The 57,671-nt window shown below is 61.4% G+C and carries 48 protein-coding genes (2 of these 48 cut by a window edge); 27 read left to right on the top strand and 21 right to left on the bottom strand.

The features are described 5' to 3' along the window. Together FBY10_RS02025 and FBY10_RS02020 are read right to left on the bottom strand one after the other, a co-directional pair. A protein-coding gene (locus FBY10_RS02025; RefSeq protein ID WP_131698346.1) for a PhoH family protein crosses the window boundary here: on the bottom strand, positions 1 to 296 show its 5' portion. 1,099 nt of this gene lie to the left of the window's left edge; 296 of the gene's 1,395 nt are visible here — the first part of the coding sequence; it begins with the start codon at positions 294 to 296; the stop codon falls past the left edge of the window. A gap of 347 nt (positions 297 to 643) precedes the next feature. After that, a complete protein-coding gene (locus tag FBY10_RS02020; RefSeq protein ID WP_145335271.1) occupies positions 644 to 1,768 on the bottom strand; it encodes a polysaccharide deacetylase family protein in 1,125 nt (374 codons plus the stop codon). A gap of 119 nt (positions 1,769 to 1,887) precedes the next feature. On the opposite strand from FBY10_RS02020, the gene yaaA reads away from it, so the two are divergent. The 16 genes from yaaA (at position 1,888) to FBY10_RS01935 (ending at position 21,845) form a co-directional block, all read left to right on the top strand. Then, the gene (gene yaaA, locus FBY10_RS02015) at positions 1,888 to 2,667 is read left to right on the top strand and encodes a peroxide stress protein YaaA (protein ID WP_145335273.1); all 780 of its coding nucleotides are present in this window, start codon (positions 1,888 to 1,890) and stop codon (positions 2,665 to 2,667) included. An 888-nt stretch (positions 2,668 to 3,555) separates the two neighbouring features. Then, positions 3,556 to 4,872, top strand: coding sequence for a nucleotide sugar dehydrogenase (locus tag FBY10_RS02010; protein WP_131698349.1), 1,317 nt, complete (start codon positions 3,556 to 3,558; stop codon positions 4,870 to 4,872). Positions 4,873 to 4,955: 83 nt separating this feature from the next. Then, positions 4,956 to 6,437 (top strand): mannuronan synthase, encoded by a 1,482-nt coding sequence (gene alg8 / locus FBY10_RS02005; RefSeq protein WP_053131348.1) that lies wholly within the window; start codon positions 4,956 to 4,958, stop codon positions 6,435 to 6,437. A gap of 38 nt (positions 6,438 to 6,475) precedes the next feature. Beyond that, a complete protein-coding gene (locus tag FBY10_RS01995; protein ID WP_131698351.1) occupies positions 6,476 to 7,642 on the top strand; it encodes an alginate biosynthesis protein Alg44 in 1,167 nt (388 codons plus the stop codon). Positions 7,643 to 7,644: 2 nt separating this feature from the next. Next, on the top strand, positions 7,645 to 9,036 hold the full coding sequence (gene algK / locus FBY10_RS01990; protein ID WP_131698352.1) for an alginate biosynthesis TPR repeat lipoprotein AlgK: 1,392 nt from the start codon (positions 7,645 to 7,647) through the stop codon (positions 9,034 to 9,036). After that, complete coding sequence (locus tag FBY10_RS01985) at positions 9,033 to 10,520, top strand: alginate export family protein (protein WP_145335275.1); 1,488 nt, start codon at positions 9,033 to 9,035, stop codon at positions 10,518 to 10,520. Before algK ends, FBY10_RS01985 begins: the two co-directional genes overlap by 4 nt. After that, on the top strand, positions 10,520 to 12,088 hold the full coding sequence (algG, locus tag FBY10_RS01980) for a mannuronan 5-epimerase AlgG (RefSeq protein ID WP_145335277.1): 1,569 nt from the start codon (positions 10,520 to 10,522) through the stop codon (positions 12,086 to 12,088). The genes FBY10_RS01985 and algG overlap by 1 nt, the downstream gene beginning before the upstream one ends. 11 nt (positions 12,089 to 12,099) lie before the next feature. Further along, the gene (locus FBY10_RS01975) at positions 12,100 to 13,548 is read left to right on the top strand and encodes an alginate O-acetyltransferase (RefSeq protein WP_131698534.1); all 1,449 of its coding nucleotides are present in this window, start codon (positions 12,100 to 12,102) and stop codon (positions 13,546 to 13,548) included. A gap of 8 nt (positions 13,549 to 13,556) precedes the next feature. Beyond that, on the top strand, positions 13,557 to 14,666 hold the full coding sequence (locus FBY10_RS01970; protein ID WP_090409225.1) for a mannuronate-specific alginate lyase: 1,110 nt from the start codon (positions 13,557 to 13,559) through the stop codon (positions 14,664 to 14,666). 218 nt (positions 14,667 to 14,884) lie between these two features. Beyond that, complete coding sequence (locus tag FBY10_RS01965; RefSeq protein ID WP_053131362.1) at positions 14,885 to 16,417, top strand: MBOAT family protein; 1,533 nt, start codon at positions 14,885 to 14,887, stop codon at positions 16,415 to 16,417. 11 nt (positions 16,418 to 16,428) lie between these two features. After that, positions 16,429 to 17,613, top strand: a complete 1,185-nt coding sequence (locus tag FBY10_RS01960) for an alginate O-acetyltransferase (protein ID WP_145335279.1) — start codon at positions 16,429 to 16,431, stop codon at positions 17,611 to 17,613. 16 nt (positions 17,614 to 17,629) lie between these two features. Continuing rightward, positions 17,630 to 18,286, top strand: coding sequence for an alginate O-acetyltransferase AlgF (locus tag FBY10_RS01955; RefSeq protein ID WP_131698357.1), 657 nt, complete (start codon positions 17,630 to 17,632; stop codon positions 18,284 to 18,286). A gap of 149 nt (positions 18,287 to 18,435) precedes the next feature. Beyond that, positions 18,436 to 19,887, top strand: a complete 1,452-nt coding sequence (locus tag FBY10_RS01950; protein ID WP_027604735.1) for a mannose-1-phosphate guanylyltransferase/mannose-6-phosphate isomerase — start codon at positions 18,436 to 18,438, stop codon at positions 19,885 to 19,887. Positions 19,888 to 20,151: 264 nt separating this feature from the next. Beyond that, positions 20,152 to 20,616, top strand: a complete 465-nt coding sequence (locus FBY10_RS01945) for a multidrug transporter (protein ID WP_131698358.1) — start codon at positions 20,152 to 20,154, stop codon at positions 20,614 to 20,616. A 14-nt stretch (positions 20,617 to 20,630) separates the two neighbouring features. Further along, positions 20,631 to 21,443, top strand: a complete 813-nt coding sequence (locus FBY10_RS01940) for an SDR family oxidoreductase (protein ID WP_145335281.1) — start codon at positions 20,631 to 20,633, stop codon at positions 21,441 to 21,443. Further along, the gene (locus FBY10_RS01935; protein WP_145335283.1) at positions 21,444 to 21,845 is read left to right on the top strand and encodes a nuclear transport factor 2 family protein; all 402 of its coding nucleotides are present in this window, start codon (positions 21,444 to 21,446) and stop codon (positions 21,843 to 21,845) included. A 102-nt stretch (positions 21,846 to 21,947) separates the two neighbouring features. Here FBY10_RS01935 and FBY10_RS01930 read toward each other — a convergent pair whose 3' ends face one another. From FBY10_RS01930 to FBY10_RS01915, 4 genes are read right to left on the bottom strand one after another with little or no spacing between them, the layout of a single operon-like run. Beyond that, complete coding sequence (locus FBY10_RS01930; protein ID WP_145335285.1) at positions 21,948 to 22,808, bottom strand: HlyD family secretion protein; 861 nt, start codon at positions 22,806 to 22,808, stop codon at positions 21,948 to 21,950. Between the two features lie 10 nt (positions 22,809 to 22,818). Beyond that, on the bottom strand, positions 22,819 to 23,019 hold the full coding sequence (locus tag FBY10_RS01925; RefSeq protein WP_027604741.1) for a DUF1656 domain-containing protein: 201 nt from the start codon (positions 23,017 to 23,019) through the stop codon (positions 22,819 to 22,821). After that, positions 23,009 to 25,186: an FUSC family protein gene (locus FBY10_RS01920; protein WP_131698366.1), complete on the bottom strand. Its 2,178-nt coding sequence runs from the start codon at positions 25,184 to 25,186 to the stop codon at positions 23,009 to 23,011. The genes FBY10_RS01925 and FBY10_RS01920 overlap by 11 nt, the downstream gene beginning before the upstream one ends. 10 nt (positions 25,187 to 25,196) lie before the next feature. Further along, entirely contained in the window at positions 25,197 to 26,732 is a 1,536-nt protein-coding gene (locus tag FBY10_RS01915) for an efflux transporter outer membrane subunit (protein ID WP_145335287.1), read from the bottom strand. Positions 26,733 to 26,915: 183 nt separating this feature from the next. Between FBY10_RS01915 and FBY10_RS01910 the strand changes: the two genes are divergently transcribed. The 5 genes from FBY10_RS01910 to FBY10_RS01890 all read left to right on the top strand — a co-directional run bounded on the left by FBY10_RS01910 (position 26,916) and on the right by FBY10_RS01890 (position 31,412). After that, complete coding sequence (locus FBY10_RS01910; protein ID WP_094951310.1) at positions 26,916 to 27,884, top strand: LysR family transcriptional regulator; 969 nt, start codon at positions 26,916 to 26,918, stop codon at positions 27,882 to 27,884. Between the two features lie 213 nt (positions 27,885 to 28,097). Next, on the top strand, positions 28,098 to 29,072 hold the full coding sequence (locus tag FBY10_RS01905) for a D-glycerate dehydrogenase (RefSeq protein ID WP_090409267.1): 975 nt from the start codon (positions 28,098 to 28,100) through the stop codon (positions 29,070 to 29,072). 99 nt (positions 29,073 to 29,171) lie between these two features. Further along, positions 29,172 to 30,074, top strand: a complete 903-nt coding sequence (locus tag FBY10_RS01900) for a chemotaxis protein CheV (RefSeq protein ID WP_131698370.1) — start codon at positions 29,172 to 29,174, stop codon at positions 30,072 to 30,074. 3 nt (positions 30,075 to 30,077) lie between these two features. Beyond that, positions 30,078 to 30,560: an N-acetyltransferase gene (locus tag FBY10_RS01895; protein WP_145335289.1), complete on the top strand. Its 483-nt coding sequence runs from the start codon at positions 30,078 to 30,080 to the stop codon at positions 30,558 to 30,560. A gap of 108 nt (positions 30,561 to 30,668) precedes the next feature. Beyond that, positions 30,669 to 31,412, top strand: a complete 744-nt coding sequence (locus FBY10_RS01890) for a YkgJ family cysteine cluster protein (protein ID WP_131698372.1) — start codon at positions 30,669 to 30,671, stop codon at positions 31,410 to 31,412. A 30-nt stretch (positions 31,413 to 31,442) separates the two neighbouring features. On the opposite strand, the gene FBY10_RS01885 is transcribed toward FBY10_RS01890, so the two are convergent. Together FBY10_RS01885 and FBY10_RS01880 are read right to left on the bottom strand one after the other, a co-directional pair. Next, on the bottom strand, positions 31,443 to 32,225 hold the full coding sequence (locus tag FBY10_RS01885) for a transporter substrate-binding domain-containing protein (RefSeq protein WP_145335291.1): 783 nt from the start codon (positions 32,223 to 32,225) through the stop codon (positions 31,443 to 31,445). A gap of 166 nt (positions 32,226 to 32,391) precedes the next feature. Then, positions 32,392 to 32,625, bottom strand: a complete 234-nt coding sequence (locus FBY10_RS01880; protein ID WP_131698374.1) for a hypothetical protein — start codon at positions 32,623 to 32,625, stop codon at positions 32,392 to 32,394. A gap of 213 nt (positions 32,626 to 32,838) precedes the next feature. Between FBY10_RS01880 and FBY10_RS01875 the strand changes: the two genes are divergently transcribed. From FBY10_RS01875 to FBY10_RS01850, 6 genes are all read left to right on the top strand, one after another. After that, on the top strand, positions 32,839 to 34,005 hold the full coding sequence (locus FBY10_RS01875) for an efflux RND transporter periplasmic adaptor subunit (protein ID WP_131698375.1): 1,167 nt from the start codon (positions 32,839 to 32,841) through the stop codon (positions 34,003 to 34,005). Further along, a complete protein-coding gene (locus FBY10_RS01870) occupies positions 34,002 to 37,097 on the top strand; it encodes a multidrug efflux RND transporter permease subunit (protein WP_145335293.1) in 3,096 nt (1,031 codons plus the stop codon). Before FBY10_RS01875 ends, FBY10_RS01870 begins: the two co-directional genes overlap by 4 nt. 31 nt (positions 37,098 to 37,128) lie before the next feature. Continuing rightward, positions 37,129 to 37,806 carry a heavy metal response regulator transcription factor gene (locus FBY10_RS01865; protein WP_145335295.1) on the top strand — a complete coding sequence of 226 codons (678 nt, stop codon included), beginning with the start codon at positions 37,129 to 37,131 and terminating at the stop codon, positions 37,804 to 37,806. Further along, positions 37,796 to 39,160, top strand: a complete 1,365-nt coding sequence (locus FBY10_RS01860; RefSeq protein ID WP_145335297.1) for a heavy metal sensor histidine kinase — start codon at positions 37,796 to 37,798, stop codon at positions 39,158 to 39,160. The genes FBY10_RS01865 and FBY10_RS01860 overlap by 11 nt, the downstream gene beginning before the upstream one ends. A gap of 288 nt (positions 39,161 to 39,448) precedes the next feature. Continuing rightward, entirely contained in the window at positions 39,449 to 40,777 is a 1,329-nt protein-coding gene (locus FBY10_RS01855) for an OprD family porin (protein WP_145335299.1), read from the top strand. Positions 40,778 to 40,862: 85 nt separating this feature from the next. Continuing rightward, on the top strand, positions 40,863 to 42,356 hold the full coding sequence (locus FBY10_RS01850; protein ID WP_145335301.1) for a sensor domain-containing diguanylate cyclase: 1,494 nt from the start codon (positions 40,863 to 40,865) through the stop codon (positions 42,354 to 42,356). Positions 42,357 to 42,469: 113 nt separating this feature from the next. Here the strand turns inward: FBY10_RS01850 and lpxC are convergent, their stop codons facing one another. The 13 genes from lpxC to FBY10_RS01785 all read right to left on the bottom strand — a co-directional run. Next, entirely contained in the window at positions 42,470 to 43,381 is a 912-nt protein-coding gene (gene lpxC / locus FBY10_RS01845; RefSeq protein ID WP_003171886.1) for a UDP-3-O-acyl-N-acetylglucosamine deacetylase, read from the bottom strand. 112 nt (positions 43,382 to 43,493) lie between these two features. After that, positions 43,494 to 44,690, bottom strand: a complete 1,197-nt coding sequence (gene ftsZ / locus FBY10_RS01840; RefSeq protein WP_053131424.1) for a cell division protein FtsZ — start codon at positions 44,688 to 44,690, stop codon at positions 43,494 to 43,496. A gap of 74 nt (positions 44,691 to 44,764) precedes the next feature. Next, entirely contained in the window at positions 44,765 to 46,027 is a 1,263-nt protein-coding gene (gene ftsA / locus FBY10_RS01835) for a cell division protein FtsA (RefSeq protein ID WP_027604757.1), read from the bottom strand. Between the two features lie 15 nt (positions 46,028 to 46,042). After that, positions 46,043 to 46,912, bottom strand: coding sequence for a cell division protein FtsQ/DivIB (locus FBY10_RS01830; protein WP_131698380.1), 870 nt, complete (start codon positions 46,910 to 46,912; stop codon positions 46,043 to 46,045). Positions 46,913 to 46,916: 4 nt separating this feature from the next. Next, complete coding sequence (locus FBY10_RS01825; RefSeq protein ID WP_145335303.1) at positions 46,917 to 47,873, bottom strand: D-alanine--D-alanine ligase; 957 nt, start codon at positions 47,871 to 47,873, stop codon at positions 46,917 to 46,919. Continuing rightward, positions 47,870 to 49,315, bottom strand: coding sequence for a UDP-N-acetylmuramate--L-alanine ligase (gene murC / locus FBY10_RS01820; protein ID WP_131698381.1), 1,446 nt, complete (start codon positions 49,313 to 49,315; stop codon positions 47,870 to 47,872). The genes FBY10_RS01825 and murC overlap by 4 nt, the downstream gene beginning before the upstream one ends. Continuing rightward, positions 49,308 to 50,378, bottom strand: coding sequence for an undecaprenyldiphospho-muramoylpentapeptide beta-N-acetylglucosaminyltransferase (murG, locus tag FBY10_RS01815; RefSeq protein ID WP_131698382.1), 1,071 nt, complete (start codon positions 50,376 to 50,378; stop codon positions 49,308 to 49,310). The genes murC and murG overlap by 8 nt, the downstream gene beginning before the upstream one ends. Then, positions 50,368 to 51,591, bottom strand: a complete 1,224-nt coding sequence (gene ftsW, locus FBY10_RS01810) for a putative lipid II flippase FtsW (RefSeq protein WP_053131437.1) — start codon at positions 51,589 to 51,591, stop codon at positions 50,368 to 50,370. Before ftsW ends, murG begins: the two co-directional genes overlap by 11 nt. Then, entirely contained in the window at positions 51,588 to 52,934 is a 1,347-nt protein-coding gene (gene murD, locus FBY10_RS01805; RefSeq protein ID WP_145335305.1) for a UDP-N-acetylmuramoyl-L-alanine--D-glutamate ligase, read from the bottom strand. Before murD ends, ftsW begins: the two co-directional genes overlap by 4 nt. A 6-nt stretch (positions 52,935 to 52,940) precedes the next feature. Next, entirely contained in the window at positions 52,941 to 54,023 is a 1,083-nt protein-coding gene (mraY, locus tag FBY10_RS01800; protein WP_003171875.1) for a phospho-N-acetylmuramoyl-pentapeptide-transferase, read from the bottom strand. Further along, complete coding sequence (murF, locus tag FBY10_RS01795; RefSeq protein WP_145335307.1) at positions 54,023 to 55,393, bottom strand: UDP-N-acetylmuramoyl-tripeptide--D-alanyl-D-alanine ligase; 1,371 nt, start codon at positions 55,391 to 55,393, stop codon at positions 54,023 to 54,025. The genes mraY and murF overlap by 1 nt, the downstream gene beginning before the upstream one ends. Next, positions 55,386 to 56,849 carry a UDP-N-acetylmuramoyl-L-alanyl-D-glutamate--2,6-diaminopimelate ligase gene (murE, locus tag FBY10_RS01790; protein ID WP_145335309.1) on the bottom strand — a complete coding sequence of 488 codons (1,464 nt, stop codon included), beginning with the start codon at positions 56,847 to 56,849 and terminating at the stop codon, positions 55,386 to 55,388. Before murE ends, murF begins: the two co-directional genes overlap by 8 nt. Further along, positions 56,849 to 57,671, bottom strand: the end of a protein-coding gene (locus tag FBY10_RS01785; protein WP_178116719.1) for a penicillin-binding protein 2. 920 nt of this gene lie beyond the right edge of the window; the window shows 823 of its 1,743 coding nt (coding positions 921-1,743); its start codon lies beyond the right edge, outside the window; it ends in the stop codon at positions 56,849 to 56,851. Before FBY10_RS01785 ends, murE begins: the two co-directional genes overlap by 1 nt.

Genomic DNA, 57,671 nt, shown 5'->3' with positions numbered 1-57,671 from the left:
GACAGCAAGCCCTTGGGCCCGCTTTTGCCGCGCTGGATCGGCACACCGACTTCAACGTCGTCGGGTGACGCTTCGCCCAGGGTCTTGTCGATCAGGCGGATGGCCTGGCGGCATTCGGCAGCCACGCTGTGGTGGCCGCTTTTGAGTTTATCGAGCTCCTCAAGCACGATCATCGGGATGGCGACGTGGTGTTCTTCGAAGTTAAGCAGTGCGTTTGGATCGTGGATCAATACATTGGTATCAAGCACATAAAGGATTGGCTGGTCGGAAGAAGGGGTGCGTCCATGATCATCCATACTCGGTCACCTTTGTGGGAGCCAGTCGACGCAATACCACGACAGTGCTGCGCCTCGATTCGACCACCGACTGCACCTGAGTGACGTCAAGCGCAGTGCCCACATGAGGAGTCTTGGAAGACGCCACCTGTGTTGCAGGTTTCGGCGATCTGACTTCGTAATACCGCAAAACCCATGACAGGAAAAAGCACTTTGACGCTTTTTTGAAGTTTATTTTTCAGGATGACGAATAGCACTAGCCGAGTGCCCGATGCACCGTTAAAGTCGGAAGTCCGCCTGCATCGAAATGTCGCACAAAATCACCCCAAAAATGCCTCTCGCCCAACAGGGCCGGGCACTTCATCTTTTTAACGAAATGCCTCCCGGCAGTCCTGCCAACCCAGCCCACTTTGCGCCGTTGCCTGCAGCAACATCGGCAGTGCCACCCGCGCCTTGTCCTGGGTGTCGTGAAACACAATCACGCCTTTGCGCCACAACAGCATCAACGTCAGCACCCGCTGCGCCGACTCATCGGCCTTGAGCTTGCCCGGCTCGTCCTGGGAATCGATGTCCCATAACGCCACCTGCAAGCCCTGCGACTGGAAAAACCCCTGGCTGTCCGCGCGACGTTGCCCGTAAGGAGGGCGGAACAGCGGCACGTAGTTTTCCGGCATCAGGTTCTGCACCAACTGCGCGCTGCGGGTGATGGAGCCTTGCCAGTCCACCCAATGGCTGTGGGAACGGTACTGCCAGCCCTGGGTGCCGACGCACTGCCCCTGGTACAACGCCTCCACCTCCGCGGCGGAACTGCGCTCCACACGGGTTTGCAGGCTGCTCCCGAGGGCAAAGAAGGTGGCGTTCATCTTCTGCTTGCGCAGGTAGTCGGCGACCCAGTCGGTATTGCCGCCGACCGGCGCCGGACCGCCGTCGAAGGTCAGCAGGAAGAGGCGGTCGTTGAACTCGTCGCCATTGCGTTCATGCTCGCCAAAGCGCGCAACTTCGCTGCTGATCTGCGGAAACAGCGCGGCCTTGCGCAGCAGTTCGTCCAGATAGCGCTCATGGAAGGCATGGCTGGGGGCTGCCCAGCCTATATAGAAAGAGTCTTCGCTGATCGCCAACTTGCCGGCCTGCTCGCGCAGGTCGTCCATGCTCTCCACCAGGTAGCAGAACGAGGCGTCGACTTCGCAGCTCTGCTGGGCAAAGGTGTAGTTCTCCAGCAGGCGCTGCCAAAGCTCGCGGCGCAGGTCGTCGATGGCCGCCAGGTTGATGATCTTCAAGCCCAGGCGCTGCTTGAGTGCGGCTTCGTCCAGGGATTCACTGGCCAGCAGGCTGTGGGCGAACATCAGGATTTCCGCACGCGAAGCCACATCGAACAGCGCCGGGCTGCTGAGTTTTTCCGGCCAGGTGCCACGATCCAGACTGGCTACATCCACCGGCGCCGCCTGGGCATTCAGGCACAGCAGGCAAGCCGACAACAAAAGCGCTATTCGCACACAGGGTCTCCCTCTCCAGAGTCACCGGCCATCATAGCGGATCGCGCCTATCGCCATCATAGGTGGAGTCAAAACGCCCGAGCCCCTAGAATCCCCGCACGATTACAGGAGACGACTTCATGCTGATGGTGATTTCCCCCGCCAAAACCCTCGACTTCGAGTCAAAGCCGGCGACCCAGCGCTTTACCCAGCCACAGTACCTGGACCATTCCCAGGTGCTGATCGAGCAACTGCGCGAACTGAGCCCGGCGCAGATCAGCGAATTGATGCACGTGTCCGACAAGATCGGCGGCCTCAACGCCGCCCGCTTCGGCAGCTGGACCCCGGCCTTCACCCCAGAGAATGCCAAGCAGGCCTTGCTGGCATTCAAGGGCGACGTGTACACCGGCCTCAACGCCGAGACCTTCACCGATGCCGACTTCAGCTACGCCCAGGACCACCTGCGCATGCTCTCGGGCCTGTACGGCCTGCTGCGCCCCCTGGACCTGATGATGCCGTACCGCCTGGAAATGGGCACCAAACTCGCCAACGCCCGTGGCAAGGACCTGTACGCCTTCTGGGGCACGCGCATCAGCGAGTGGCTGAACGAAGCCCTGGCCGAACAAGGCGACGACGTACTACTCAACCTGGCCTCCAACGAGTACTTCTCAGCGGTCAAGCGCACGGCCCTGAACGCGCGGATCATCAACACCGAGTTCAAGGACCTGAAGAACGGCCAGTACAAGATCATCAGCTTCTACGCAAAAAAGGCCCGAGGCATGATGAGCCGCTTCGTGATCGAAGAGCGCATCAACGATCCGGCCAAGCTCAAGCAGTTCGATGTGCAGGGTTACCGCTTCAATGCGGAGCAGTCCAAGCCGGACAATCTGGTGTTCTTGCGCGATCACGCACCGGAATAAGGCCGTACCAGCCTCCTTCAGACAATGAAATCCAAATGTGGGAGGGGGCTTGCCCCCGATGGCAGTGCATCAGTCGATACATAGGCGACTGACACAACGCAATCGGGAGCAAGCCCCCTCCCACATTTTTGTCCGCGCGCCACACCAAAAATCGTCATTTATTTGACGTCAAAAAATATACCGACACATCCCTAACAATTCTTTCACTCGACATTTCCGATTTTTTTTCGTAGTGGCACCACTTTTTAAAATCACTAGTGGCACAAAACTATCCCTGCGCGCCAACTACCTGTAACTACTGGCCCAGATAGCAAGTGCTATCAATATAGTACCAGTGCCATCTTTGCCTATATTTCAAGAAATTTCCGGAAACAGGATGAGCGGCCAGGAACTTCGTCCTAAAGCACCGCTCATACCACCGGTAACGAAATTCTCTGTTTCTGTAGGAGATGACTTACAAGGCGGACCAACGGAAGTAGCGAAGTTGTCATATTCAACTTTGACTCAGTGGTCACATTACCAACCGATTAGTTGAGAGCGGCGATAAGGATCCATTGCCACGAACTATAAGGCCAAGGCTGTGCTTACCCTAATGGGTCAGTGAGACACCCCAAGGCGTTGATATTTAAAGGCTTACAGCCTCTATCAAGGCCCTGCGGCACTGGCGCCAGACCCTTCTCCCAGGAAGGCTGGCTGCATTTCAGGGCAGGCCCCAATAACAAGGCCAAGTTGCGCACAACTTGAGTGCAATAGTTAGTCACTCGTTATTCAACATGCCTGTACGCGGCAAGTCGGCGTCTATTCGCCCAACTTTCGCGGCATTTGTGACGTTTGCAAACATGAACTCCGGCCATCTAATGGCATGATTTAAATACAGAGGTAATTGCGATGCGCATCAGCATATTTGGTTTGGGTTACGTTGGCGCAGTGTGTGCCGGTTGCCTGTCTGCCCGTGGCCACGAAGTGGTTGGCGTAGACATCTCCAAGGAAAAGATCGACCTGATCAACGCCGGCAAATCGCCGATCGTCGAGCCGGGTCTGGGCGAACTGTTGAGCCAGGGCATCGCAAACGGTCGACTGCGCGGCACCACCAACTTCGCCGAAGCCATCCGTGATACTGACCTGTCGATGATTTGCGTCGGCACGCCGAGTAAGAAAAACGGCGACCTGGAACTCAACTACATCGAATCGGTATGCCGCGAGATCGGTTTTGTCCTGCGTGACAAGACCACCCGCCACACCATCGTGGTACGCAGCACCGTGTTGCCGGGCACCGTCGCCAACGTGGTGATCCCGATCCTCGAAGACTGCTCCGGCAAGAAAGCCGGCGTCGACTTCGGCGTTGCGGTCAACCCGGAATTCCTGCGCGAATCCACCGCCATCGCCGACTACGACCTGCCACCGATGACCGTCATCGGCGAATTCGACAAAGCCTCCGGCGATGTCCTGCAGTCCCTGTACGAAGAACTCGACGCACCGATCATCCGCAAGGACATCGCTGTGGCCGAGATGATCAAGTACACCTGCAACGTGTGGCACGCCACCAAGGTCACCTTCGCCAACGAGATCGGCAACATTGCCAAGGCAGTCGGCGTCGACGGTCGCGAAGTGATGGAAGTGGTCTGCCAGGACAAGACCCTCAACCTGTCCCAGTACTACATGCGCCCAGGCTTTGCGTTCGGCGGCTCCTGCCTGCCTAAAGACGTTCGCGCCTTGACCTACCGCGCCAGCTCCCTGGACGTGGAAGCGCCGCTGCTCAACTCGCTGATGCGCAGCAACGAATCCCAGGTGCAGAACGCCTTCGACATCGTCGCCGGCCACGACAAACGCAAAGTCGCCCTGCTGGGCCTGAGCTTCAAGGCCGGTACCGACGACCTGCGCGAAAGCCCGCTGGTAGAACTGGCCGAGATGCTGATCGGCAAGGGTTACGACCTGAGCATCTACGACAGCAACGTCGAGTACGCCCGTGTCCACGGCGCGAACAAGGACTACATCGAAGGCAAAATCCCCCACGTGTCGTCCCTGCTCAACTCGGACTTCGATGACGTGATCAACAACTCCGACGTGATCATCCTCGGCAACCGCGACGAGAAGTTCCGTTCCCTGGCGCAGAACGCACCGCACGGCAAGCAAGTGATCGACCTGGTGGGCTTCATGTCCAAGGCGACCTGCACGACCGGTCGTACCGAAGGCATTTGCTGGTAACAGCAACGGTAAGTTTCGAGCTGCAGGCGTATCAATCCCCAGCGCTTGCAGCTCGAAGCCTTCTTCACCTTCGGATGACGCTTATGTCCAAGTTAAAACACGTACTGCTCCACTCCGCCGGCTGGCTGTTCTTTCTGAGCCTGCTGATGGGTCTCGCCCTGCTGTTGCCGGCGAGTACGTTCGACTCCGAGTCGAAGAATTTTATTTTCCTGATTGGCGCCGTCGGTATCTGGCGCTACTCGATGGGTGCTACGCATTTCTTTCGCGGCATGCTGTTCCTGTACGTGGTCTACCCGCACCTGCGCCGTAAAGTACGCAAATTGGGCAAGGCTGCGGACCCGTCCCACGTGTTCCTGATGGTCACCAGCTTCCGTATCGATGCGCTGACCACCGCGCAGGTCTACAGCTCGGTGATTCGCGAGGCCATCGAATGCGGCTTCCCGACCACCGTGGTCTGCTCGCTGGTGGAAATGTCCGATGAGCTGCTGGTCAAGAGCCTGTGGGAACGCATGAACCCGCCGGACCACGTCAAGCTCGACTTCGTGCGTATCGCCGGTACCGGCAAACGCGACGGCCTGGCCTTCGGTTTCCGCGCCATCTCCCGCCACCTGCCGGACGACCGCGCCGTGGTTGCGGTGATCGATGGCGACACCGTGCTCGCCGAAGGCGTGGTGCGCAAGACCGTGCCGTGGTTCCAGCTGTTCGGCAACGTCGGTGGCCTGACCACCAACGAATTCTGCGAAGTGCGCGGCGGCTACATCATGAGCGAGTGGCACAAACTGCGCTTCGCCCAACGCCACATCAACATGTGCTCCATGGCCCTGTCCAAGCGCGTACTGACCATGACCGGTCGCATGTCGGTGTTTCGTGCCAACGTCGTGACTGACCCAGGCTTTATCGCCGACGTGGAAAGCGACTCGCTGCAACACTGGCGCCTGGGCCGCTTCAAGTTCCTCACCGGTGATGACAAGTCCAGCTGGTTCAGCTTGATGCGCCTGGGCTACGACACCTTCTACGTGCCCGATGCGGCGATCCACACCGTGGAACACCCGCCGGAAAAGAGCTTTATCAAGGCCAGCCGCAAGCTGATGTTCCGCTGGTACGGCAACAACCTGCGCCAGAACTCTCGAGCCCTCGGCCTGGGTGTACGCCGCCTCGGCCTGTTCACCAGCATCGTGTTGTTCGACCAGCGCGTGTCGATGTGGACCTCCCTGCTCGGCCTGACCGTGGCAATCATCGCCACCTTCAAGTACGGCGGCGCGTTCATCCTCGCGTACCTGCTGTGGATCGGCATCACCCGCCTGATCCTCACACTGCTGCTGTCGTGCTCCGGCCACAAGATCGGCCCGGCTTACCCGGTGATTCTCTATTACAACCAGATCATGGGCGCGCTGGTGAAGATCTACGTGTTCTTCCGCCTTGATCAACAGTCCTGGACACGCCAGGACACCAAACTGACCCGCGATTTGGCCAGCTTTCAACGTTGGTTCAACACCTGGTCGTCTCGGACCATGACCTTCTCCGCCGGCAGCATCTTCGTTGCCGTGTTGCTGATGATGGTCTGACCCTGCCAAGCCTGAATTAACCAAGGAATTACACCGTCATGAACAGCCAAGTAAACGCCAACGTTGTCCACGAATCCGAAGCACAGCGCCAACATGCCCGGGTCAAAATCCCGGCCAAGCTGCGCTTTTTCAACACTGACCGCACCCAGACCGAAGCACGGGTCATCGACCTGTCCGCCGGCGGCCTGGCGTTCACTGCCACCCAGCCGTTGACCGTGGGTGAAGTGCACAAGGGTCGCCTGCAATTCGTCATCGATAACCTCGGCCTGGCCATGGATGTGGAGCTGCAGATCCGCTCCTACGACCGCCAGAGCGGCCGTACCGGTTGCCAGTTCCAGAACCTCGACGCCCAGGATATCTCTACCCTGCGCCACCTGATCACCTCGCACCTGTCGGGTGACATCGTGACCATGGGTGATGTGCTGGCGACCCTGCAACGCGATAACTTCACCAAGGCACGCAAGGTCAAGGACGGCGGCAGCAACATGAGCGCCTTTGGCCGCCTGCGCGCCGTGACGTTCAGCCTGGCGATCTTCCTGGTGGGTCTCGCAGCCTTCGGTTTCGTCTTCAAGTCGGTGTACGGCATGTACTTCGTCAGCCACGCCCAGGCGGGCCTGGTAAGCGTACCTGGCATGAACGTGACCATGCCGCGCGACGGTACCGTGCAAAGCCTGCTCAAAGGTGACGCGGTGGCGGCCAAAGGTGCGCCACTGGCGACCTTCAGCACCAGCATGCTGGATGTGCTCAAGGGCCACCTGGACGAAGACCAGCTGCAACCGGCCAAGGTCGAAGAACTGTTCGGCAAGCAAATGACCGGCACCCTCACCTCGCCGTGCGATTGCGTGGTCGCCCAGCAACTGGTCGCCGACGGCCAGTACGCCAGCAAAGGCGACGTGATCTTCCAACTGGTGCCACGCGGCAGCCAGGCCAATGTGGAAGCACGCTTCTCCTATCGTCAGTTCGGTGACGTGCGCCCAGGCACCCCGGTGAGCTTCCAGGTGGCCGACGAAGAGCAGACCCGCACCGGCACCATCGTCAGCAGCACCAGCCTGAACAGCGCCGACCTGTCCTCCGACATCCGCGTACAGATCAAGCCTGACGCCCCGCTGGACAGCGCCTATGCCGGCCGCCCGGTGGAAGTGACCAGCGACCGTGGCCCATCCCTGAACTGGCTGATCGATAAAGCCATGGCTGCGGGTCTTTAATCATGAGCGCCCTTCGAACCCTGCCCGTGCCCCTGGCGCTGGCCATTGCCCTCGCCGGTTGCGCCGGCCTGCCCGACCAACGCCTGGCCAATGAAGCGCTCAAGCGTGGCGACACCGTCACCGCGCAGCAGAATTACCAGCAACTGGCAGAGCTGGGTTACAGCGAGGCCCAGGTGGGCCTGGCCGATATCCAGGTAGGCACCCGCGATCCGGCGCAAATCAAACAGGCCGAGGCCACTTACCGTGCCGCGGCGGATACCTCGCCGCGTGCCCAGGCGCGTCTCGGTCGCCTGCTGGTGGCCAAGCCAGGCTCCACCGAAGCCGAACACCATGAAGCCGAAGGCCTGCTGAAAAAAGCCTTTGCCAATGGCCAAGGCAACACGTTGATCCCGCTGGCGATGCTGTACCTGCAATACCCGCACAGCTTCCCCAACGTGAATGCCCAGCAGCAGATCAGCAAGTGGCAGGCGGCCGGTTACCCGGAAGCCGGCCTGGCCCAGGTGCTGCTGTATCGCACCCAGGACACCTACGACCAGCATCTGGATGACGTTGAGCGCATCTGTAAGGCCGCGTTGAACACCACCGATATCTGCTACGTCGAGCTGGCCACGGTCTACCAGAAAAAAGCCGAGCCGGAAAAACAGGCCGAACTGCTCAAGCAGATGGAAGCCGGCTACAGCCGCGGCACCGTCACCGCCCAACGCGTCGACAGCGTAGCCCGCGTACTGGGCGACGCCACGCTGGGCAAGACCGACGAGAAAACCGCCCAGGCCCTGCTGGAAAAAATCGCCCCCGGCTACCCGGCTTCCTGGGTCAGCCTGGCGCAACTGCTCTACGACTTCCCCGAACTGGGCGACGTCGACCAGATGATGAAGTACCTGGACAACGGCCGCGCCGCCGACCAGCCGCGCGCCGAGCTGTTGCTGGGCAAGCTCTACTACGAAGGCAAGTGGGTGCCGGCGGACGCCAAGGCGGCTGAAGCGCACTTCCAGAAAGCCGTGGGCCGCGAAGTGGCTGCCGACTACTACCTCGGCCAGATCTACCGCCGTGGTTACCTGGGCCAGGTCTATTCACAAAAAGCCCTTGACCACCTGCTGACCGCTGCGCGCAACGGCCAGAACAGCGCCGACTTCGCCATCGCCCAATTGTTTTCCCAAGGCAAAGGCACCAAGCCCGACCCATTGAATGCCTATGTCTTCAGCCAATTGGCTAAAGCCCAGGACACGCCAGAGGCCAATGACCTGGCCACGCAGCTCGAAGCCCCGCTCACGCCAGAACAACGCGCCCAAGGCCAACGCCTGGTGCAACAGGAACTGGCCGCGCGCGGCACCCTGGCCCAGAGCACGCTGCAACTGCACGCCCTGGAAGAAGAAGACGGCGAGGAATCCCTATGAAGCTCAATCCATTCGTGCAGGCCGGCATCGGCCTGACTTTCGCCCTGCTGTGGTCGTGCCCGACCCTGGCCGCGCTGACCGAAGCCAAGAACTTCGGCCTGGAAGTCAAAGCCACCGCGCAGTCCGAAGATGACCGCGACCTCGGCACCCAGAAAGGCGGCGACGTCAACGGTGTCGGCCTCGACCTGCGCCCGTGGATCTACGGCGAAAGCGGCGCGTGGAGTGCCTACGCCATGGGCCAGGCGGTCGTGTCGAGCGACATCATCGAGACCGACACCCTGCAACAGTCGGCGGATGACGAAAACCAGCAAACCACCAACAACGACCGCAAGGCCAAGAAAAACTACCTGGCCATGCGTGAGTTCTGGGTCGGCTACAGCGGCTTCACGCCCTACCCCGGCGAGATTCTCAAGCTCGGTCGCCAACGCCTGCGCAATGACGACGGCCAATGGCGCGACACCAACATCGAAGCGCTGAACTGGACCTTCGACACCACCCTGCTCAAGGCCAACGTCGGCGTCGCCGAACGTTTCAGCGAATACCGCACCGACCTCAAGGAACTGTCGCCCAAGGACAAGGACCGTCAGCACCTCTACGCCGACGCGTCCTACCAGTGGACGCCAGGCCAGTGGATCGGCCTGCGTGGCCACCACACCCATGACAACGGCAAGCTCGACTACCCGGAACCGGGCGTGGCCACCGATTCGCTGGACAAGCGCGAGAACGGCGACCTGACTTGGCTCGGCATCGAAGCCAACAGCGACGCCTACAACTGGCGCAACACCAACACCGTCAACTACTGGGCCAGCATCACCGGCATGAAAGGCGACCGCGACTCGGTCAATGCCTTGAACGCCGACGGCACCCGTCCGACAGAGGCCAAGCGCAGCGATGACGTCAGTGGCTGGGCGACCGATCTGGGTATTCGCCTGCGTCTGGACCCGCAATGGCAAGTGGGTGCGGCCTATGCCCGCGCCAGTGCCGAGTACGAGCAGAACGGCCTGCAAAGCAACCGTTCGAACTTCACCGGCACCCAGTCCCGCGTGCACCGTTTCGGCGAAGCGTTTCGTGGCGAGATGAACAACATGCAGTCCATGAGCCTGTTCGGTTCCTGGCAGCTGCGTGAGGACTATGACGCCAGCCTCGTATACCACAAGTTCTGGCGTGTCGACGGCAACAAGCCGGTGGGCAGCAATGGCATCGACGCGGTGCAGAACAACACCGATGACGTGACCGGCGCGATCCTGTCCAGCACCTCCCTGCCGCTTGAAGACGGCAAGAAAGACCTGGGCCAGGAAATGGACTTGGTCGTCACCAAGTACTTCAAGACCGGCCTGCTGCCGGCGGCGCTCAGCCAGTCGATCGACGAGCCGTCGGCTCTGGTGCGTTTCCGTGCAGGTGTGTTCAAACCGGGTGACGCCTACGGCAGCCAGGTCGACTCGTACATGCATCGCGCGTTTGTCGACGTGATCTGGAAATTCTGATGGGAGCCTGTGCAATGAATGCTCAAAGCCTACTCGTCGCGGCAATGCTGTTGGCCAGTGCCACAGCGTTCGCCGATACGGCGGCCAAGGCGCCGACCATCGCCAAGGAACTGCAACAGGCCAAGACCTACACCATTTCCAGCCCGCCGACCGCGCCGCTGGAAATGGCCAAGCCTGCTCTGCCGGACCTGTCGGGCTACACCGCCGCAGCGATGGAAAAGAAGATCGTACGCACCAAGCCCGGCAAGATCAGCATCCGCCGCATGATGCAGGAAGACGCCCTCAAGGACTTTATCGGCGGCGACAACAAGATGGCCGAATGGGTGGTGCGCCAGCACGGCATTCCCCAGGCGATCTTTGTCGACGACGGTTACATGAACCTCAAGGACCTGCTCGGCAAAGTGCCCAAGCAGTACTTCAGCGAAACCTCGCCGGGCGTGTTCCTCGCCAAGTTGCCGATCGTGGTCGGCCGCAAGGGCATCCTGGACATCGATAAACACACCCAGGAGCTGCGCCTGTCCCAGCAGGCCGGTTCGTTCCTGATCAACGACGGCCAGCTGTTTGTGCGTGACACCAAGATCACCGGCTGGGACGAAAAGGCCAATGGCCCGGCGCTGTTCAAGTCGCCCAAGGAATTCCGCCCGTTCCTGCTGTCCTGGGGCGGCACCGAGACCTACATCTCCAAGACCAAGATGGCCAGCTTCGGCTATGCCAACAGTAAGTCGTACGGGGTGAGTATTTCCCAGTACACGCCGAACATGGCCAAGGTGCTCAAGCGCCCTGAGCCGACCGGCTGGATCATCGATTCCGAGTTCTCGGACATGTGGTACGGCTTCTACTGCTACGAGACCACGGGCTTCGTGATCAAGGGCAATACCTACAAAGACAACATCGTCTACGGCATTGACCCCCACGACCGTTCCCACGGCCTGATCATCGCGGACAACACCGTCTACGGCACCAAGAAAAAGCACGGCATCATCATTTCCCGGGAGGTTAACGACAGCTTCATCTTCAACAACCGCAGCTACGACAACAAGCTTTCGGGCCTGGTGATCGACCGTAACAGCGTCAACAACCTGATCGCCGACAACGAGATCTACCGCAACCACACCGACGGCATCACCCTCTATGAGAGCGGCGACAACCTGTTGTGGGGCAACAAGGTGATCAGCAACCGTCGCCACGGCATCCGCGTGCGTAACAGCGTGAACATCAAGCTGTACGAAAACACCGCCATGGCCAACGGCCTGACCGGCGTGTACGGCCACATCAAGGATTTGACCGACACCGACCGCGACATCGCCCTCGACCCCTTCGACGCCAAGGTCTCGCTGATCGTGGTCGGCGGTGAGTTGGCGGGTAACGGCAGCGGGCCGCTGTCCATCGACTCGCCATTGAGTATCGAGCTGTACCGCGTGTCGATGCTGGCGCCGACCAAATCCAGCGGCATCAGCTTCTCCGGCGTGCTGGGCGATCGTCAGGAAGAAATTCTCGACCTGCTGGTGCGCCAGCAGAAAGCCGTGCTGATCGACCCTGTCGAACGCCAGACCGAAATGCAGGACTGAGGATGACCCTTATGCACCCACACATGATCAAACTGCTGAGCCTCTCGGGTCTGACCCTCGGCCTGCTCGCGGCCAGCCAGGGCGTGCGCGCCGACGAAATCAAGGCGCCGACTTTCACTGCCGAACCGTGCTGCAGCCTGTGCCCGGCCGCCCACGACGCGAAGAACTACACCACGCGCTACCAGCAGAACTTCACCACCCTGGTGCAAGCCCAGGGCGACTGGCTGTTCCGTACCCAGGAAGACCTGCGCACCGAATTCGACACCAGTCCTTCCGGCTACAAGCGCATGCAGCAGTTACACGATGCGTTCAAGGCCAAGGGCGTGGAACTGGTGGTGGTCTACCAGCCGACCCGTGGCCTGGTGAACCGCAACAAGCTCAACCCTGCGGAAAAAGCCTCGTTCGATTTCGACAAGGCCCTGGGCAACTACAAGACCATGCTCGGCCGTTTCGCCAAGATGGGCTATGTGGTGCCGGACCTGTCGCCGTTGACCAACGAGCAACTGCCGGACGAACTGCCGGCCCACGACTTCTACTTCCGCGGCGACCAGCACTGGACCCCATACGGCGCCCAGCGCACGGCGAAAATCGTGGCGGCCAAGGTTAAGCAGATGCCTGAATATGCCGAGATTCCCAAGCGCGAATTCGAGACCAAGCGCTCCGGGCGCATGGGCAAGACCGGCACCCTGCACAACATGGCCGGGCAACTGTGCGGCACCAGCTACGCGATCCAGTACATGGACCAGTTCACCACCGAGCCGAAAGGCGAAGCCGGTGATGGCGACCTGTTCGGCGATTCGGGCAACCCGCAGATCACCCTGGTGGGCACCAGCCACAGCGGCAAGAACTACAACTTCGCCGGGTTCCTGGAAGAAGAAATCGGCGCCGATATCCTCAACGTCGCCTTCCCCGGCGGTGGCCTGGAAGGTTCGATGATCCAGTACCTGGGCAGCGACGATTTCCAGAAGAGCCCGCCGAAAATCCTTATCTGGGAGTTCTCGCCGCTGTATCGCCTGGACCAGGAGACCATCTACCGCCAGATGATGTCGCTGCTCGACAACGGCTGCGAAGGCAAGACCGCGCAGATGAGCGCGAGCACTACCTTGAAACCCGGCAAGAACGAATTGATGGTTAACAGTTCGAACAAAGACCTGCGTAACGCCAATCACCAGGTTGATATCCGCTTCGCCGACCCGTCGGTGAAAACCTTGCAAGCCACCCTCTGGTACATGAACGGGCGCCACGAGGACATCAAGATCGAGAAACCCGAAACATCCGATACAGACGGGCGTTTCGCCTTTGAACTGCGCACCGATGAAGACTGGGCCTCGCAGAACTTGCTGGCGGTCGAAGTACAGGGCCCCGAAGCGGGCGCTGCCGCGCAGAAGGTCGAAGCGAAAATTTGCACACGCAACGTATTCCCAAGCGGCGGTCAGAAGACTGCCTCACTCGGGCAATGAGGTTACTTATGCAGAAGTTATTGATTCCATCGTTGCTGGGCCTGGCGATCTTCGCCGGTGCAGCCAACGCCGCCGCGCCACTGCGTCCGCCCCAGGGCTACTTCGCACCGATTGAAGCGTTCAAGACCGGCGACTTCAAGAATGACTGCGATGCCATGCCGGCGCCGTACACCGGCTCGCTGCAATTTCGCAGCAAGTACGAAGGCTCCGACAAGGCCCGTTCCACGCTGAATGTTCAGTCGGAAAAAGCCTTTCGCGACAGCACCGCCGACATCACCAAGCTGGAAAAAGACACCAGCAAGCGCGTGATGCAGTTCATGCGCGACGGTCGTCCGGAACAATTGGAATGCACGCTCAACTGGCTGACCAGTTGGGCCAAGGCCGATGCGTTGATGTCCAAGGACTTCAACCACACCGGCAAATCCATGCGCAAATGGGCCCTGGGCAGCATGGCGTCGGCCTATGTACGCCTGAAGTTCTCCGACTCGCACCCGTTGGCCAATCACCAGCAGGAATCGCAACTGATCGAAGCCTGGTTCAACAAACTGGCGGATCAGGTGGTGAGCGACTGGGACAACCTGCCGCTGGAAAAAACCAACAACCACTCCTACTGGGCTGCCTGGTCGGTGATGGCAACCTCCATCGCCACCAACCGTCGCGACCTGTTTGATTGGGCCGTGAAGGAATACAAGGTCGGCGTGAACCAGGTCGACGACCAAGGCTTCTTGCCGAACGAGTTGAAACGTCAGCAACGTGCCCTGTCGTACCACAACTACGCCCTGCCGCCGCTGTCGATGATCGCCAGTTTTGCCCTGGTCAACGGTGTTGACCTGCGCCAGGAAAACAACAGCGCGCTCAAGCGCCTGGGCGACAAAGTGCTGGCCGGGGTCAAGGACCCGGAGATCTTCGAACAGAAGAACGGCAAAGAGCAGGATATGAAGGACCTCAAGGAGGACATGAAGTATGCCTGGCTCGAACCGTTCTGCACCCTCTACACCTGCGCGCCGGATGTGATCGAGCGCAAGCACGGGATGCAGCCGTTCAAGACCTTCCGCCTCGGGGGTGACCTGACCAAGGTCTACGACCCGGCGCATGAAAAAGGCAACAAAGGTTCCTGAGCGAACTCGGTAAAAAATGTGGGAGGGGGCTTGCCCCCGATAGCAGGGGGTCATTCAACACAGATGGCGACTGTTACACCGCCATCGGGAGCAAGCCCCCTCCCACATTTTTGAGCCGGTTTCGTCAGTAGGAATGTTGTACCGCCCTCCCCGTTTTTTCGTGGGGGGTTTGGGGGGGCTCTGGCCCTTGACTGTTGGTTAAACATGGAGAGATCGGGATGGTTTTCTCGTCCAATGTGTTCCTGTTTCTGTTCTTGCCGATCTTTCTCGGCTTGTACTACTTGAGCGGGCAACGCTATCGCAACCTGCTGCTGCTGTTGGCCAGCTACGTGTTCTACGCCTGGTGGCGAGTGGACTTCCTGGCGCTGTTTGCGGCCGTCACGCTGTGGAACTACTGGATCGGCCTCAAGGTCGGTGCCGCCGGCGTGCGCACTAAGCCGGCCCAGCGCTGGCTGCTGCTCGGCGTGGTGGTCGACCTGTGCATCCTCGGCTACTTCAAGTACGCCAACTTCGGCGTCGACAGCATCAACGTGATGATGAAGTCGGCGGGCCTGGAGCCGTTTATCCTCACCCACGTGCTGCTGCCGATCGGGATCTCGTTCTACATCTTCGAGTCCATCAGCTACATCATCGACGTGTACCGTGGCGATACCCCGGCCACCCGCAACCTCATCGACTTCGCGGCGTTCGTGGCGATCTTCCCGCACTTGATTGCCGGCCCGGTGTTGCGTTTCCGCGACCTGGCCGACCAGTTCAATAACCGCACCCACACCCTCGACAAGTTCTCCGAGGGCTGCACGCGGTTCATGCAAGGTTTCATCAAGAAGGTCTTCATCGCCGACACCCTGGCGGTGGTGGCCGACCACTGCTTCGCCCTGCAAAACCCCACCACCGGCGATGCCTGGCTGGGGGCGCTGGCCTACACCGCGCAGTTGTACTTCGACTTCTCCGGCTACAGCGACATGGCGATCGGCCTGGGCTTGATGATGGGTTTCCGCTTTATGGAAAACTTCAAGCAGCCGTACATCAGCCAGTCGATCACCGAGTTCTGGCGCCGCTGGCACATCAGCTTGTCCACCTGGCTGCGTGACTACCTGTACATCACCCTGGGCGGCAACCGTAAAGGCACGCTGACCACCTACCGCAACCTGTTCCTGACCATGCTGCTCGGTGGCCTGTGGCACGGTGCGAACATCACCTACATCGTGTGGGGTGCCTGGCACGGCATGTGGCTGGCGATTGAAAAAGCCATCGGCCTCAACACCGCACCACGCAGTTTCAACGTCCTCCGCTGGGCTTTCACTTTCCTGCTGGTGGTGATGGGCTGGGTGATCTTCCGCTCGGAAAACCTGCACGTCGCCGGCCGTATGTACGGTGCGATGTTCAGCTTTGGCGAGTGGTCGCTGTCGGAACTCAACCGCGCCAACCTCACCGGCCTGCAAGTGGCAACCCTGGTGGTGGCGTACGCAACATTGGCGTTCTTCGGCCTGCGCGACTTCTACACCAACCGCCCTGCCGAGAAAACCAAGCCGGCCGACCCGAGCCTGATCAAGGCCGTGCCGGGCGACAACCCAGGCAGCATCCACGAGCCAGGTTTCACCGTAGGTCGCGACGCTGCCGTGCAACCGGCCTACTGGACCGCTGACTGGCCACGCTACGCCATGCGCGCTGCGGTGCTGCTGCTGTTCGTGGCGTCGATTCTCAAACTGTCGGCGCAGAGTTTCTCGCCGTTCCTTTACTTCCAATTCTGAGGGAGCCGACCATGACCCGTTCATTACGCGTCCTCTATATCGGCCTGTTCCTGGTGGTGCTGCTGGCCCTGGGTGCCTGGTCGCTGCGCAGCTTCCTGGGCTTCAGCACCAACGCCGACGCGACCGTGCTCAACGGTCGCTGGACCAAGGCCGTCGAGACCCATTACGACGAGGAGTTCCCGATCAAGCGATTGGGCACCAACCTCTGGGCCGCGCTGGACTACAAGCTGTTCAATGAAGGTCGCCCTGGCGTGGTGCTGGGCCGCGATCACTGGCTGTACAGCGACGAGGAGTTCAACCCCGCCGTCAACGAAGACCAGAACCTTGAAGGCAACTACGCGCTGGTCGAAGGCGTACGCCAGAAGCTCAAGGCCCAGGGCATCCAGTTGGTGATGGCGATCGTGCCGGCCAAGGTGCGCCTGTACCCGGAACACTTGGGTGAAGTGAAACCGGCGAGCATCCACGCCAACCTGTACCAGGACTTCCACGCCCGTGTCGCCGCCGACAAGATCATCGCCCCGGACCTGCTCGGCCCGCTGCAACAGGCCAAGCTAAGCGGCAAGCAAGTGTTCCTGCGCACCGACACCCACTGGACCCCGGATGGCGCCGAAATCGCCGCTAAGCAGTTGGCTCAAACCATCGCCGATAAGACCCCGCTCCACGGCGAGCCGCAGCGTTTTGTCACCGAGGCCGAGAAGACCGAGCCGCATAAAGGCGACCTGCGTCTGTTCCTGCCCCTGGACCCGCTGTTCGAAAACCTGATGCCGCCGAAGGAGCCGCTGCAAAAACGCGTCACGCACCTGGCCGAAACCAAAGGCGACGACGCGCTGTTCAGCGACAGCGAAACCCCGGTGGCACTGGTGGGCACCAGCTACAGCGCCAACCCCAACTGGAACTTCGTCGGCGCCCTCAAGCAAGCCCTGGGCAGCGACGTGGTCAGCTACGCCGAAGACGGCCACGGCCCGATCCTGCCGATGCTCAGCTACCTGAAAAGTGACGACTTCAAGAACAGCCCGCCACAGGTGCTGATCTGGGAGTTTCCTGAACGTTATCTGCCCGTGAACAACGAAATCGGTGATGCCGACCCATCGTGGGTTGCGCAACTTAAACAAGCCGGTTCGCGCCAACAAAACATGGCAATCAACACCCCAGCTAAAAACCCAAAATCCGAGACGCCCGACCGGGCGCAAAACTGAAAGAGAGGTAACTCACATGACTTTCACTACTACTCCGCGTCGTCTCGCCAAGACCCTGGCACTGGTTGCCGGCATGAGCGTTGTATCGATGTCTGCCTTCGCCGGTGGTGACGCCGCCCTGTACGGCCCTGTCGCGCCGAAAGGCTCAAGCTTCGTACGCGTCTATAACGCCTCCAATCAGGAAGTCAGCGCGACAGTTGGCAGCACCAACCTCAACGAAGTGGCCCCACTGGCCAGCAGCGACTTCAGCTTCATGCCCGGCGGCGACTACAGCGCCAAGATCGGCAGCCAGACCGTGCCGGTCAAACTCGCCGCCGATCACTACTACACCCTGGTCAACAACAGCAGCGGCCAGCCACAGCTGATCGAAGAACCGCCGTTCAAGAACAAGCAGAAATCCCTGGTGCGCGTGCAGAACCTGAGCGACAAGGCCCTGACCTTGAAGACCGCCGACGGCAAGACCGACGTGGTCAAGTCGGTGGCCGCCAAAGGCCGTGGCGAACGTGAAATCAACCCGGTGAAGGTGAGCCTGGCGTTGTATGACGGTGACAAGAAAGTCGGCGATGTGAAGCCGGTTGCGTTGGAACGTGGTGAAGCGGCGGTGCTGTATGTCACCGGCTCGGGTTCGAGTTTGTCGCCAGTTTGGGTCAAGCGCCCGGTGTCGACCCGCTGATTAGCTTTTGAAATTGACGCTCCCCCTTGTGGGAGCGGGCTTGCTCGCGAATACGGTGGTTCAGTAACAGATGTACTGACTGAATCACCGCCATCGGGAGCAAGCCCCCTCCCACAGGCTCTGACCCAAATTGATTCAAGGAGAAACACATGATCCCAGTAATCCTTTCCGGTGGTAGCGGCTCACGTCTTTGGCCGCTTTCCCGTAAACAGTTCCCAAAACAATTCCTGGCCCTGACCGGCGAGCACACGCTGTTCCAGCAAACCCTGGAACGCCTGGTGTTCGAAGGCATGGACTCCCCGATCGTGGTCTGCAACAAGGACCACCGCTTTATCGTCAACGAGCAACTGGCCAACCGTAAGCTGGAGTGCCAGCGCATCCTGATGGAGCCCTTCGGCCGCAACACCGCGCCGGCCGTGGCCCTCACCGCGATGATGCTGGTCAACGAAGGCCGTGATGAACTGATGTTGGTGCTGCCGGCCGACCACGTGATCGACGACCAAAAAGCCCTGCAACGTGCCCTGGCCCTGGCCACCGTGGCCGCCGAGCGTGGCGAGATGGTGCTGTTCGGCGTGCCGGCGACCCGTCCGGAAACCGGCTACGGCTACATCAAGTCCACCAACGATTCGCTGCTGCCGGAAGGCGTGAGCCGCGTGCAGCAGTTCGTGGAAAAACCCGATGAAAAACGCGCCGTCGAGTTCGTCAAAAGCGGCGGTTACTTCTGGAACAGCGGCATGTTCCTGTTCCGCGCCAGCCGCTTCCTGGAAGAGCTGAAAAAGCACGACCCGGACATCTACGACACCTGCGTGCTGACCCTGGAACGCAGCCAGCAAGACGCCGACACCGTGACCTTCGACGAAGCCACCTTCGCCTGCTGCCCGGACAACTCCATCGACTACGCCGTGATGGAAAAAACCCAGCGCGCCTGCGTAGTACCGTTGAGCGCCGGTTGGAGCGACGTGGGTTGCTGGGCTTCGCTGTGGGCGGTCAACGATAAAGACGCCAACGGCAACGTCACCAAGGGCGACGTGGTGATCCAGGACAGCAAGAACTGCATGATCCACGGCAACGGCAAACTGGTGTCAGTGATCGGCCTGGAAAACATCGTCGTGGTGGAAACCAAGGACGCGATGATGATTGCCCACAAGGACAAGGTCCAGGGCGTCAAGCAGATGGTCAACACCCTCAACGAACAGGGCCGCAGCGAAACCCAGAACCACTGCGAAGTCTATCGTCCGTGGGGCTCCTACGACTCGGTGGACATGGGCGGCCGCTTCCAGGTCAAGCACATCTCGGTCAAGCCGGGCGCGTGCCTGTCGCTGCAGATGCACCACCACCGCGCCGAACACTGGATCGTGGTCAGCGGCACCGCCGAAGTCACCTGTGACGAGAACGTGTTCCTGCTCTGCGAGAACCAGTCCACCTACATCCCGATCGCTTCGGTGCACCGCCTGCGCAACCCGGGCAAGATCCCGTTGGAGATCATCGAAGTGCAATCGGGCAGCTACCTGGGCGAAGACGATATCGAGCGGTTTGAAGATATCTATGGTCGCTCGACCCCGGTTGAACGTGGCGTGTCGGTGAAAACTATCGCGCAGTAAAACAGTCGTAAAAAGAAGCCCTCGCCCAGCCCATTGCGTCCCCTATCCGCAGTGGGTTGGGTGGGGGCTTTTTGTTTGGGATTTGCGCTGGCTGGGCGGGCCTCATCGGGGGCAAGCCCCCTCCCACCTTTGATCTGCGAATACATTCAAATGTGGGAGGGGGCTTGTCCCCGATGAGGCCGGCACACCCACCACAGCACTCAAGGTAGCCAATCCCACCTACGCTTAAGTTAGGATGCTCGTTCCCTATTCGAGGTGGTCTCCATGTTCTTCGGCGTTCTCCTGATCATCACCTGGCTGATCCTCCTGCTGCGCTACCCGGCCAAGGCCCTTCCGGTTTCCCTGGCTGCCTTGGCAGGCCTGGGTTGCGTGGCCGTCTGGGTGGTCTGGCTGGACAGCCGCGAAGCCTCGCAACTGGCGCGCCTTGAACTGCGCATCAGCTACGCCCCGCAGGAATGCCCGGCTGACCGCCCCCTCAAGCTGACCCTGAACAACGGCAACGACGTGCCGCTGACCGAACTGCGCTGGCGCGTCGCCGCCTATGCGCCGGGCGACACGGTCAACCTGGCCGACAACGTCTACGCCGCTCCACGCTATCGCGGCCCCGGCGAGTTGCAGGCCGGCGCCACCTGGGACGATTGTTTGCCCACACCGCCCCTGCGCCCCGGCTACCGCCCGCAAACCCTGGAATTTCGTGCCGAGCACCTGCAAGGCAGTTTCTCGGACTGACAAAGGACTGATCCATGCCCAACGTACTCATCACCGGTTGCTCCAGCGGTATTGGCCGCGCCCTGGCCGATGCCTTCAAATCCGCCGGTTTCAACGTGTGGGCCAGCGCCCGCCGCCCGGAAGACGTCACCGCCCTAGCCGCCGCGGGTTTCAATGCAGTCGAACTCGACGTCAACGACAGTGCGGCGTTACAGCGCCTGGCCGAACAACTGGGCGAGCTGGATGTACTGGTCAACAACGCTGGCTACGGCGCCATGGGCCCGCTGCTCGATGGCGGCACCGAAGCGATGCAGCGCCAGTTCGAGACCAATGTATTTTCCATCGTCGGCGTGACCCAGGCGCTGTTCCCGGCCCTGCGCCGCAGCAAAGGCCTGGTGGTGAATATCGGCAGCGTTTCCGGCGTATTGGTCACCCCGTTTGCCGGTGCCTACTGCGCCTCCAAGGCGGCGGTGCATGCGTTGAGTGATGCATTGCGCATGGAGCTGGCACCCTTTGGTATCCGAGTGATGGAAGTGCAGCCCGGCGCCATCGATACAAGCTTTGCAAAAAACGCCGGCGCCCAGGCCGAGCTGTTGATCAACGAAAAATCGCCGTGGTGGCCATTGCGCGAGGGCATTCGCGCACGCAGCCAGGCCTCTCAGGACAAGCCCACCCCGGCCAGCGTGTTTGCAGCGGATGTGCTCAAGGCGGTGCAACAACCACAGCCGCCGCGCCTGTTGCGCTCGGGCAATGGCAGCCGGGCGTTGCCGCTGATGGCGGCGTTGTTGCCCAAGGGATTATTGGAAGCCGTGTTGAAAAAACGCTTTGGTTTGAATGGGAGTTTGTAAATGATCGACTACAGCGATTTTTTTGAAGAAGTGATCCAGACCCACGTCGAGATCGAACAATGGTTTGCCGGGGTTGCGCCAGAAGGCACCCTGCAAAGCCTGCTTGCGCGCTTCTCCCCCGACTTCAGCATGATCGCCCCCGCCACCGGTACACGCGTCAATGCAGCCGGGGTCAATGCGCTGTTCACGCGCCTGGGCGGCATGCGCCCCGGGTTGAAAATCACCTTGAGTGAAATGACCGGGATTGACCGGCATGCACGCGGGGCCACGGTGACTTATCGCGAGCATCAGGTCGATGCCAGCGGCACCCGGACGGATCGCCGGGCGACCGTGGTGTTTGAGAAACAGGCCAGTGGTGCACTGCTGTGGCGTCATCTGCATGAAACATTTATCAAGGCCTGACTCGGTCAAATGTGGGAGGGGGCTTGCTCCCGATTGCGGTGATTCAGTCAACGTATCAAGTGACTGATACTCAGCAATCGGGAGCAAGCCCCCTCCCACATTTCAGTTCGGCGTTTGGTTAACGATCACCGTGCACGTAATCCCCGCTGCCAACAACACCCCCTCCGGCACTTCATCAATGTGAATCCGCACCGGCACCCGCTGGGCCAGGCGCACCCAGTTGAAGGTCGGGTTCACATCGGCGATCAGCTCACGACTCTCCGGGTTGTCGCGGTCGTAGATGCCGCGCGAGATGCTTTCTACGTGCCCCTTCAACGTCTCGCCGCTCATCAGCTGCATGTCGGCTTTGTCACCCACCTTCACATGGGGCAATTTGGTTTCTTCGAAGAAGCCATAGACCCAGAACGAGTTCATATCGACCACGGCCATCTTGGCTTCGCCGATGCGTGCGTAGTCGCCGCGATGCACGTTGAGGTTGGTGACGTAGCCGTCCACCGCCGCCACGACCTGGGTGCGTTTCAAGTTGAGTTCGGCCGCTTCGAGTTGTGCCAGCGCGTGCTGGTAATCCGCCAGGGCCGAGTCGGCGATGTTGCTGGCGTCGTCGCGGTTTTCCCTGGAGATCACCAGGGCGTCGAGGTCGGCGCGGCGGTGGGCGTTGACCTTGCGCATTTCCCAGGTGGCTTTGCGCGAGGCGACCAGGGACTGCGCCTGCTTGACGGCGATGCGGTAGTGCTCGGGGTCGATCTGCATCAGCAGGTCGCCCTTTTTCACCAACTGGTTATCGCGCACCGGCACGTCGACCACTTCGCCGGTGACGTCGGCGGCCACGTTGATGATGTCGGCGCGCACCCGGCCGTCGCGGGTCCACGGCGTTTGCATGTAGTGCACCCACAACGTGCGGCCAATCCAGATCGCCAAAGCCAGTACCAGCAAGGTCGCGAGCAGGCTGAAAAACTTTTTCATCGGGGCATTCTCAACGGTAGACGGTCAGCGCCAGGGCGCCGAACAGGCAAACGAACAGGCTCAGGCGCAGCAACGCCGGGTGCCAGAAAAAACGGTACAGGTCGAACCCGGCCAGAAAGCGGTCCAGGGCCCAGGCCAGCGCGGCCGCGATCAGGAACATGAGGGTCATGGTCGGCATATAGATGCCGTGGAATGCGATTTCACGAGGCATTCGGGGTTCCTTTGAGGGCCGCCAGCGGTGATTGCGGGTCCAGCAACGAGGTGCGGATAAAGTGCAGGTAGCTTTTCACCCGGCGCAGGGCCGAAGTGTCGAAGTGTGGGGCGAAGGGTTCGTCGGTGGCCTGCACGCGGCTGATCGCGTGGTCGACGGCGATCAGGCCACGCTCCAGGTTGCTGGCGCTGGGTTGCAGGAACAGTCGCACCAACGAGCGGCCCATCACCCGAATCGCCTGGCGCCAGGGCTGGGATTCGGCATAGGCCGGATGCACCGGCAGGATCGCCTGTTCCTTGCGCAACTCGATGATCGCGTGACCGACTTCCAGCACCACGAACATCCAGCGCAGCAAGTCGCGTTGCACTTGCGGCTGGCCGACAGCGAGGCCGTAGGCCTGGTGCAGCAGGTCACGGGTGCGGCTTTCGAAACTCGACGCCAACCCCTTGAGCTTGCCGCTGATGGCATACACCACCTGCTCGCGCAGGTCCTGCTCCAGGCGGCGCCACAGCCAGCGGCTGTTGGGCGGCAGGATGATCGCCCCCGCCGCCGCGCACACCAGCATGCCAATGATCATGGCGATGTAGTCGTTGATAAAGGTGTAGGGGTTGTAGACGGTGAGGTTGTCCGGCACCGAGCCGGTGCTGAAGAAAATCAGCAAGCCCACGCCAACCCCGGCGTATTGCGGGCGTGAGGCGAGGAACGCACCGAGGATGATCACCGGCGCAAGCATCACGCACAGCAGCGGGAAGCCGTCGATCCACGGGAACACGAAGAACATGTCGACAAAGCCCACCAACGCGCCGATCAAGGTGCCGCAGGCCATCTGGAACGCCATGCGCTTGGGGTTGGGTGTGGCGGCGGACAAGCCGACGGTTGCGGCGGCGATCAAGGTCATGGTGGCGCCGCTGGGCCAGGCCGTGGCCACCCAATAGCTGCCCAGCACAATCAGGATGAACGACGCGCGAATCCCCGAGGCGGCGCAGGCCAGCCAGTTGGTTTTCGGGCTGAAGGTTTCGTCCCATTGCTCCCGTGCATGGCTGTGATCGGCCAGGGAGGCATGGGTTTGCGCGTAGTTGTGCAGGTCATTGACGAAGCGGTAGAGCAGCTCATAAGCGGTGTGAAAATCCAGCTGCTCGGCTTCACTCGGGTTGCCCTCCTGGAAGGTCGCACGCAGGCTGCGCACTTTGGCGGGCAGGCTGTCCTTGTAGGCGCTGAGTTGGTTGACCAGGCGTGCGGCATCGGGGCTGGTGAGGGCGCGACCGGAGAAGCCGTCGAGCACTTCGGCCAGGTCCTGCAGGCCCGGTTTAATCGCCGCCACCACATGATCCGCGGAGTCCGTGCGCAGGCGTTCGAGCAACTGGTGCAAGGCATTGAAGCGCGTGGTGATGCTCATGAACTCGCTGTTGAGGCGACTGAGCCGGCCGTTGCGCCGGCGCATGTGCGGGTCTTCGAACACCGTGAGGCTGCGCAGCCCTTCCAGGCCCACGGCCTCGGCGATAAAGCGCACGTTGCTGGCCTCGAACCCTTCACGCTGGCTGCGCCCGCGCAGGCCGTCGGTGACAAACAACGCGAACACACCAAAACGCTGATAGAGCGCGTTGCGCATCGCGGCACTGGACGTCTGCGGCAGGATCGCCGCGCTGACCAACGTGGAACACAGGATCCCCAGGGAGATTTCCAGCACCCGCCATACCGCCGCCATAAAAGCGCCATCTGGATGGGCCAGGGCCGGCAGGCCGACCATCGCTGCCGTATACCCCGCGAGCACGAAGCCGTAGGCGCGAAAGTTACGGTTGCGTGTCGCGCCAGCGGTGCAAATGCCGACCCAGATCGCCAGCGCCCCCAGGAACAACTCGGTGTTCTGCGCAAACAACGCAATCAACAACACCATCACCGCCGACCCCGCCAGGGTGCCGAGGAAACGATAGAAGCTCTTGGCGAACACCTGGCCGCTCTGGGGTTGCATCACGATAAATACGGTGATCATCGCGGTGCGCGGTTGCGGCAGTTCCAGGCGCATCGCCAGCCACAGCGTGAGGAACGCGGCGATCAGCACCTTGAAGATGTACACCCAGGTCACGCCGTCGCTGCGTGCCCAGTCAAAAAAACCACGGCGCCACTCAAGGGAATGCAGCCAGCGCAGCGGTGCAGGCAAGGGAGTCATTAAATCCTACTCAGTGGTCAAACACGGCAAGCGCCGCCGGGGTCTTGCTCGGGAGGGTCTTGGCGTCTTGCGGTACGTCTTTGCCGGCGTCGAGGCCGCCACCCAGTGCGGTCACCAGTTCGGCATGGGCGCCAAGCCGCGCGGCCTGTACCTGTTGCTCGATCTGTTGTTGGCGAAACAGCAGGGTCTGGGCATTGAGCACATTGAGGTAATCGGTCAGGCCGCGCTGGTAGGCGATCATCGCGATGTCGTAGGTCTTTTGCGCCGAGGCCACCGACTGCGCGGCAAACGAAGCTTGCTTGTCCATGGACTCGCGGCGGATCAACTGGTCGCTGATGCCCTTAAGCGCATTGACCAGGGTCTGGTTGTAGTGCGCCACTGCGATGTCATAGCCGGCGCTGGCCTCACCCAGCTCGGCACGCAGGCGACCGCCGTCGAAGATCGGCAAGCTGATCGCCGGGCCGACGGTGTAGTTGAATTTCTTGCCGGCGAGAAACGCCAGCATGCCGCCGCCGGTGGCCATGTAGCCGAGGCTGCCGACCAGGTCGACGTTAGGGTAGAAACCGGCGTGGGCGACATCGATGCCACGGGCCTGCGCCGCGACCTGCCAACGGCTGGCGACCACATCCGGGCGCTGGCCGAGCAATTGCGCGGGCAGGCTCGAGGGCAGTTTCAGTGGGGCGGCAAGGGACAGCGTCGGACGTTGCAACGTCGCGCCCTCCCCCGGCCCCTTGCCGGCCAACGCCGCCAACTGGTTGCGGCTCAGGGCGATTTCTTCGTCCAGGGCATCCAATTGGCGATGGGTTTCCGGCAGCGGTGTTTCGGCCTGGCTCACGTCGAAATGGGTGCCGATCCCGGCGTCCAGGCGTTTGTTGGCGAGGTCGAGGATCTGCTGTTGCTGGGCCAGGGTCGCCGCGACGATATCGCGGTTGGCGTAATGCAACGACAGCTGGATATAGGCGCGCACTACGTTGTTCTGCAGTTCGAGTTGGGCCTGGCGGGCTTCGGCCGCGCTCATGTGGGCCAGGTCGACGGCACGCTCGGTGGCGTTGCTTTCGCGGCCCCACAGGTCGAGGGCGTAGCTCAAACCCAGGGACGCATTGTTGTCCCAGGTGTTGGCACCGCTCAATTCACCCGGGCCGTAAAACTGATCCTTGGGCCAATTGTGGCGTTTGAGGGTGGTATCACCGTTGATCTGCAGCGACTCGGCCGATTCGGCAACCCCAGCCATGGCGCGCGCCTCCCGCACCCGCGCGGCGGCCATGGCCATGCTCGGGCTGCTTTGGGTAGCGAGTTCGACCCAGCGATTGAGCTGGGGATCGCCGTAGGCCTGCCACCATTGCGCGGTGGGCCAATGGGCGTCCTGGGCGGCGCTGCGGATCGCTTCGTCGGTGGCCAGGGTAGTCGCGTTGAGGGTCTGGCCTTGGGGGGCGATTCCTCCGGTTCCGATGCAGCCGCTGATTGATAACGATAAAGCGCAAACACTGAGAGCCTTCAGCGCTCGGTTAATGAGAGTCTTCAGCTCTCTGCTGATGCGACGCGGCACGGCGAAGGAATTCCTGAGGTGGTGTTGCGGGGGGAGGTGGCGCAATTCTAGGCGCCGCCGTGGAGGACGATAAGCTGGCATTCCTGTGAATCTTTGTTACCGTTCAAGCGATAATCCGTTGGTAGGGATCACTGGACGGCGTAACTTTCTGTCACAATTTGGCATCTCCCCTGAGAACTCTCCATGGACACTTTGCAAAACATGCGCGCCTTCAGTTGCGTGGCCGAAGCAGGCAGCTTCACCGCCGCCGCCGGGCAACTGGACACCACCACCGCCAACGTCTCGCGCGCGGTCTCCAACCTTGAGGCCCATCTGCAAACCCGCTTGCTCAATCGCACCACCCGCCGCATTGCCCTCACCGAGGCCGGTAAACGCTACCTGCTGCGCTGCGAGCAGATCCTGGCCTACGTCGAAGAAGCCGAAGCCGAAGCCAGCGATGCCCACGCTCGCCCCGCCGGGCAGCTGAAAGTGCACACCATGACCGGTATCGGCCAGCATTTCGTCATCGACGCAATTGCCCGCTACCGCCGCACCCACCCGGACGTGACCTTCGACCTGACCCTGGCCAACCGCGTGCCGGACCTGTTGGACGAGGGCTACGACGTGTCCATCGTGCTGGCCAGCGAACTGCCGGACTCGGGCTTCGTCTCCCAACGCCTGGGCATCACCTACAGCATCGCCTGCGCCTCGCCGGACTACGTCAAGGCCAAGGGCTGCGCGCAACGGCCCCAGGACTTGCTCAACCACGCCTGCCTGCGCCTGGTCAGCCCGGTGATCCAGTTGGACAAGTGGACCTTCAACGGCCCCGAAGGCCAGGAGAGCGTGGCGATCAATACATCGCCGTTCCTGGTCAACTCGGCCGACGCGATGAAAACCGCGATCACCAGCGGCATGGGCGTCGGCCTGTTGCCGGTGTATGCGGCCATCGAAGGCCTGCGCAACGGCACATTGGTGCGGGTCATGCCCACCTACCGTTCCCAGGAACTGAACCTGTACGCCATCTACCCCTCGCGCCAGTACCTGGATGCGAAGATCAAGACCTGGGTGGAATACCTGCGCGGCTCGCTGCCTGAGATCCTGGCGGCGCACCAGGCAGAGCTGGTGGCGTATGAATTGAGCGGCAGCCTGAGCGGTGCGCGGCTGGCGAACTGATTTCTACCAGGCGATACAGGTCAAATGTGGGAGGGGGCTTGCTCCCGATGGCAGTGGATCGGTCAATACATCTGGCGACTGACGCACCGCTATCGGGAGCAAGCCCCCTCCCACATTTTTCCCTGTCCACTTTAGGTCTGCAGTGTCCTGACAACAGTGGCAAGGAATGTTAGCTTGCTTGGCATTCTTCCGTAGTCGATGAGCCCGCCTGCAATGAAAAAGACCGTCCTCGCCTTCAGCCGTGTCACCCCGGAAATGATCGAACGCCTGCAACAGGATTTCGACGTAATCGCGCCCAACCCCAAGCTGGGCGATATCAACGCTCAATTCAATGAAGCCCTGCCCCACGCCCACGGTTTGATCGGCGTGGGTCGCAAGCTGGGCCGCGCGCAGCTCGAAGGCGCGAGCAAGCTGGAGGTGGTGTCCAGTGTGTCGGTGGGCTACGACAACTACGACGTGCCGTACTTCAACGAGCGCGGGATCATGCTCACCAACACCCCGGACGTACTCACCGAAAGCACCGCTGACCTGGCCTTCGCCCTGCTGATGAGCAGCGCGCGTCGGGTGGCCGAGCTGGACGCCTGGACCAAGGCCGGACAATGGAAAGCCAGCGTCGGCGCGCCGCTGTTTGGCTGTGACGTGCATGGCAAGACCCTCGGCATCGTCGGTATGGGCAATATCGGCGCGGCCGTGGCCCGTCGTGGACGCCTGGGCTTCAATATGCCGATCCTGTACAGCGGCAACAGCCGCAAGACCGCGCTGGAACAGGAACTGGGCGCGCAGTTCCGCAGCCTGGACCAGTTGCTGGCCGAGGCGGATTTCGTGTGCCTGGTGGTGCCGTTGAGCGACAAGACCCGCCACCTGATCAGCACCCGCGAATTGGGTCTGATGAAGTCCAGCGCGATTCTGATCAATATCTCCCGTGGTCCGGTGGTCGACGAACCGGCGCTGATCCAGGCCCTGCAAAACCAGACCATTCGCGGCGCCGGGCTGGATGTGTATGAACAGGAGCCGTTGGCCGAGTCGCCACTGTTCCAGTTGAGCAATGCGGTGACCCTGCCGCACATCGGCTCGGCGACCCATGAAACCCGCGAAGCCATGGCCAACCGCGCGTTGGACAACCTGCGCAGCGCCCTGCTGGGCCAGCGTCCGCAGGATCTGGTGAACCCGCAGGTGTGGAAGGGCTGAGACGGGCCCAACCCGAAACAAAATCGGGTTAAAGCCTGGCTCTCCCGAGTCGATAACCTTCAATAGAAGTTCGTCATCCCTGATCCACAGAAGGTTTTTATGTCCACCACCAAAGCCCGCGCAGACTCACTCTCGCTTCTGCTCTTTACCTTGCGCAGCGGCAAACTCATGGCCATCAACCTGCTGAAAGTCAGTGAAATCATCCCTTGCCCGCCGCTGACCAAGCTTCCGGAGTCCCATCCGAACGTCAAAGGCATCGCCACCCTACGAGGCAATTCGTTGGCGGTGATCGACCTGAGTCGCGCCCTGGGGGAAATGCCCCTGGAAGACCCGGACGGCGGCTGCCTGATCGTCACCGACGTGAGCCGTTCCAAGCAGGGCCTGCATGTGCAGGCCGTGAGCAAGATCGTGCACTGCCTGACCACCGATATCCGCCCGCCACCCTACGGCTCCGGCGGCAACCGGGCGTTTATCACCGGGGTAACCCAGGTGGAAGGCGGGCTGGTGCAGGTGCTGGACATCGAAAAAGTCATCCACGGTATCGCCCCGGCGCCGATTGAAGCGGCGCCCACCGACCTGACCATGGAAGAGGCGGAAGTGCTCGGCAATGCGCGGATCCTGGTTGTGGATGACAGCCAGGTCGCCTTGCAGCAGTCGGTGCATACCTTGCGCAACCTCGGCCTGACCTGCCACACCGCGCGCAGCGCCAAGGAAGCCATCGATGTGCTGCTGGAGCTGCAAGGCACGGCCGCGCAGATCAATGTGGTGGTGTCGGACATCGAGATGTCCGAAATGGATGGTTATGCCCTGACCCGCACCCTGCGCGAAACCCCGGACTTCCAGGATCTTTACGTGTTGCTGCACACCTCCCTGGACAGCGCGATGAACAGCGAAAAGGCGCGCCTGGCCGGTGCCAACGCCGTGCTGACCAAGTTCTCCTCGCCCGAACTGACCAAGTGCCTGGTGGTCGCCGCCCAGACCGTGGCGCAACAGGGGCTGTAACCGGTGGCGGAGTATTTCCAACTGCTGCGCCGCGACCTAACCGGCAGCCTGCCTGCGCCGCAATGGCCGGCCCATACACAGTTGGATCATTACCGCGACGAGCGGGCCCCGGCGATCCATGCGGTGCTGCGCATGACCCAGGAACAAGGTGGTGGCCGCGTTCCCCCTCTGAAAGCCTGGCAGCATCTGTTCGTCAGCGATGCCGAATTCGATCCCACGCTATGCCTGGTGGCCAGCAACGGCGATGGCATTCTCGGTGTGGCGCAGTGCTGGACCAGCGCATTTATCAAGAACCTGTCCGTGCATCCTTGCGCTCAAGGCCAGGGCTTGGGCCGGGCGTTGTTGCTGCACTGCTTCCAGGTGTTCAAGCAGCGCGGCGAACCTTATGTCGACCTCAAGGTGCTGGAGAGCAATCTGCGTGCGCGACAACTGTACGAAAGCTCGGGCATGGTCTTTGTGCTGCGGGACGTGGTCGCCGACGACTGACAGGCGCTGGCGCATAACTTGCTTCCAGAGCAGTACAACGGTGGACAGAGGTAAAAACCCGTCACCGTTATTGCGTACCCTCTGACATAGCCTGGTGACAGATCCGCCATGAACACCCATTTTTCCTGCGTCGGCTGCGGCAAATGCTGCACCGACCATCACGTCCCCCTGACCCTCGCGGAAGCCCGTATGTGGGCGGCGGACGGCGGTAACGTCATTGTTCTGGTAGAGGGTTTCCTCGGAAATGGCCTGGGCCTGCCTCAGCAGCAGCGCGAACATGCCGAGCGCCGTTCGGTGGTGGTACCCAGCGGCAACACCGAGGCGTTTGTGGCCATCACCTTTGCCGCCTATAACGTCGGGCGCTGCCGGAATCTTGACGCAGACAACCTGTGCCGCATCTATGAGCGTCGCCCGTTGGTGTGCCGCATCTACCCGATGGAGATCAACCCGCATATCCCGCTCAACCCCGCCGCCAAGGATTGCCCGCCGGAATCCTGGGAACAGGGCCCGGCGTTGATCGTCGGTGGTGAATTGATAGATCAGGAACTGGTGGAACTGATCCACCGCTCACGCCAGGCCGACCGAGACGACGTGCAGACCAAGGAGGCCGTGTGCGCGTTGCTCGGCATTCGAACCACGGCGCTCAAGGGGGATGGGTTTACCGCCTACCTGCCGGACATGGGCGCATTTGCCCAGGCGATTGAGCGGGCAGTCGACCGGCCTGCCGTGGCCAATGAATGGGTGTTTCATGTATCGGGGATGGACATCGCCGAGCAGTTGCTGGACGCCGGCGCGCAGATTGCCACCGAGGTGCCGGCCAACTATGCGTTTATTTCGCTGCGGGCCGCCTAAACCTCACTGGCCACATCGCGCGGCGGTCGATCACTGCTCGGCAGGAACGGCGTCAAGGCGGTAGGGCTGGATGATCCGCTGGTACTCGCCATTCTGCTTCAGCTGTTCAAGGGCGCAGTTAAGTTCGTTGCGCAATGCCGTGTCGGGCTTGCGCACCGCGATGGCCACGCCATCACCCAGTAACGTCGACGAAATGGCGGGGCCGACGAAGTCGAAATCCTGACCGTCTTCAGTGTCGAGCAGAGCTTCACGAATTTCGACGGTGCCTTGCAGGGTCGCGTCAATTTCGTCGGCTATTAGGCTGCGGACCAATTCACTATTGAGCCAGAAACTCTTGACGATGACGCCCTTGGGTGCCCACGCCGACCGCGCAAAGGCCTCGCGATTGCTCCCCAGCAACACGCCGACGCGCTTGCCCTTGAGCGACTTTGCACGCGGCTGCAAGCCTGACGTGCTGCGGGCCACCAGACGCGTGGTGAAGGGGTAGAGGTTATCGGTGAAGCTCACCCAGCGCCGCCGTTGCGACGTAGGTGCCATCCCCATGATTGCGTCGAATTTTCTGGCTTCAAGGGAGGTGAAGTCTTCGGCAAGCACCTGGTCGACCCAGATGCAGCGTGCATTCAACTGCACGCACAGGGCGTTGCCCAGCTCGATATTCAAGCCTATCAACTGCCCTTGCGGGTCGCGGCTCTGGAAGGGGGGGAATTGGGCGGCAACAGCAAAACGGATTTCGCGACGTGGTTGATCATCAGCCGCAGAGGCATCAGCCAAAAGCAACAGGGCAAGCACTACACAAATGTGTATCAGGGCCAAGGGAGACGTCCTTTTCCGGAAAGACCAGCATCACCCCACTCCCCCCTGAAACCACTGGGGCAGAGCAAAGGCTGTGCAAGCTTTCAAGAAACGGTCGTAGACCTACAATCAGAAATTTCAGCAGAAACTGTAGGCAATAGTCGACACAACGTGCGACTTGTTAACCTCAGCGTTTACCCATCGAACGACGCGTACCCGGCGGTGCCATGCCTGGCGACTTGGTATGGCCGTTCTTGGCGCCGTTTTTGTACCACGGTTGGGCCGCATTCCTGGCCCCAGCCAGCTCACCCGGCTTGAACGGAAACTTGAACGCCGGGATCTCGGCTTTTTCAACGCCTTCGGCGTTGGCCGGATCGACGATGTCGGTCGCTTCAACAGGGGGTTGTGTCGGGGAAGTCATGAAAGCTCCGGAGCGTGCAAAAAATGATGCGAGGCCGGCTTGCGGGCCACACTGGCGCGCAGTATACCTGCGAGCTTCAGATCTTTAACCACCACCTGTACGAATGGTCGGAGTTTGCTGACAGCGCTGTCAGTTAGCCGTCACCGTGCTGACCGGGTTGAAGGGCTATAAAGACCGCTCACTCTCCCCATCCTTTGCCCCGGCGCCTCACCCATGCACATTCAACGAAAAACTGCCCTGATCGTGGGTGTCCTCGTGGTCGTGGCGGTTGCAGCCTGGGCGCTGACCCGCCCAGCCAAGGCCAGACTGGCGGCACCGACCGCGATCCCGGTGCGGGTGGTGAGCGTAGCGCAGCAGGACATTCCACGCTTTGTCAGCGGCATCGGCACGGTGTTGTCCTTGCACAGCGTGGTCATTCGCCCACAAGTCGACGGCATTCTCACCCAATTGCTGGTCAAGGAAGGCCAGTTGGTCAAGGCCGGCGACTTGCTGGCCAGAATCGATGATCGCTCGATCCGCGCCAGCCTCGACCAGGCCAAGGCACAGCTGGGCGAGAGCCAGGCGCAGTTGCAGGTGGCGCTGGTCAACCTCAAGCGCTACAAGGAATTGAGCGTCGACGACGGCGTGTCCAAGCAGACCTACGACCAGCAACAAGCGCTGGTCAACCAACTCAAGGCCACCGCCCAAGGTAACCAGGCCGCGATCGATGCGGCCCAGGTCCAGCTTTCCTATACCCAGATTCGCTCCCCCGTCAGTGGCCGCGTCGGTATTCGCAATGTGGATGAAGGCAACTTCCTGCGTACCAGCGATACCCAGGGCCTGTTCTCCGTGACCCAGATCGACCCGATTGCCGTTGAGTTCTCTCTGCCGCAACAGATGCTGCCGACCCTGCAAGGCCTGATCGCCGCACCTACCCAGGCCAGCGTCGACGCCTACCTGGGTGCCGACACCGACGGCCAGACCGGTGATTTACTGGGAGAAGGCCACTTGAGCCTGATCGACAACCAGATCAGCTCCACCACCGGCACCCTGCGCGCCAAGGCCGAGTTCAACAACGCCTCGCAACGCCTGTGGCCGGGGCAACTGGTGACGATCAAGATCCAGACGGCCCTCGACAAAAATGCCTTGGTGGTGCCGCCGACCGTGGTGCAACGCGGCCTGGATTCGCACTTCGTGTACCGGGTCAATGGCGACAAGGTTGAGGTGGTGCCGGTGCAAGTCACCTATCAAAACAGTGACGTGAACATCATCAAGGGCGTGCAGGCCGGTGACGTGCTGGTCAGTGATGGCCAGTCGCGGCTCAAGGCCGGTGCCCAGGTGGAGGTGCTCAAGGAACCCCCGCAGGTGATCCAGACCGTCGACGCCAAGGTGCAGCCATGAACGGCAGCCGTTCACCCTCGGCCTGGTGCGTCGACCACCCGGTCGCCACCCTGCTGCTGACCTTCGCCCTGGTGCTGCTCGGGATCATTGCCTTCCCGCGCCTGGCCATCGCGCCGCTGCCGGAGGCGGAATTTCCGACGATCCAGGTCACCGCACAATTGCCCGGCGCCAGCCCGGACACCATGGCCTCCTCGGTGGCGACGCCGCTGGAAGTGCAGTTCAGCGCCATCCCCGGCATGACCCAGATGACCTCCAGCAGTGCCTTGGGCTCAAGCCTGTTGACGCTGCAATTCACCCTCGACAAGAGCATCGACACCGCCGCGCAAGAAGTGCAGGCGGCGATCAACACCGCATCCGGCAAGCTGCCCAGCGACATGCCAAGCCTGCCCACCTGGAAGAAAGTCAACCCGGCGGACAGCCCGGTACTGATCCTCAGTGTCAGCTCCGACAGCATGCCCAGCACCGAGCTGAGTGACTATGTGGAAACCCTGCTGGCGCGGCAGATCAGCCAGATCGACGGCGTCGGCCAGATCAACATCACCGGCCAGCAACGCCCGGCGATCCGCGTGCAGGCCTCCCCCGACAAACTCGCGGCCATCGGCCTGACCCTGGCCGATATACGCCTGGCCATCCAGCAATCGAGCCTCAACCTGGCCAAGGGTGCGATCTATGGCGAAAACAGCGTGTCGACCCTGTCGACCAACGACCAACTGTTCCATCCGGAGGACTACGCGCAGTTGATCGTGTCCTACAAGGACGGCGCACCGGTGCAACTGCGCGATATTGCCAAAGTCATCAACGGTTCGGAAAACGCCTACGTGCAGGCCTGGTCCGGCGACACTCCGGGGGTCAATCTGGTGATTTCGCGCCAGCCAGGCGCCAACATTGTCGAGACGGTGGACCGCATCCAGGCCGAGCTGCCGCGCCTGCAAGGCATGCTGCCGGCCTCGGTGCAGGTCAGCGTATTGTCTGACCGCACCAAGACCATCCGCGCGTCCCTGCATGAAGTGGAAGTGACCCTGCTGATCGCCATCCTGCTGGTGGTGGCGGTGATGGCGCTGTTCCTGCGCCAGTTGTCGGCGACGCTGATTGTGTCCAGCGTGCTCGGCGTGTCGCTGGTCGCCAGCTTTGCGCTGATGTACTTGATGGGCTTCAGTCTGAACAACCTGACCCTGGTGGCGATCGTGATCGCCGTGGGCTTTGTGGTGGACGATGCCATCGTGGTGGTGGAGAACATTCACCGCCACCTTGAGGCGGGGCTCGACAAGCGCGAAGCGGCGATCAAGGGCGCCGGCGAGATTGGCTTTACCGTGGTGTCCATCAGCTTCTCGCTGGTGGCGGCGTTTATTCCGCTGCTGTTCATGGGCGGTGTGGTCGGACGGTTGTTCAAGGAATTCGCGCTGACGGCCACCTCGACCATCCTGATTTCGGTGGTGGTCTCGTTGACCCTGGCGCCGACATTGGCGGCGCTGTTCATGCGTGCCCCGACCCATCCCGCCCACGATAAACCCGGCTTCAGCGAGCGCCTGCTGGCCGGCTATGCGCGCAACCTGCGCCGCGCGCTGGCCCATCAACGCACCATGGCCGCCATTTTCGTGGTGACCCTGGCCCTGGCCGTGGTCGGCTACGTGTTTATCCCCAAGGGCTTCTTTCCGGTACAGGACACCGGCTTTGTGCTCGGGACCAGCGAAGCGGCGGCCGATGTGTCGTACCCGGACATGGTGGCCAAGCACAAGGCCCTGGCCGAGATCGTCAAGGATGACCCCGCGGTGCAGGCGTTTTCCCATTCGGTGGGTGTGACCGGCAGCAACCAGACCATCGCCAATGGCCGCTTCTGGATTGCCTTGAAAGACCGGGGTGATCGCGACGTGTCCGCCAGCCAGTTTATCGACCGCATCCGGCCCAAGCTCGCAAAAGTGCCGGGCATCGTGCTGTACCTGCGCGCCGGCCAGGACATCAACCTCAGCTCCGGCCCCAGCCGTGCCCAGTACCAGTACGTACTCAAGAGCAATGACGGCCCGACACTCAACACCTGGACCCAGCGCCTGACCGAAAAACTGCGCGCCAACCCGGCGTTTCGCGACCTGTCCAACGACCTGCAACTGGGCGGCAGCATTACCCATATCAGCATCGACCGGCAGGCCGCCGCGCGCTTTGGCCTGACCGCCACCGATGTCGACCAGGCGCTGTACGACGCTTTCGGTCAGCGCCAGATCAACGAGTTCCAGACCGAGATCAACCAGTATCAGGTAGTGCTGGAGCTGGACACCCAACAGCGCGGCAAGGCCGAAAGCCTGAACTACTTCTACCTGCGCTCGCCGTTGACCAACGAGATGGTGCCGTTGTCGGCAGTGGCCAAGGTCGACCCACCGACCGTGGGGCCTTTGTCCATCAGCCATGACGGCATGTTCCCCGCCGCCAACTTGTCGTTCAACCTGGCACCCGGTGTGGCGCTGGGTGACGCGGTGATCATGCTCAACCAGGCCAAGAATGAAATCGGCATGCCGACCACCATCATCGGCAACTTCCAGGGCGCGGCCCAGGCGTTCCAGAGTTCGCTGGCCAGCCAGCCCTGGCTGATCCTCGCGGCGCTGGTGGCGGTCTACATCATTCTGGGTGTGTTGTATGAGAGCTTCGTGCACCCGCTGACGATTATCTCCACCTTGCCCTCGGCGGGGTTGGGCGCGCTGATCATGCTGTCGCTGATGGGCCGGGACTTTTCGATCATGGCGCTGATCGGCCTGGTGTTGCTGATCGGCATCGTGAAGAAGAACGGCATCCTGATGATCGACTTTGCCCTGGAGGCCCAGCGCGTCAGGGGCATGTCGCCGGAAGATGCGATCTACGAAGCCTGCGTCACGCGGTTCCGCCCGATCATCATGACCACCCTCGCCGCCCTGCTCGGCGCGGTGCCACTGATGCTCGGCGCCGGCCCCGGCGCGGAAATGCGCCAGCCCCTGGGGATCGCGGTGGTCGGTGGCTTGCTGGTGAGCCAGGCGCTGACGCTGTTCACCACACCGGTCATATACTTGTACCTTGAGAAATTTTTCCACCGGCCCAAACCAGCTGCCGAGCTGGCGACCACACACTGAGGCCAAGGCACCGCCCTGGAGCAAAAGGCTCATGCGCGTACTGATTGTTGAAGATGAAGAAAAAACCGCCGACTACCTGCACCGTGGCCTGACGGAGCAAGGCTACGCCGTCGACGTGGCGCGCGAGGGCGTCGAGGGCCTGCACCTGGCGCTGGAGAACGATTACGCGGTGATCGTGCTCGACGTGATGCTGCCTGGCCTCGACGGCTTTGGCGTGTTGCGCGCATTACGTGCGCGCAAGCAAACGCCGGTGATCATGCTCACCGCCCGTGAGCGCGTGGAAGACCGTATCCGCGGGCTACGCGAAGGTGCCGACGATTACCTCGGCAAACCGTTTTCATTCCTTGAACTGGTGGCGCGCCTGCAAGCCCTGACCCGCCGCAGCGGCGGCCACGAGCCCGTGCAAGTGACCGTGGCCGACCTGTGGATCGACCTGATCAGCCGCAAGGCCAGCCGCAATGGCCAGCGCCTGGACTTGACCGCCAAAGAGTTCTCGCTGCTCAGCGTATTGGCGCGGCGCCAGGGCGAGATCCTCTCCAAGACATCGATCGCAGAAATGGTCTGGGACATCAATTTCGACAGCGACGCCAACGTCGTGGAAGTGGCGATCAAGCGCCTGCGCGCCAAGCTTGACGGGCCGTTCGAACACAAGCTGCTGCACACCATTCGCGGCATGGGTTATGTACTGGAGAATCGCAGTGTCGGCTAACTCCATTGCCCTGCGCCTCAGCAGCATGTTCACCTTGGTGGCGGCGCTGATATTCCTGTTGATCGGCGGCGCGCTGTATCAGCAGGTAGACCGCAGCCTGGGCTTGCTACCCGGGGCGGAGCTGGATGCGCGCTACAGCGTGTTGGAATCCTCCGTGAACCGCTTCGGCACACCGGACCATTGGGTGAAGATTCAAGCCAAGCTCAAATTATTGGGTGAGGAAGACAAGCGTATTCGCTTCTGGGTCGTCAGCAGCGATCCGAACTACGAGTATGGCAACCCCGACGCGCAGATCCGCGCCTTCGCCGAAGGCCCAACGGGTAAGCGCGATCTGCGCCTGCCGGGGCGCGACTACCCATTCAAAGTGCTGGTGAGCCAGTTCCCGGCCAAGGACCTACGCCCGCCGTTGCGTTTCATGATCGCCATCGACACCGAAAACTTCCGTGCCACCCAGCACCATCTGCTGGTGGCTTTGGTCAGTCTGGCGCTGGTCGGCGTGGTGCTGGCAGCGCTGCTGGGGTTCTGGGTTTCGCGCATTGGCCTCAAGCCGCTGAGCAAACTTTCGGATGAAGCGCAGAAGCTGGCGCCGCCGAAGCTCTCCGGGCGCCTGCAACTGTCGCCGCTGCCGCCGGAGCTGAGTCAGTTCGTCAACTCATTCAACGCCACCCTGGACCGCGTGGAACAGGCTTACTCGCGACTGGAGTCGTTCAACGCCGACGTCGCCCACGAACTGCGCTCGCCACTGACCAACCTGATCGGCCAGACCCAGGTTGCCCTGACACGCGGGCGTTCAGCCGAGCATTACTTCGAGGTGTTGCAATCCAATCTCGAAGAACTGGAGCGCCTGCGCTCGATCATCAACGACATGCTGTTCCTCGCCAGCGCCGACCAGGGCAGCAAGGCCACCAAGCTGATTGAAAGCTCATTGGCCGACGAGGTCGCCACCACCCTCGACTACCTGGACTTCATCCTCGAAGACGCCCAGGTCCGGGTGCAGGTCCACGGCGACGCCCAGGTGCAGATCGAAAAAGCCCACTTGCGCCGCGCCCTGATCAACCTGCTGAGCAATGCGGTGCAGCACACCGCGCCCGGGCAGGTGATCGACGTGAACATTGATGTGCTGGAGCATCAGGTCGCCATCGGCGTGACCAACCCTGGCGAGGTGATCGCCAGCGAACACCTGCCACGCTTGTTCGAACGCTTCTATCGGGTGGATGCGTCGCGCAGCAACAGCGGGGCGAACCACGGTTTGGGCCTGGCCATCGTCAAGGCAATTGCGCTGATGCATGGCGGCGATGTGTTCGTGCGCAGCGACGTCAGTGGCAATACCTTCGGCATTACCTTGCCGGTCTAGACACCTCTCACATGGCCTTCAGCATCACTGTTGCGATTTGGGCAACAGTCATTATCTTGTTACACTCTGTATCGCAGCGCTCGCCTGCGTTAATTTGACGCATCGATGAGCGCGACGGCAAAGGCAGCTGACCCGCTTACCCGAATTTCCCTCGACTTATTTCCAGGGCTCTACACTGGGAATCTGTCTTAAAGCCGCTGACTTCAGCGGCTTTTTTTTGCCGTAAAAAAAGGCCAGGCACACCCCCACGACATTGGCCGTTTTCGATTGACCAAAGGAGCTGTACCGGTGAAGAACTCGCTGACGTTCACCCCGTTATTCCTCGCGATTGCAGCAACGATCGTTCCCCTTGCCCACGCGGCAGACACCACTCCCGCCGACGGATTCGTCGAAGGCTCGCACCTCAACATCAACACCCGCAACTACTACATGAACCGCGACCGTCGCGACATCCACACCGATGACAGCAAGGAGTGGGGCCAAGGTTTTATTGGCACCTTCGAATCCGGCTACACCCAGGGCACCGTCGGCTTCGGTCTGGACGCCCACGCCATGCTCGGCCTCAAGCTCGACGGCGGTGGCGGCACCGACGGTTCCAGCATCCTTCCCTACGGCAGCACTGACGGCAGCGGTAAAGCGCCCGGTTCGTTCTCCACCGCAGGGGGTACCTTGAAGATGCGCGCCTTCGATACCGAGTTGAAGGCCGGTGACCTGTTCCTCAACAACCCGGTGATCGCCGGCGGCATGACGCGCATGCTGCCGCAGACCTTCCGGGGCGTAAGCCTGACCAACCACAGCCTCGACGGCTGGATGCTCGAAGGCGGCCAGGCCAGCTTCACCAAGCTCTACAACCAGAGCGGCCACCGACGCATCGGCACCAGCTATGGCGCATTGCCCAGTAACGCTGACAGCAAGCACATGAATTGGGCGGGCGTGTCGTTCAGCGGCATCCCGGGAGTGACCAGCAACCTGTACGCTTCCGAACTCAAGGACGTGTGGCACCAGTACTACTACGACCTGGACTACACCTATGCGTTGAATGACCTGGTCAGCCTCAACCCGGGCCTGCACTACTACCACACCCAGGACACCGGACAGTCGCTGCTCGGTGATATCGACAACAACACCTATAGCCTGCATTTCACCGTCGGCGTGGGTCACCACAGCGTCACCGCCGCCTACCAGCGGGTCAACGGCAACACGCCGTTCGACTACATCAGCCAGGGCGACAGCGTGTACCTGGACAACTCCCAGCAATACTCGGACTTCAACGGCCCCAACGAACGCTCGTGGAAGCTCAAGTACGCCTACGACTTTGCCGGCCTCGGCATGCCCGGCCTGACCTCGGCGGTGTCCTATATCAGCGGCAAGACCGACCTGACCAAGGTCGACCCGCAAAGCCGTGGCTACAGTGCCTGGTACAGCGCCGATGGCAAGGACGCCAAACACTGGGAACGGGATATCGATTTGAAGTATGTGGTGCAGGGCGGCAAGGCCAAGGACTTGGCGGTGCGCCTGCAATGGGCGACCAATCGTGGCAGCAATGGCTACTCGGCGGTGGATCGGGATGTGGATGAATACCGGGTGATCGTCGACTATCCGATCAACGTGTTCTGACACTCGGATCTTTCTTTTTTACCGAGTATTTAATTTTCATCGGGTACAACTAAACTGCCAGTATTGTCCCGCTGAAGTTTGCCCGATGAGTCCACCCCGCGTTCGAAACCTACCGGCACACCCAGAGCTATTACTGCTTCTGGGCAGTGGCCTTACCGTCGCCCTGATCGTGGTCATCGTCGCGGTGTTGCTGATTCGCGAACACGCCAGCACCCTGCAGGCCGCGACGCGTTCAACCACCAATATTGCCCAGTTGATCAATGCCGACGTGCTGCGTAACGTCGAACTCTACGACCTGGCCCTCAAGGGGTTGATTGCTGCCAGGCAACGTGAGGATCTGTCCCAGGTTTCTGCGAATATCCAGCACCTGGTGCAGTTTGACCTGTCCACCGCCGCGCCTTTCAAAGGTGAAGTGCTGTTGTTGGATGCCAATGGCGCGGTGATCGCCGATTCTTCCACCCTGCAGCCCACCCCGCGCAATTTTGCCAACCGCGATTACTTCCAGGTGCATACCAAGGACGCCCAGGCCGGCTTGTATATCAGCCGGCCGTTCAAGATTCATTGCGACTGCGACCAGGTCTGGCGCATGGCATTCAGCCGGCGTGTGTCGGGGCCTGACGGTGAGTTTGCTGGCGTTGCGGTCGCGACCATGCGCCTGGCGTATTTCGACCAGCTGTTCAACACCGTCACCATCGGCAACAGCAGCAGCGTCAACCTGCTTAATAAAAAAGGCTTTTTATTGGCCCAGCAGCCGCTGCTCGAAAGCGACATGATCGACAAGGACCTGAGCGATCGACCGAATTTCAAGAGGATACTGCATGAAGGCAGTGGCACCTTCCAGGCCATCTCTGCCATCAGCGGCAAGGAGCGTCTGTACACCTTCACCAATGTGGGTGAGCTACCGCTGATTGTGGTGGTGGCACTGTCCAGCCAGGATGTATTCGCCCCTTGGAAACGCGCTGCGCTGCTGACCAGTGGCGCCACCGGCATCCTGTGTATCGGTTTGTTATGGCTGACCTGGATGCTGCGCCGCGAACTGCGACGCCGCTATCGCGCGGAACGTGTGCTGTCAGAACTGGCAGCCATCGACGCGCTGACCGGCTTGGCCAACCGTCGCATCCTGGATGAACGCCTGCGCCTTGAATGGGACCGCGCGCAACGCTCGCTCGAACCACTGACCGTGCTGATGATCGACGTCGACCACTTCAAAGCCTTCAATGACCGCCATGGCCATCACGGTGGAGACGCGGCATTGCGCATTGTGGCTCAGGTGATAGGCGCCAATATCCGCCGCCCGGCTGATCTCGCGGCGCGCTATGGCGGCGAGGAATTCGCGGTGGTGCTGCCCCATACGGACGCGAAGGGTGCCTGGGTCATCGCCGAGCATATCCGCAGCAGCATCGAGCATTTGCCAAGGATGGCCGGGGATGAGCGGCCGATTACGGCGAGCATCGGCATGAGCACCTGGGACAAGCGCAGCCGTATGTCCCTGGAGGCGTTGCTGCTCAGTGCGGACCGGGCGTTGTATGAGGCCAAGCACACGGGGCGCAATCGGATTGTGGATGCCTCGGCAGCCTGAATAGCGCAAGCGGCCCTCGTGGCGAGCGGGCTTGCCCGGCAAGGGAAGTGTCCAGACAATAAAAAAGGCCACCCGAAGGCAGCCTTTAAAAACTAAAGAAAGAGAGTTGTTACTTACACCGCCGCAACGGGACGCATGTAAGAGATCGGTGCGGTGCTGGCATCTTCGAAGGTCACGACTTCCCAAGCGTCTGTCTGCTCAATCAACTTGCGCAGCAGCTGGTTGTTAAGGGCGTGGCCCGACTTGAAGCCTTTGAACTCGCCTATCAGGCTATTGCCCAGCAGGTAGAGGTCACCGATTGCATCGAGGATCTTGTGCTTCACGAATTCGTCTTCATAGCGAAGGCCGTCTTCGTTCAGTACACCATCCGCGTCGACCACAATGGCGTTTTCAACGCTGCCGCCGAGTGCGAGGTTGTGCTTGCGCAGGTACTCGATGTCACTCATGAAACCAAAAGTACGGGCGCGGCTGACTTCTTTTACGAACGAAGTGCTGGAAAAATCCACGCTTGCACTTTGGGTGCGGTCACGGAATACCGGGTGATCGAAATCGATCTCAAAGCTCACTTTAAAGCCTTCGAACGGGACGAAGGTGGCGCGCTTGTCGCCGTCTTCTACTGTCACTTCCCGCAGAATGCGTATGAACTTCTTGGCTGCGTCCTGTTCTTCCAGGCCGGCAGATTGAATCAAGAATACGAAGGGTCCAGCGCTGCCATCCATGATAGGGACTTCGGACGCGGAGAGCTCGACGTAGGCGTTATCGATGCCCAAACCGGCCATGGCCGAGAGCAAGTGCTCCACCGTGTCCACTTTGACGTCACCGTTGACCAACGTGGTCGACATCGTGGTTTCGCCAACATTTTCCGCGCGAGCAGGAATCTGCACCACAGGGTCCAGGTCGGCACGCACAAACACGATGCCGGTATCGACAGGTGCAGGCTTGAGGGTCAGGTATACCTTCTCCCCGGAGTGCAGACCTACACCTGTGGCACGAATAATATTCTTCAGGGTGCGTTGTTTAATCATGGCTTGGACCGCTTCAGCGCAAATTGCGAACTGGTATCAACAAAGGCTGGCGATAATAGCAGACCAGACCTTTGCTGAACACCAATCACCTTCATAGCCCTGATACATTCCATTAATCGGCCTGACGACGCAGGAATGCCGGGATATCCAGATAGTCCAGATCATCTTGCGGATTCGGGCTACGGGACGCCGCAGCACCGGCCTGAGCCTGGTTGCGCATCACGGTCGGACGGTCCAGGTCACGGTAGTTCACCGACGGCAGTTCCTGGCGCGAAGGCGCTGGAGCGGCAGCCGCTTGGCTGGCGTGGCTGGTATGAACGGTATTGTCGATGACCTTCACAGGCTTCTCGATTTTTGCGCCCAGGCCGGTAGCAACCACGGTCACGTGCAGTTCGTCGCGCATGTCCGGGTCGATAACGGTACCGACTTTGACCATGGCGTGCTCGGAAGCGAAGGCTTCGATGATGCTACCCACGTCGGAGTACTCACCCAGGGACAGGTCAGGACCGGCGGTGATATTCACCAGGATGCCGCGTGCGCCTTGCAGGTTCACGTCTTCCAGCAACGGGTTGCGGATGGCCGCTTCGGTGGCTTCGCGTGCACGATTCGGACCGCTGGCGCAGCCAGTGCCCATCATTGCCATGCCCATTTCGCTCATGACAGTACGTACGTCGGCAAAGTCGACGTTGATCATGCCTGGACGCTTGATGATGTCGGAGATACCGCGAACGGCACCGGCCAGTACATCGTCAGCCTTGGCGAACGCGGACAGCAGGCTTGCGTCCTTGCCCAGGATGGTCAGCAGCTTCTCGTTGGGAATGGTGATCAACGAGTCGACGCTTTCAGACAGCAGACGGATACCTTCGTCGGCGATCTGCATGCGCTTGCGGCCTTCGAACGGGAACGGACGAGTCACGACAGCGACCGTCAGAATCCCCATTTCCTTGGCCACTTCGGCAATGATCGGCGCTGCACCGGTACCGGTACCGCCGCCCATGCCAGTGGTGATGAACACCATGTTGGTGCCCTGCAGCACTTCGGCAATACGCTCGCGGTCTTCCAGGGCGGCTTGACGGCCGACTTCCGGATTGGCGCCAGCGCCGAGGCCCTTGGTCACGGCTGTGCCCAATTGCAGGATGGTCCGCGCGCCGATGCTTTTCAGCGCCTGGGCATCAGTGTTGGCGCAGATGAATTCAACGCCTTCAATGTTGCTCTTGACCATATGGTTGACAGCGTTGCCGCCGCCACCGCCGACACCGATCACTTTGATGACCGGGCTGGCGGGGATGTTGTCTACGAGTTCGAACATGTTCCCTCTCCTTTCATTTTCTCTAGTTTTTTCGCCTACTGCTTGTTTCGGTGCTGCGGTGTTGCGGTAAATCTTTAGAAATTGCCTTTTACCCAAGCCTGCAACCGCTCGAACAACGGCGCCTTGGCCTCGTCGTCGCTGCGGTAGCTGTCACGGTTGCTCGGGCCCGACAGGGAAATGCCGTCGGTCTGCTTCTGCAGCCCGTACAACAGCAAGCCCACACCGGTGGAATAAATCGGGTTGCGCACCACGTCGCCCAGGCCTTTCACGCCATGGGGAACACCCAGGCGTACCGGCATGTGGAAGATTTCCTCGGCCAGTTCGACCGCGCCTTCCATCTTCGAGGTGCCACCGGTCAGCACGATGCCGGCCGGGATCAAATCTTCGTAGCCGCTGCGACGCAGTTCAGCCTGGATCAGGGTGAACAGCTCGTCGTAGCGCGGCTCGACCACTTCGGCCAGGGCCTGGCGCGACAGCTCGCGCGGTGGACGGTCGCCCACGCTTGGCACCTTGATGGTTTCACCGGCACCAGCCAGCTTGGCCAGGGCGCAGGCGTAGCGGATCTTGATTTCTTCGGCGTACTGGGTCGGCGTACGCAGCGCCATGGCGATATCGTTGGTGACCTGGTCGCCGGCAATCGGGATCACCGCGGTGTGACGGATCGCACCTTCGGTGAAGATCGCGATGTCGGTGGTGCCGCCGCCGATGTCCACCAGGCAAACGCCCAGTTCTTTTTCGTCGTCGGTCAGTACCGAGTAGGCCGAAGCCAGTTGTTCGAGAATGATGTCGTCGATTTCCAGGCCGCAGCGGCGCACGCATTTTTCAATGTTCTGCGCGGCATTGACGGCACAGGTCACCACGTGGACCTTGGCTTCCAGACGTACGCCCGACATGCCCAGGGGCTCACGAACGCCCTCCTGGTTATCGATCACGTAGTCCTGCGGCAGGGTGTGCAGCACGCGCTGGTCAGCCGGGATCGCCACGGCCTGGGCGGCGTCGAGGACGCGCTCAAGGTCGGCTGCGCTGACTTCACGGTCGCGAATCGCCACGATGCCGTGGGAGTTCAGGCTGCGGATATGGTTGCCCGCCACGCCGACGAACGCCGAGTGAATCCGGCAACCGGCCATCAGCTGCGCTTCTTCGATGGCGCGCTGGATCGATTGCACGGTGGACTCGATGTTGACCACCACGCCCTTCTTCAGGCCACGGGACGGATGCGTGCCAATACCGACGATTTCGATCGTGCCGTCTTCCCCGACCTCGCCTACCAGCGCCACCACCTTGGAGGTGCCGATATCGAGACCGACGATCATTTTGCCGCTTTGCACGTTTGCCATGGGTCCTGCCTCTTCTTAATTCTTCGCGACAGCGGGTTGCGCTGCCGTGGGCGCAGCCGGTTCACGCCAGCCGACGGCAAGGCCGTTGGCGTAACGCAGGTCGACGCTCGCAATGTTCGTAATCTGTTCTTTCAAGGTCTTGTCATAGATGGCGATGAAGCGGCGCATCTTTTCCACCAAGCGGTCGCGTCCCAGCAACAACTGGATGCCCGGGCCGGAACTGCCTGCCCCGGTCGTCAAAAACCAGCTGCCCCGTTCACGCAATTCCAGGCGTGCAATGGAGAAGCCCATTGGCCGCAGCATCTGGCTCAGGGCCTGGTACTGCTGCATCACTTGCTGCTGCGCCCGCTGCGGCCCGAACAGCTGCGGCAGGTGCTCGTAGTTGGCCAGCTCACGCGGGGTGAACGCCTGGCCCTGGTTGTTCAACAGCGCCTCTTCGCCCCAACGGGCCACGGGCAGTTGTTCTTCCAGGCGGATCGTCACCTGGTCCGGCCATACGCGGCGGACTTCGGCGTGGGCGATCCACGGCATCTGTTCCAGCTCCCGGCGCATGCCGGCCAGGTCGATGGTGAAGAAGCTCGCGGCCAGGAACGGACCAATACGCTGCTGCACCGCTTGCTGGCTGATGTAGCTCAAGTCGCCCTGCACGCTGATCTTGGTGATTGGCCGATCGGCATAGGGCAATAGACGCTGTGCACCTTCGTAAGTGCCGAAGCCCAACACCACCAGCAACACCGGCCAGAACAGCGCCTTGAGGAAACCAAAGTTGGCTTTCGGCAGGCGCGCCGACATCGGCTCTTTAGCCACCATTCGACTGGCACCCCGTGGCACCGGCTTGCGGCTCGGTGCTTGTGGGGGCTGATGACGAAGCGATGCGCCTTTCATGTCCTTAGCCTCTTGGCTCAATGCTGGCGGCAAGAATTGCCAGCACCAACTGCTGGAAATCCAGGCCGGCTGCGCGAGCGGCCATAGGTACCAGGCTGTGGTCGGTCATACCCGGCGCAGTGTTGACTTCCAGGAACCAGAAATTCCCTTGGTCATCCTGCATCACGTCTGCCCGTGCCCAACCGGCAATACCCAACGCCTCACAGGCTTTCGCCGTGAGGTCCATCAATTCCTGTTCTTTGGTTGCGTCCAGGCCGCACGGGATCCGGTACTGAGTATCGGAAGCCACGTACTTGGCGTCGTAGTCGTAAAAGGTGTGGGGTGTGCCCAATGCGATAGGCGGCAATACCTGGCCACGCAGGGTGGCGATGGTGTACTCGGGACCCTGGATCCACTGTTCCACCAACACTTGCGAATCGTAGGTACTTGCCGCTTTCCATGCGTCGATCAATTCGGCGGCCGAGTTCACTTTAGCCATGCCGATACTGGAGCCTTCATGGGCTGGTTTGACGATCAAAGGCAGGCCCAGTTCCTTGGCTGCAGAAATACAATCGTCTTCACTGCACAGAACACTGTGACGCGGCGTTGGAATGCCCAGGCTGTGCCACACCTGCTTGGTGCGCAACTTGTCCATGGCCAGTGCCGAAGCAAGAACGCCGCTGCCGGTATAAGGAATACCGGCGCACTCCAACAGGCCCTGCATGCTGCCGTCTTCACCGCCACGGCCGTGCAGAATGATGAAGGCACGGTCGATCTTCTCGGCCTGCAGGCGGGCGAGGAAGTCATCGCCCACGTCGATACCGAACGCATTCACACCGGCGCTTTGCAGCGCTTCGAGCACGGCATTGCCGGACTTGAGCGACACTTCGCGCTCGGCGCTCTTGCCGCCGAACAGCACGGCCACGCGGCCGAAGTCGGCAGGCGTGATGGTGGAGAACAGGGAGCCGTAGTCAGTGGTCATTTCGACTTCCCCTTTTCGGCGGCAAACAGCGAGCTCGCCAATAGTTTAGGGGCAAGGCCACCGATATCACCGGCACCCTGGCACAGCAGGATGTCGCCGGCACGCAGCAGCGGCTTGACGATCGGAGCCAGGTCCACACCGCGCTCGATGTAGATGGGGTCCAACTGGCCGCGCTGGCGAATGCTGTTGCACAGCTTGCGGCTGTCGGCGCCCGGGATCGGTTCTTCACCGGCCGGATAGACTTCCATCAACAGCAGTACGTTGGCATCGGCCAATACATTGACGAAATCGTCGTACAAATCGCGGGTGCGGCTGTAGCGGTGCGGCTGGTAAATCATCACCAGGCGACGCTCCGGCCAACCACCCCGTACGGCCTTGATGACTGCGGCGACTTCGGTCGGGTGGTGGCCGTAGTCGTCCACCAGCATCACGTCACCGCCTTCCACCGGCAGTTGGCCGTAGACCTGGAAGCGCCTGCCGACACCAGCAAAGCGCGACAGGCCTTCGACGATGGCCTCATCGCTGACGCCCTCATCGGAGGCGATGCAGATGGTCGCCAGGGAATTCAACACGTTGTGGTTGCCCGGCATGTTCACCGACACATCCAGCGGCTCACGGTCGGGACGCAGCACGGTGAAGTAGGTCTGCATGCCTTCCTGGCGCACATTGATTGCGCGCACGTCAGCGTCTTCGCTGAAGCCGTAGGTCACGGTCGGACGCTTGACCTGCGGCAGGATTTCACGCACCACCGGGTCGTCCAGGCACACCACGGCCAAACCGTAGAACGGCAGGTTGTGCAGGAACTCGACGAAGGTTTTCTTCAACTTGTTGAAGTCACCGTCGTAGGTAGCCATGTGATCTTCGTCGATGTTGGTGACGACGGCGACCAGCGGTTGCAGGTGCAGGAAGCTGGCGTCGCTTTCATCGGCTTCGGCGATCAGGTAGCGGCTGGTACCGAGCTGGGCATTGGTACCGGCTGCATTCAGGCGGCCACCGATCACGAAGGTCGGGTCCAGGCCACCGGCGGCGAACACCGAAGCGATCAGGCTGGTGGTGGTGGTCTTGCCATGGGTACCGGCGACGGCGATGCCGTGGCGATAGCGCATCAGCTCGGCGAGCATCTCGGCGCGTGGCACCACGGGAATGCGGCGCTCGAGGGCGGTGGCCACTTCCGGGTTGGAGGTGTTCACGGCGCTCGACACCACCAGCACGTCAGCGTCGGCGGCGTTCTCGGCGCGGTGGCCGATAAAGATCTGCGCGCCAAAGGACTTCAGGCGCTCGGTGACCGGCGACTCTTTCAAGTCCGAGCCGGACACCTGGTAGCCCAGGTTCAGCAACACTTCGGCGATACCGCACATGCCCACGCCGCCGATACCGACGAAGTGGATGCGACGGATGCGGCGCATTTCCGGTTGTGGCATGGCTTTCTGATTCTCAACCATGGGCCACCTCCAGGCAGATATCGACCACGGTGCGGGTTGCGTCAGGTTTGGCCAGGCGGCTTGCAGTGCTCGCCATGTTGTTGAGTCGTTCCGGTTGCATCAAAACCTCAGTCAGGCGTGCGGCCAAATCGGCGGCGCCAGTCGTTCTTTGCGGCAGCAGGAAGGCAGCGCCCTCCCCGGCCAAATATTCGGCGTTGCGGGTCTGGTGATCGTCGATGGCGTGGGGCAAAGGCACCAGCAAGGACGGCAGACCGGCGGCGGCCAGTTCACTGACGGTCAGCGCACCCGCGCGACAGACCACCAGGTCGGCCCAGCCATAGGCATGGGCCATGTCTTTGATGAAGGGCTGCACATTGGCCTCCACACCCGCGTCGCGATAACGCGTGGCGGTGACTTCATCGTGGTTCTTGCCGGCCTGGTGGAAAATCTCCGGGCGCAATTCCACAGGGAGTTGCGCCACGGCTTCCGGCAGCAATTTATTCAGCGGCTCGGCGCCCAGGCTTCCGCCCAGGATCAGCAGGTGCGCCTTACGCCCTGCGAGTGCTTCGCGGGCGATGTCCATAAACAGCTCGGTGCGCACCGGGTTGCCGGTGGTACGGCGCTTATCCGACACACTGAAGGTGTTGGGAAACGCTTCACACACCCGCGCAGCCAACGGCACCAGCAAACGGTTGGCGGTACCGGCCACGGCGTTCTGCTCGTGCACGATCACCGGCACGCCAGCAAGTCTGGCGGCGACGCCACCCGGGCCAGTCACATAACCACCGAAGCCGAGCACGCACACCGGCTGCAAGTCACGGATGACCTTGCGCGCCTGCCACACCGCCTTGAGCAACACGAACGGTGCCTTGAGCAGGGACAATTTGCCCTTGCCGCGCAGGCCCGTGACGTTGATCAGATGCAACGGCAGACCGGCATTCGGTACCAACTCGTTTTCGATGCCGCGCGGTGTACCCAGCCAGTGCACGGTGTAGCCACGGTTCTGGAATTCCCGCGCGCACGCCAGGGCCGGGAACACATGGCCCCCGGTGCCGCCGGCCATGATCAGCACGTTAGCGCCCATGGGTCGGCTCCTCGGCGAAGTCGCTTTCGCTGAACTCCATCTCTTCGCTGCCCAGATGGGTTCGACTCTCCCACTCGATGCGCAGCAACAAGCCAAGACAGGCGCAGCAGATCACCAACGAACTGCCGCCGTAACTGAGGAACGGCAAGGTCAGGCCCTTGGTCGGCAGCAGGCCGACGTTCACCCCGATGTTGATCAGGAACTGGCCGATCCACAGGAACGACAAGCCGTACGCCACGTAAGCGGCGAAATACTGTTTGGCCCTTTCGGCCCACAAGCCGATGTACATGCCGCGGACACACACGAATACGAACAGCGCGACGGTGCACAGCGACCCCACCACGCCGAGTTCTTCGGCGAGTACGGAGAACACGAAGTCGGTGTGCGCTTCCGGCAGGTAGAACTGCTTCTGCACGCTGTTGCCCAGGCCGACGCCCAGCCATTCGCCGCGACCGAAGGCGATCAATGCCTGAGTCAATTGGTAGCCGGAGCCGAACTGGTCGGACCAAGGGTCGGTAAAGGTGATCAGACGCGCCATCCGGTAGGGTTGCGCCTGTACCAGGATGGTCACCGCAGCCACCGCCAGCACCACCATCAAGCTGAAGCGGAACAAGCCCACGCCACCGAGGAACAGCATCGCCGCCGCCGCGCCCATCATCACGACGGTCGCGCCGAAGTCGGGTTCCATCAGCAACAGGCCGGCCATGGGCAGCAGCACGATGAATGGCTTGAAGAAGCCCATCCAGCTTTCGCGCACTTCTTTCTGGCGACGCACCAGGTAACCGGCCAGGTAGATCACCACGAAGACCTTGGCGATTTCCGACGGCTGCACGTTGAACGCGCCGAAACCGATCCAGCGCATGGAGCCGTTCACCTCACGGCCGATGCCGGGCAGGATCACCATGATCAGCAAGCCGAACGCGCCGATCAGCATCAGCCAACCCAGGCGCTGCCAGGTGGCAATCGGGATCATCATGGTCACGATGCACGTGCCCAGGCCGATGATCAGGTACACCAGGTGACGGATCATCATGTACAGGGTGTTGCCCGACTGCACGGCGGCCACTTCGGAAGAGGCAGAGGTGATCATCACCAGGCCCAGGCCCAGCAGCGCGAGGCAACCGGCGAGCATTGGGAAATCAAGGTCGATGCCACGCCCGGTGATAATCGGCGACGGGTACGGCTTGATGATGTTTCTGAAATCAATGCTCATGCCAAGCCCTCCACGGCGCGGGCGAACAACTGGCCACGCTCTTCGTAGTTCTTGAACATGTCGAAACTGGCGCACGCCGGCGACAGCAGTACCGCATCGCCTGGTTGGGCCAGGGCTTGGCACTGGGCAATGGCGTCGTCCAGGGAGGTGGCACGCACCTGTGGCACCGCGTCGCCAAGCGCGGCGGCGATCAAATCGGAGTCGCGGCCCATCAACACCACGGCGCGGCAATGCGCAGCCGCCGGTGCCTTGAGGTCTTTGAAATCGGCACCCTTGCCGTCGCCACCGGCGATCAGCACAAGTTTGCCGTCGATATCGGCACCCAGGCCTTCGATGGCGGCCAATGCGGCCCCCACGTTGGTGGCTTTGGAGTCGTTGTAGTAACTGACACCATTAAGGTCGCGTACCCACTGGCAACGATGCTCAAGGCCGCCGAAGGTGCGCAGGCTCGACAGCATGGCGTCGAACGGCAAACCCACGGCATGCCCCAACGCCAACGCGGCCAAGGCGTTGGACTGGTTATGGGCGCCACGAATTTTCAGCTCGCGCACCGGCATCAGGTTCTGGAATTCGAAGGCCAGGTATTTCTCGCCGTTCTCTTCACGAATGCCGAAGGCCTTGAAGTCGGGTTTGCTCAGGCCGAAGGTCCAGCACGGCATGCCATCGCCCATCAGCGGACGGCTCAGCGCGTCCTGGCGATTGACAACAAATTGCTTGGCGCCGCGGAAGATCCGGTGCTTGGCCAAGTGGTACGCCGGCAGGCCGCTGTAGCGGTCCATGTGGTCTTCGCTGACGTTCAACACGGTGGCCACTTCAGCGCCCAGGTCGTGGGTGGTTTCCAGTTGGAAGCTCGACAGCTCCATCACGTACAGCTCGATGTCGTCGCTGAGCAGGTCCAACGCCGGCGTGCCGAGGTTACCGCCCACGGCCACGCGCTTGCCGGCCGCCATCGCCATCTCGCCGACCAGGGTGGTCACGGTACTTTTCGCGTTGGAACCGCTGATGGCCACGATCGGCGCCTTCGCATTACGCGCGAACAGGTCGATGTCGCCGGACAGCTTCACGCCACGCGCCGCAGCGGCTTGCAGGGCCGGAGTCGCCAGGGCCAGGCCGGGGCTCACGTAGAGCTCATCGGCGCGGCACAGAAACTCGACATCCAACTCGCCACAACGCACTTCCACGTGCGGGTAGTCACGGCGCAGCGTGACCAGCTCCGGTGGATTTTCCCGCGTATCGGCCACGGCAAACGACGTGCCCCGGTTCGCCAGGAAGCGAACCAGGGACATGCCGCTCTTGCCGAGGCCGACAACGATGCGGAAGTGGTCTGAAGCGATCAGGGACACTCGTTTCTACCTCAGTTTCAGGGTGGCAAGGCCGACCAGGACCAGAATCACGGTGATGATCCAGAAACGGACAATCACACGCGGCTCAGGCCAGCCCTTGAGTTCAAAGTGGTGGTGAATCGGCGCCATGCGGAACACGCGGCGCCCGGTCAATTTGAAGGACGCCACCTGGATGACCACCGACAGGGTTTCCATCACGAACACACCGCCCATGATGAACAGCACGATTTCCTGGCGAACGATCACCGCGATGGTGCCCAGGGCTGCGCCCAGCGCCAGTGCGCCGACGTCACCCATGAAGACTTGTGCGGGGTAGGTGTTGAACCACAGGAACCCCAGCCCGGCACCGATCAGGGCACCGCAGAACACGATCAGCTCACCCGCGCCCGGCACGTAAGGGATCAGCAGGTACTCAGCGAATTTCACGTTACCCGACAGGTAGCAGAAAATGCCCAGCGCGCCGCCTACCATCACCGTCGGCATGATCGCCAGGCCGTCGAGGCCGTCGGTCAGGTTCACCGCGTTGCTGGAGCCGACGATCACGAAGTAGGTCAGCACCACGAAGCCGATGCCCAGTGGGATGCTGGCGTCCTTGAGCATCGGGATGATCAAGGTGGTTTCCACGGCGCTTGGCGCGGTGGTGTAGAGGAAGATCGCGGCGGCCAGGCCGAACACCGACTGCCAGAAATACTTCCAGCGGCTTGGCAGCCCCTTGGAGTTTTTCTCGATCACTTTGCGGTAGTCATCGACCCAGCCGATGGCGCCGAACAGCAGGGTCACCAGCAACACCACCCACACGTAGCGGTTGTGGAGGTCAGCCCACAGCAAGGTGCTGATACCGATGGACGAGAGGATCAGCGCGCCGCCCATGGTCGGGGTGCCGGACTTGGACAGGTGCGACTGCGGGCCGTCATTACGAACCGATTGACCAATTTGCAGGTTCTGCAGGGTGCGGATCATCCACGGCCCCAAAAACAGCGACAAAGACAGCGCGGTCAGCACACCCAGGATCCCGCGCAGGGTCAGGTACTGAAAGACCGCGAAGCCTTTGTGGAACTGTTGCAGATACTCAGCCAGCAGCAGCAGCATTAATGTTTCTCCGTACTTGAGCCACACAAGGCCGCGACGACGTTTTCCATCACCGCGCTGCGCGATCCCTTGATCAAAATGGTTGTGTGTTTGTCTTGTTCTGCCACGCCCAGCGCCTGGATCAACTCGGCCTGGGTTGCGAAATGTCGCGCACCGGGGCCGAAGGCGCTTACCGCATGGGCCATGTTCGTGCCAACGGCGTAGAGGGCGTCGACTTTGCCTGCGGCATACGCGCCGACTTCGCGGTGGCCTTGTTCAGCCCAGTCGCCCAATTCGCCGATATCACCCAGTACCAGCACCTTGCGACCGTCAAAACCCTTGAGCAGGTCTACAGCGGCATTAATGGAGGATGGGTTGGCGTTGTAGGTGTCATCAATCACACGCATGCCGTTGGTTGCCAACTGCGCCACGGTACGGCCCTTGACCGGTTGCACCGCGCCCAGGCCTGTGGCGATGCCGAACAGCGACACGCCCAAGGCATGGGCGGCAGCGGCGGCGGCCAAGGCATTGGCGACGTTATGGTTGCCCAACAAATTCAGTTGTACGTGTTCGTCACCTTGCGGGGTGTGCAAGGTGAAGGACGGGCAGCCACGGGCATCGACGGTGATGTTGGAGGCATGGAAATCAGCCGCTGCGTTAAGCACGGCAAACGTCAGGACCTTGCGACCGGCGGCGCGTACACGCCAGGTCTCGAAGGCCTTGTCGTCCAGGTTCAAGACTGCGGTGCCCGATGCATCGAGGCCCTCAAGGATCTCGCCCTTGGCTTCGACGATTTTTTCCGGGCCGCCGAACTCGCCAACATGGGCAGTACCGGCGTTGTTGATAATTGCAACGTGGGGCTTGGTCAGCGCCACGGTGTAGGCGATTTCGCCGATGCGCGAAGCCCCCAGTTCGATCACCGCCGCCGTGTGTTCCGGGGCCAGTTCGAGCAGGGTCAGCGGAGCGCCGAAATCATTGTTCAGGTTGCCACGGGTCGCCAACACGGGGCCGCGCGTACGCAGGACACCGGCGAGCAGTTCCTTGACCGTGGTCTTGCCGCTGGAGCCGGTGATGGCGGCAACGGGCTTATCGAAAGCGGCGCGGTTCAGCGCCCCCAATTGGCCGAGGGCCAGGCGAGTATCGGCGACCAGCAGTTGCGGCAAGGTGGAATCGGCCAATTCGCGCTGTACCAAGGCACCTACGGCACCTTTGGCGGCGACTTCGTTCAGGTAGTCGTGACCGTCGAAACGCGGGCCGGCCAGGGCGACAAACAGTTGCCCCGGTTTGATAGCACGGCTGTCGATGCTCACGCCGCTGAAGCTGCAATCGCTCGCCAGTAAGCGTGCCGACAGGGCTTGAGTCAGTTCGCTGAACGTCATCGCCTTAAGCATGGGCGACCTCCCAGGCGGTCAAGGCGTGATCGGCCTCGACCAGATCGGAGAAGGCATGACGCTCGCCGTTGATTTCCTGGTAATCCTCGTGCCCTTTACCGGCCAACACGACCACGTCGTCAGCGCTGGCACTGGCGATCAACTGGGCAATTGCCGCGCCGCGACCGGCAACGAAGGTGACCTTGGACGCGTCTTTGAAGCCGGTTCGGATATCATCGAAAATCCGGCTCGGATCTTCGCTGCGTGGGTTGTCATCGGTGACCACTACACCATCGGCCAGACGCTCGACGATCTCGGCCATCAACGGACGCTTGCCGCGATCACGATCACCACCGCAGCCGAACAGGCAAAGCAATTTGCCCTTGGCGTGAGGGCGCAAGGCTTCGAGGACTTTTTCCAGGGCGTCCGGGGTATGGGCGTAATCGACCACCACCAACGGTTGAGTACCCCCACCCAGGCGCTGCATGCGACCTGCCGGGCCGTCCAGCTTCGGCAGTACCTTGAGGATTTCGTCGAGGGCGTAATCCAGGCCGAGCAACGCGCCGATGGCGGCGAGTACGTTGCTCAGGTTGAAACGCCCGAGCAGGGTGCTGCGCAAGTGGTGCTCGCCCTGAGGCGTCACCAGCGTGGCGCGCACGCCTTCGTCATTGAATTGGGCTTCACGGCAATACAGGTATGCCCTGGAGTCTTCCAAGCTGTAGGTGATCAGGCGCGCTTCGCTGTCTTGGGCGGCCAGTTGGCGACCAAAGGCGTCATCCAGATTGACCACCCGGCACTTGAGGTCATTCCAGGCAAACAGCTTGGCCTTGGCGGCGGCGTACGCCTCCATGGTGCCGTGATAATCCAGGTGATCGCGGGACAGGTTGGTCATCACCGCCACATCAAAGGCCAGGGCGGTGACGCGGCCCTGGTCCAGGCCGTGGGACGACACTTCCATGGCAACCGCCTTGGCACCGGCCTTCTTCAGGTCGGCCAGGGTCGCTTGCACGGCGATAGGGTTCGGCGTGGTGTGCAGGCCGCTTTGCAGCGCGCCATAAAAACCGGTGCCCAGGGTGCCGACAATGCCGCAATGCTGGCCCAGCAGGTCGAGGGCCTGGGCGACCAGTTGGGTCACGCTGGTCTTGCCATTGGTGCCCGTCACGCCCACAAGATTGAGGTGGCGGCTAGGGTCGCCATAAAAGCGCCCGGCAATATCGGACAGCTGCTTGGCCAGACCCTTGACCGGAATCAGCGGCACGTCGGTGATCGGCAGCACGGTGGCGCCTTCCACTTCATACGCCACGGCAGCCGCGCCGCGCTGCAAGGCGTCGGCGATGTGCGCACGGCCATCGTACTTGCCGCCCGGCACCGCCAGGAACAGGTCGCCAGCGCGCACGTTACGGCTGTCCAGGGTCAACTCGCGAATCAGCAGATCGCGGCCGGCGTGGGCAAAAATCTTGTTCAGGCTAAGAGACATCAGCCGCGCCCTCCATTGGCTTTTACTGCAGCGGCCGGTGGTCCGGCATTCGCTTGTTGGGTCGGCGGCAGGTTATCCGGCGTGATGTTCATCAGGCGCAGGGTGCCGGACATCACTTTGCTGAACACCGGCGCCGATACCAGGCCACCGAAGTAACCGGCTTTGCTCGGCTCATCGATCACAACGACGATGGCGTAGCGCGGGTCGCTCATCGGGCCGAAGCCGGCGAACAGCGAGCGGTAGGAGTTTTCGGCATAGCCCTTGGTGCCGACCGACGTTTTACGCGCGGTACCGGACTTGCCCGCCACGTGATACGCCGGCACCTGGGCGCGGAATACACCGCGCGGCGCTTCGATCACTTGTTGCAGCATGCCTTGCATGGTCTTGGCGACGTTTTCAGGGATCACCTGGGTTGCTTTCGGCGCCTCATCGACATGGATCAGGCTCAGCGGCACCATGCGACCGTTGTTGGCCAGCACGGAGAAGGCATGGGCCAGTTGGATCGCGGTCACCGACAGGCCGTAGCCATAGGAAAGCGTGGCGGTCTCGGCTTTTTTCCATTCGCGGTAGTTGGGCAGGTTGCCGACGCGCTCACCTGGAAAATCCAGGCCGGTGGGTTGCCCCAGGCCGATCTTCTGCGCGAGGTGGTAGATGGTTTCACCACCGATATCGAAGGCGACCTTACTCATGCCCACGTTACTGGAGTTGATCAGGATACCTGTCAAATCCAGCACCGGACCTTCAGTACGGGACACGTCACGAATGGTGTATTTACCCAGCTGCAAAGTACCCGGATACACCTCGACCTTGTCGCTGGGCTTC

The sequence above is a fragment of the Pseudomonas sp. SJZ103 genome (genome assembly GCF_007828335.1).
Taxonomy (GTDB): Bacteria; Pseudomonadota; Gammaproteobacteria; order Pseudomonadales; family Pseudomonadaceae; genus Aquipseudomonas.
This window is presented reverse-complemented; position numbering and strand designations above follow the sequence as displayed.

What these genes read in the sequence shown, in the direction of transcription:
- FBY10_RS01960 (WP_145335279.1), top strand. Translation starts at nt 16,429, where the DNA reads ATGACCCGTTCATTACGCGTCCTCTATATCGGCCTGTTCCTGGTGGTG.
- FBY10_RS01870 (WP_145335293.1), top strand. Translation starts at nt 34,002, where the DNA reads ATGAACGGCAGCCGTTCACCCTCGGCCTGGTGCGTCGACCACCCGGTC.
- FBY10_RS01970 (WP_090409225.1), top strand. Translation starts at nt 13,557, where the DNA reads ATGCAGAAGTTATTGATTCCATCGTTGCTGGGCCTGGCGATCTTCGCC.
- FBY10_RS01975 (WP_131698534.1), top strand. Translation starts at nt 12,100, where the DNA reads ATGCACCCACACATGATCAAACTGCTGAGCCTCTCGGGTCTGACCCTC.
- murG (WP_131698382.1), bottom strand. Translation starts at nt 50,378, where the DNA reads ATGGGCGCTAACGTGCTGATCATGGCCGGCGGCACCGGGGGCCATGTG.
- FBY10_RS01955 (WP_131698357.1), top strand. Translation starts at nt 17,630, where the DNA reads ATGACTTTCACTACTACTCCGCGTCGTCTCGCCAAGACCCTGGCACTG.
- FBY10_RS01865 (WP_145335295.1), top strand. Translation starts at nt 37,129, where the DNA reads ATGCGCGTACTGATTGTTGAAGATGAAGAAAAAACCGCCGACTACCTG.
- FBY10_RS02010 (WP_131698349.1), top strand. Translation starts at nt 3,556, where the DNA reads ATGCGCATCAGCATATTTGGTTTGGGTTACGTTGGCGCAGTGTGTGCC.
- lpxC (WP_003171886.1), bottom strand. Translation starts at nt 43,381, where the DNA reads ATGATTAAACAACGCACCCTGAAGAATATTATTCGTGCCACAGGTGTA.
- murC (WP_131698381.1), bottom strand. Translation starts at nt 49,315, where the DNA reads ATGGTTGAGAATCAGAAAGCCATGCCACAACCGGAAATGCGCCGCATC.
- mraY (WP_003171875.1), bottom strand. Translation starts at nt 54,023, where the DNA reads ATGCTGCTGCTGCTGGCTGAGTATCTGCAACAGTTCCACAAAGGCTTC.
- FBY10_RS01875 (WP_131698375.1), top strand. Translation starts at nt 32,839, where the DNA reads ATGCACATTCAACGAAAAACTGCCCTGATCGTGGGTGTCCTCGTGGTC.
- FBY10_RS01850 (WP_145335301.1), top strand. Translation starts at nt 40,863, where the DNA reads ATGAGTCCACCCCGCGTTCGAAACCTACCGGCACACCCAGAGCTATTA.
- FBY10_RS01825 (WP_145335303.1), bottom strand. Translation starts at nt 47,873, where the DNA reads ATGACCACTGACTACGGCTCCCTGTTCTCCACCATCACGCCTGCCGAC.
- FBY10_RS01930 (WP_145335285.1), bottom strand. Translation starts at nt 22,808, where the DNA reads ATGAAAAAGTTTTTCAGCCTGCTCGCGACCTTGCTGGTACTGGCTTTG.
- FBY10_RS01965 (WP_053131362.1), top strand. Translation starts at nt 14,885, where the DNA reads ATGGTTTTCTCGTCCAATGTGTTCCTGTTTCTGTTCTTGCCGATCTTT.
- ftsW (WP_053131437.1), bottom strand. Translation starts at nt 51,591, where the DNA reads ATGAGCATTGATTTCAGAAACATCATCAAGCCGTACCCGTCGCCGATT.
- FBY10_RS01950 (WP_027604735.1), top strand. Translation starts at nt 18,436, where the DNA reads ATGATCCCAGTAATCCTTTCCGGTGGTAGCGGCTCACGTCTTTGGCCG.
- FBY10_RS01995 (WP_131698351.1), top strand. Translation starts at nt 6,476, where the DNA reads ATGAACAGCCAAGTAAACGCCAACGTTGTCCACGAATCCGAAGCACAG.
- alg8 (WP_053131348.1), top strand. Translation starts at nt 4,956, where the DNA reads ATGTCCAAGTTAAAACACGTACTGCTCCACTCCGCCGGCTGGCTGTTC.
- ftsZ (WP_053131424.1), bottom strand. Translation starts at nt 44,690, where the DNA reads ATGTTCGAACTCGTAGACAACATCCCCGCCAGCCCGGTCATCAAAGTG.
- yaaA (WP_145335273.1), top strand. Translation starts at nt 1,888, where the DNA reads ATGCTGATGGTGATTTCCCCCGCCAAAACCCTCGACTTCGAGTCAAAG.
- FBY10_RS01900 (WP_131698370.1), top strand. Translation starts at nt 29,172, where the DNA reads ATGTCCACCACCAAAGCCCGCGCAGACTCACTCTCGCTTCTGCTCTTT.
- FBY10_RS01935 (WP_145335283.1), top strand. Translation starts at nt 21,444, where the DNA reads ATGATCGACTACAGCGATTTTTTTGAAGAAGTGATCCAGACCCACGTC.
- ftsA (WP_027604757.1), bottom strand. Translation starts at nt 46,027, where the DNA reads ATGGCAAACGTGCAAAGCGGCAAAATGATCGTCGGTCTCGATATCGGC.
- FBY10_RS01940 (WP_145335281.1), top strand. Translation starts at nt 20,631, where the DNA reads ATGCCCAACGTACTCATCACCGGTTGCTCCAGCGGTATTGGCCGCGCC.
- murE (WP_145335309.1), bottom strand. Translation starts at nt 56,849, where the DNA reads ATGTCTCTTAGCCTGAACAAGATTTTTGCCCACGCCGGCCGCGATCTG.
- FBY10_RS01925 (WP_027604741.1), bottom strand. Translation starts at nt 23,019, where the DNA reads ATGCCTCGTGAAATCGCATTCCACGGCATCTATATGCCGACCATGACC.
- FBY10_RS01880 (WP_131698374.1), bottom strand. Translation starts at nt 32,625, where the DNA reads ATGACTTCCCCGACACAACCCCCTGTTGAAGCGACCGACATCGTCGAT.
- FBY10_RS01985 (WP_145335275.1), top strand. Translation starts at nt 9,033, where the DNA reads ATGAAGCTCAATCCATTCGTGCAGGCCGGCATCGGCCTGACTTTCGCC.
- FBY10_RS01945 (WP_131698358.1), top strand. Translation starts at nt 20,152, where the DNA reads ATGTTCTTCGGCGTTCTCCTGATCATCACCTGGCTGATCCTCCTGCTG.
- FBY10_RS01890 (WP_131698372.1), top strand. Translation starts at nt 30,669, where the DNA reads ATGAACACCCATTTTTCCTGCGTCGGCTGCGGCAAATGCTGCACCGAC.
- FBY10_RS01910 (WP_094951310.1), top strand. Translation starts at nt 26,916, where the DNA reads ATGGACACTTTGCAAAACATGCGCGCCTTCAGTTGCGTGGCCGAAGCA.
- FBY10_RS01920 (WP_131698366.1), bottom strand. Translation starts at nt 25,186, where the DNA reads ATGACTCCCTTGCCTGCACCGCTGCGCTGGCTGCATTCCCTTGAGTGG.
- FBY10_RS01830 (WP_131698380.1), bottom strand. Translation starts at nt 46,912, where the DNA reads ATGAAAGGCGCATCGCTTCGTCATCAGCCCCCACAAGCACCGAGCCGC.
- algG (WP_145335277.1), top strand. Translation starts at nt 10,520, where the DNA reads ATGGGAGCCTGTGCAATGAATGCTCAAAGCCTACTCGTCGCGGCAATG.
- FBY10_RS01905 (WP_090409267.1), top strand. Translation starts at nt 28,098, where the DNA reads ATGAAAAAGACCGTCCTCGCCTTCAGCCGTGTCACCCCGGAAATGATC.
- murF (WP_145335307.1), bottom strand. Translation starts at nt 55,393, where the DNA reads ATGCTTAAGGCGATGACGTTCAGCGAACTGACTCAAGCCCTGTCGGCA.
- algK (WP_131698352.1), top strand. Translation starts at nt 7,645, where the DNA reads ATGAGCGCCCTTCGAACCCTGCCCGTGCCCCTGGCGCTGGCCATTGCC.